The 49,050-nt window shown below is 43.4% G+C and carries 52 protein-coding genes, 5 tRNA genes and 5 pseudogenes; 48 read left to right on the top strand and 14 right to left on the bottom strand.

The window, feature by feature from the left end:
* The 9 genes from CI597_RS14745 to CI597_RS14710 form a co-directional block, all read left to right on the top strand.
* The coding region (locus tag CI597_RS14745; RefSeq protein WP_235824652.1) for an RHS repeat-associated core domain-containing protein at window positions 1-1,279 on the top strand (1,279 nt) is incomplete at its 5' end.
* Between the two features lie 125 nt (window positions 1,280-1,404).
* Window positions 1,405-2,436 (top strand): hypothetical protein, encoded by a 1,032-nt coding sequence (locus tag CI597_RS14740; protein WP_024728688.1) that lies wholly within the window; start codon window positions 1,405-1,407, stop codon window positions 2,434-2,436.
* Window position 2,437: 1 nt separating this feature from the next.
* On the top strand, window positions 2,438-3,136 hold the full coding sequence (locus CI597_RS14735) for an ankyrin repeat domain-containing protein (protein ID WP_034550217.1): 699 nt from the start codon (window positions 2,438-2,440) through the stop codon (window positions 3,134-3,136).
* Between the two features lie 189 nt (window positions 3,137-3,325).
* The gene (locus CI597_RS18020; protein ID WP_155854037.1) at window positions 3,326-3,499 is read left to right on the top strand and encodes a hypothetical protein; all 174 of its coding nucleotides are present in this window, start codon (window positions 3,326-3,328) and stop codon (window positions 3,497-3,499) included.
* Between the two features lie 95 nt (window positions 3,500-3,594).
* On the top strand, window positions 3,595-3,822 hold the full coding sequence (locus CI597_RS14730; RefSeq protein WP_024728686.1) for a hypothetical protein: 228 nt from the start codon (window positions 3,595-3,597) through the stop codon (window positions 3,820-3,822).
* Window positions 3,823-3,885: 63 nt separating this feature from the next.
* Entirely contained in the window at window positions 3,886-4,389 is a 504-nt protein-coding gene (locus CI597_RS14725) for a hypothetical protein (protein WP_024728685.1), read from the top strand.
* A 94-nt stretch (window positions 4,390-4,483) separates the two neighbouring features.
* On the top strand, window positions 4,484-4,834 hold the full coding sequence (locus CI597_RS14720) for a DUF5412 family protein (RefSeq protein WP_024728684.1): 351 nt from the start codon (window positions 4,484-4,486) through the stop codon (window positions 4,832-4,834).
* Between the two features lie 763 nt (window positions 4,835-5,597).
* Window positions 5,598-6,125 carry a hypothetical protein gene (locus CI597_RS14715; RefSeq protein WP_143266092.1) on the top strand — a complete coding sequence of 176 codons (528 nt, stop codon included), beginning with the start codon at window positions 5,598-5,600 and terminating at the stop codon, window positions 6,123-6,125.
* Between the two features lie 145 nt (window positions 6,126-6,270).
* Window positions 6,271-8,745 (top strand): DsrE/DsrF/DrsH-like family protein, encoded by a 2,475-nt coding sequence (locus CI597_RS14710; protein WP_024728682.1) that lies wholly within the window; start codon window positions 6,271-6,273, stop codon window positions 8,743-8,745.
* Between the two features lie 48 nt (window positions 8,746-8,793).
* Here the strand turns inward: CI597_RS14710 and CI597_RS14705 are convergent, their stop codons facing one another.
* Window positions 8,794-9,474, bottom strand: coding sequence for a Crp/Fnr family transcriptional regulator (locus tag CI597_RS14705; RefSeq protein ID WP_024728681.1), 681 nt, complete (start codon window positions 9,472-9,474; stop codon window positions 8,794-8,796).
* Between the two features lie 151 nt (window positions 9,475-9,625).
* On the opposite strand from CI597_RS14705, the gene CI597_RS14700 reads away from it, so the two are divergent.
* Genes CI597_RS14700 through ftsH form a run of 4 tightly spaced genes read left to right on the top strand, consistent with a single transcriptional unit; the run spans window position 9,626 to window position 14,757 of the window.
* Window positions 9,626-11,023: a SpoIIE family protein phosphatase gene (locus CI597_RS14700; protein ID WP_024728680.1), complete on the top strand. Its 1,398-nt coding sequence runs from the start codon at window positions 9,626-9,628 to the stop codon at window positions 11,021-11,023.
* A gap of 31 nt (window positions 11,024-11,054) precedes the next feature.
* On the top strand, window positions 11,055-12,368 hold the full coding sequence (tilS, locus tag CI597_RS14695) for a tRNA lysidine(34) synthetase TilS (protein WP_034550212.1): 1,314 nt from the start codon (window positions 11,055-11,057) through the stop codon (window positions 12,366-12,368).
* 16 nt (window positions 12,369-12,384) lie between these two features.
* The gene (gene hpt, locus CI597_RS14690; protein ID WP_024728679.1) at window positions 12,385-12,909 is read left to right on the top strand and encodes a hypoxanthine phosphoribosyltransferase; all 525 of its coding nucleotides are present in this window, start codon (window positions 12,385-12,387) and stop codon (window positions 12,907-12,909) included.
* A gap of 18 nt (window positions 12,910-12,927) precedes the next feature.
* Window positions 12,928-14,757 (top strand): ATP-dependent zinc metalloprotease FtsH, encoded by a 1,830-nt coding sequence (ftsH, locus tag CI597_RS14685; RefSeq protein WP_024728678.1) that lies wholly within the window; start codon window positions 12,928-12,930, stop codon window positions 14,755-14,757.
* Window positions 14,758-14,828: 71 nt separating this feature from the next.
* Here the strand turns inward: ftsH and CI597_RS14680 are convergent, their stop codons facing one another.
* Window positions 14,829-16,088: a dicarboxylate/amino acid:cation symporter gene (locus tag CI597_RS14680; RefSeq protein ID WP_024728677.1), complete on the bottom strand. Its 1,260-nt coding sequence runs from the start codon at window positions 16,086-16,088 to the stop codon at window positions 14,829-14,831.
* Window positions 16,089-16,233: 145 nt separating this feature from the next.
* Here CI597_RS14680 and CI597_RS14675 point away from each other — a divergent pair.
* The 4 genes from CI597_RS14675 to CI597_RS14660 all read left to right on the top strand — a co-directional run bounded on the left by CI597_RS14675 (window position 16,234) and on the right by CI597_RS14660 (window position 17,895).
* Window positions 16,234-16,315: transfer RNA gene (locus tag CI597_RS14675), tRNA-Tyr, on the top strand.
* Between the two features lie 3 nt (window positions 16,316-16,318).
* Window positions 16,319-16,405 (top strand) — tRNA-Leu (locus CI597_RS14670).
* 279 nt (window positions 16,406-16,684) lie between these two features.
* The gene (locus CI597_RS14665; RefSeq protein ID WP_034550208.1) at window positions 16,685-17,116 is read left to right on the top strand and encodes a hypothetical protein; all 432 of its coding nucleotides are present in this window, start codon (window positions 16,685-16,687) and stop codon (window positions 17,114-17,116) included.
* A 134-nt stretch (window positions 17,117-17,250) separates the two neighbouring features.
* The gene (locus tag CI597_RS14660) at window positions 17,251-17,895 is read left to right on the top strand and encodes a helix-turn-helix domain-containing protein (protein ID WP_024728676.1); all 645 of its coding nucleotides are present in this window, start codon (window positions 17,251-17,253) and stop codon (window positions 17,893-17,895) included.
* A 33-nt stretch (window positions 17,896-17,928) separates the two neighbouring features.
* Here the strand turns inward: CI597_RS14660 and CI597_RS14655 are convergent.
* The 9 genes and pseudogenes from CI597_RS14655 to CI597_RS14615 all read right to left on the bottom strand — a co-directional run.
* A pseudogene (locus CI597_RS14655) lies at window positions 17,929-18,183 on the bottom strand (MATE family efflux transporter); the annotation flags it as partial.
* Window positions 18,167-19,131, bottom strand: a pseudogene (locus CI597_RS18970) (VapE domain-containing protein); the annotation flags it as partial. The pseudogenes CI597_RS18970 and CI597_RS14655, both read right to left, overlap by 17 nt.
* A gap of 10 nt (window positions 19,132-19,141) precedes the next feature.
* Window positions 19,142-19,538: pseudogene (locus CI597_RS19555) on the bottom strand (DNA primase); the annotation flags it as partial.
* A gap of 61 nt (window positions 19,539-19,599) precedes the next feature.
* Window positions 19,600-19,803: pseudogene (locus CI597_RS18755) on the bottom strand (sigma-70 family RNA polymerase sigma factor); the annotation flags it as partial.
* A gap of 124 nt (window positions 19,804-19,927) precedes the next feature.
* Window positions 19,928-20,560, bottom strand: a complete 633-nt coding sequence (locus tag CI597_RS14635) for an ABC-2 transporter permease (protein ID WP_024728672.1) — start codon at window positions 20,558-20,560, stop codon at window positions 19,928-19,930.
* The gene (locus tag CI597_RS14630; RefSeq protein ID WP_024728671.1) at window positions 20,557-21,417 is read right to left on the bottom strand and encodes an ABC transporter ATP-binding protein; all 861 of its coding nucleotides are present in this window, start codon (window positions 21,415-21,417) and stop codon (window positions 20,557-20,559) included. The genes CI597_RS14635 and CI597_RS14630 overlap by 4 nt, the downstream gene beginning before the upstream one ends.
* Window positions 21,418-21,431: 14 nt before the next feature.
* Window positions 21,432-21,803, bottom strand: coding sequence for a GntR family transcriptional regulator (locus CI597_RS14625; RefSeq protein WP_024728670.1), 372 nt, complete (start codon window positions 21,801-21,803; stop codon window positions 21,432-21,434).
* A gap of 134 nt (window positions 21,804-21,937) precedes the next feature.
* Window positions 21,938-22,150, bottom strand: a complete 213-nt coding sequence (locus tag CI597_RS14620) for a helix-turn-helix domain-containing protein (protein WP_024728669.1) — start codon at window positions 22,148-22,150, stop codon at window positions 21,938-21,940.
* A gap of 133 nt (window positions 22,151-22,283) precedes the next feature.
* Window positions 22,284-22,475, bottom strand: coding sequence for a hypothetical protein (locus CI597_RS14615; RefSeq protein WP_235824650.1), 192 nt, complete (start codon window positions 22,473-22,475; stop codon window positions 22,284-22,286).
* A gap of 354 nt (window positions 22,476-22,829) precedes the next feature.
* On the opposite strand from CI597_RS14615, the gene CI597_RS18200 reads away from it, so the two are divergent.
* From CI597_RS18200 to CI597_RS14555, 12 genes and pseudogenes are all read left to right on the top strand, one after another.
* On the top strand, window positions 22,830-23,006 hold the full coding sequence (locus CI597_RS18200) for a hypothetical protein (protein ID WP_186992514.1): 177 nt from the start codon (window positions 22,830-22,832) through the stop codon (window positions 23,004-23,006).
* A gap of 102 nt (window positions 23,007-23,108) precedes the next feature.
* On the top strand, window positions 23,109-23,357 hold the full coding sequence (locus tag CI597_RS14605) for a hypothetical protein (RefSeq protein ID WP_024728667.1): 249 nt from the start codon (window positions 23,109-23,111) through the stop codon (window positions 23,355-23,357).
* A gap of 26 nt (window positions 23,358-23,383) precedes the next feature.
* On the top strand, window positions 23,384-23,602 hold the full coding sequence (locus CI597_RS14600; RefSeq protein WP_024728666.1) for a MerR family transcriptional regulator: 219 nt from the start codon (window positions 23,384-23,386) through the stop codon (window positions 23,600-23,602).
* 154 nt (window positions 23,603-23,756) lie between these two features.
* Window positions 23,757-24,185: pseudogene (locus tag CI597_RS14595) on the top strand (transposase); the annotation flags it as partial.
* Between the two features lie 326 nt (window positions 24,186-24,511).
* Window positions 24,512-25,429: a GntR family transcriptional regulator YhfZ gene (gene yhfZ, locus CI597_RS14590; protein ID WP_024728664.1), complete on the top strand. Its 918-nt coding sequence runs from the start codon at window positions 24,512-24,514 to the stop codon at window positions 25,427-25,429.
* Between the two features lie 150 nt (window positions 25,430-25,579).
* Window positions 25,580-25,942 carry a PRD domain-containing protein gene (locus CI597_RS14585; protein ID WP_024728663.1) on the top strand — a complete coding sequence of 121 codons (363 nt, stop codon included), beginning with the start codon at window positions 25,580-25,582 and terminating at the stop codon, window positions 25,940-25,942.
* Between the two features lie 32 nt (window positions 25,943-25,974).
* Entirely contained in the window at window positions 25,975-26,340 is a 366-nt protein-coding gene (locus CI597_RS14580; RefSeq protein WP_024728662.1) for a DUF2620 family protein, read from the top strand.
* A gap of 25 nt (window positions 26,341-26,365) precedes the next feature.
* Complete coding sequence (locus tag CI597_RS14575) at window positions 26,366-27,682, top strand: YhfT family protein (protein ID WP_024728661.1); 1,317 nt, start codon at window positions 26,366-26,368, stop codon at window positions 27,680-27,682.
* Between the two features lie 23 nt (window positions 27,683-27,705).
* The gene (locus tag CI597_RS14570; RefSeq protein WP_024728660.1) at window positions 27,706-28,614 is read left to right on the top strand and encodes a phosphotriesterase family protein; all 909 of its coding nucleotides are present in this window, start codon (window positions 27,706-27,708) and stop codon (window positions 28,612-28,614) included.
* Window positions 28,615-28,634: 20 nt separating this feature from the next.
* Entirely contained in the window at window positions 28,635-29,738 is a 1,104-nt protein-coding gene (locus CI597_RS14565) for an aminotransferase class V-fold PLP-dependent enzyme (RefSeq protein WP_024728659.1), read from the top strand.
* Entirely contained in the window at window positions 29,729-30,901 is a 1,173-nt protein-coding gene (locus CI597_RS14560; RefSeq protein ID WP_024728658.1) for an alanine racemase, read from the top strand. Before CI597_RS14565 ends, CI597_RS14560 begins: the two co-directional genes overlap by 10 nt.
* A complete protein-coding gene (locus tag CI597_RS14555; protein WP_024728657.1) occupies window positions 30,883-32,094 on the top strand; it encodes a phosphopentomutase in 1,212 nt (403 codons plus the stop codon). Before CI597_RS14560 ends, CI597_RS14555 begins: the two co-directional genes overlap by 19 nt.
* 362 nt (window positions 32,095-32,456) lie before the next feature.
* Here CI597_RS14555 and CI597_RS14550 read toward each other — a convergent pair whose 3' ends face one another.
* The gene (locus CI597_RS14550; RefSeq protein ID WP_143266091.1) at window positions 32,457-32,912 is read right to left on the bottom strand and encodes a hypothetical protein; all 456 of its coding nucleotides are present in this window, start codon (window positions 32,910-32,912) and stop codon (window positions 32,457-32,459) included.
* A gap of 159 nt (window positions 32,913-33,071) precedes the next feature.
* Here CI597_RS14550 and CI597_RS14545 point away from each other — a divergent pair, with 159 nt between their 5' ends.
* Entirely contained in the window at window positions 33,072-33,485 is a 414-nt protein-coding gene (locus tag CI597_RS14545; protein ID WP_081723894.1) for a site-specific integrase, read from the top strand.
* Window positions 33,486-33,617: 132 nt separating this feature from the next.
* Here CI597_RS14545 and CI597_RS14540 read toward each other — a convergent pair.
* Window positions 33,618-33,690 (bottom strand) — tRNA-Gly (locus CI597_RS14540).
* 232 nt (window positions 33,691-33,922) lie between these two features.
* On the opposite strand from CI597_RS14540, the gene CI597_RS14535 reads away from it, so the two are divergent.
* The 11 genes from CI597_RS14535 to CI597_RS14490 all read left to right on the top strand — a co-directional run bounded on the left by CI597_RS14535 (window position 33,923) and on the right by CI597_RS14490 (window position 44,481).
* Window positions 33,923-34,969 carry an ATPase, T2SS/T4P/T4SS family gene (locus CI597_RS14535; RefSeq protein ID WP_024728654.1) on the top strand — a complete coding sequence of 349 codons (1,047 nt, stop codon included), beginning with the start codon at window positions 33,923-33,925 and terminating at the stop codon, window positions 34,967-34,969.
* Entirely contained in the window at window positions 34,956-36,461 is a 1,506-nt protein-coding gene (locus CI597_RS14530; RefSeq protein ID WP_024728653.1) for a hypothetical protein, read from the top strand. Before CI597_RS14535 ends, CI597_RS14530 begins: the two co-directional genes overlap by 14 nt.
* A 129-nt stretch (window positions 36,462-36,590) precedes the next feature.
* Entirely contained in the window at window positions 36,591-36,737 is a 147-nt protein-coding gene (locus CI597_RS18015; RefSeq protein ID WP_155854036.1) for a hypothetical protein, read from the top strand.
* A gap of 9 nt (window positions 36,738-36,746) precedes the next feature.
* Window positions 36,747-37,232: a hypothetical protein gene (locus CI597_RS14525; protein ID WP_095142997.1), complete on the top strand. Its 486-nt coding sequence runs from the start codon at window positions 36,747-36,749 to the stop codon at window positions 37,230-37,232.
* Window positions 37,233-37,494: 262 nt separating this feature from the next.
* Entirely contained in the window at window positions 37,495-37,899 is a 405-nt protein-coding gene (locus CI597_RS18750) for a CPBP family intramembrane glutamic endopeptidase (RefSeq protein WP_235824649.1), read from the top strand.
* A complete protein-coding gene (locus tag CI597_RS14515; protein WP_235824648.1) occupies window positions 37,896-38,225 on the top strand; it encodes a hypothetical protein in 330 nt (109 codons plus the stop codon). Before CI597_RS18750 ends, CI597_RS14515 begins: the two co-directional genes overlap by 4 nt.
* 12 nt (window positions 38,226-38,237) lie before the next feature.
* The gene (locus tag CI597_RS14510) at window positions 38,238-38,591 is read left to right on the top strand and encodes a hypothetical protein (RefSeq protein WP_024728649.1); all 354 of its coding nucleotides are present in this window, start codon (window positions 38,238-38,240) and stop codon (window positions 38,589-38,591) included.
* Between the two features lie 16 nt (window positions 38,592-38,607).
* A complete protein-coding gene (locus tag CI597_RS18195) occupies window positions 38,608-38,784 on the top strand; it encodes a hypothetical protein (RefSeq protein ID WP_186992513.1) in 177 nt (58 codons plus the stop codon).
* A 32-nt stretch (window positions 38,785-38,816) separates the two neighbouring features.
* Window positions 38,817-39,194: a hypothetical protein gene (locus tag CI597_RS14505; RefSeq protein ID WP_024728648.1), complete on the top strand. Its 378-nt coding sequence runs from the start codon at window positions 38,817-38,819 to the stop codon at window positions 39,192-39,194.
* 14 nt (window positions 39,195-39,208) lie between these two features.
* Complete coding sequence (locus CI597_RS14500) at window positions 39,209-43,345, top strand: InlB B-repeat-containing protein (protein WP_024728647.1); 4,137 nt, start codon at window positions 39,209-39,211, stop codon at window positions 43,343-43,345.
* Between the two features lie 605 nt (window positions 43,346-43,950).
* Window positions 43,951-44,481: an HAD domain-containing protein gene (locus CI597_RS14490; RefSeq protein WP_024728645.1), complete on the top strand. Its 531-nt coding sequence runs from the start codon at window positions 43,951-43,953 to the stop codon at window positions 44,479-44,481.
* On the opposite strand, the gene CI597_RS14485 is transcribed toward CI597_RS14490, so the two are convergent.
* On the bottom strand, window positions 44,478-45,086 hold the full coding sequence (locus CI597_RS14485) for an ATP-binding protein (protein ID WP_024728644.1): 609 nt from the start codon (window positions 45,084-45,086) through the stop codon (window positions 44,478-44,480). The two genes, CI597_RS14490 and CI597_RS14485, sit on opposite strands and share 4 nt — an antisense overlap.
* A gap of 94 nt (window positions 45,087-45,180) precedes the next feature.
* Here CI597_RS14485 and CI597_RS14480 point away from each other — a divergent pair, with 94 nt between their 5' ends.
* The 7 genes from CI597_RS14480 (at window position 45,181) to CI597_RS14450 (ending at window position 48,877) form a co-directional block, all read left to right on the top strand.
* Window positions 45,181-45,852 (top strand): Crp/Fnr family transcriptional regulator, encoded by a 672-nt coding sequence (locus CI597_RS14480; protein WP_024728643.1) that lies wholly within the window; start codon window positions 45,181-45,183, stop codon window positions 45,850-45,852.
* Window positions 45,839-46,330 carry an HD domain-containing protein gene (locus tag CI597_RS14475; RefSeq protein ID WP_024728642.1) on the top strand — a complete coding sequence of 164 codons (492 nt, stop codon included), beginning with the start codon at window positions 45,839-45,841 and terminating at the stop codon, window positions 46,328-46,330. The genes CI597_RS14480 and CI597_RS14475 overlap by 14 nt, the downstream gene beginning before the upstream one ends.
* Before the next feature lie 73 nt (window positions 46,331-46,403).
* Window positions 46,404-46,476 (top strand) — tRNA-Phe (locus tag CI597_RS14470).
* Window positions 46,477-46,508: 32 nt separating this feature from the next.
* Window positions 46,509-46,579, top strand: a tRNA-Gly gene (locus CI597_RS14465).
* A gap of 117 nt (window positions 46,580-46,696) precedes the next feature.
* Window positions 46,697-47,182: a GNAT family N-acetyltransferase gene (locus CI597_RS14460; RefSeq protein ID WP_024728641.1), complete on the top strand. Its 486-nt coding sequence runs from the start codon at window positions 46,697-46,699 to the stop codon at window positions 47,180-47,182.
* A gap of 48 nt (window positions 47,183-47,230) precedes the next feature.
* The gene (locus CI597_RS14455) at window positions 47,231-48,385 is read left to right on the top strand and encodes an NAD(P)-dependent malic enzyme (RefSeq protein WP_024728640.1); all 1,155 of its coding nucleotides are present in this window, start codon (window positions 47,231-47,233) and stop codon (window positions 48,383-48,385) included.
* A gap of 66 nt (window positions 48,386-48,451) precedes the next feature.
* Window positions 48,452-48,877, top strand: coding sequence for a MarR family winged helix-turn-helix transcriptional regulator (locus tag CI597_RS14450; protein ID WP_024728639.1), 426 nt, complete (start codon window positions 48,452-48,454; stop codon window positions 48,875-48,877).
* The last annotated feature ends 173 nt before the right edge of the window (window positions 48,878-49,050 follow it).

Below are 49,050 nucleotides of genomic sequence, written 5' to 3'. Positions count from 1 at the left end.
TCAGGTGAAAACTTCGACCACATGGAAAGATGGTACCGTACAAGAGAATAAGCAGTATGTCTATGACAAGAACGGAAATGAGATCGGACAGACCAATGGAACAACAGGGGAGATCCTTTACCGTACCTATGATGCGGAGAACCGCCTGACAGAAGTCTCTGTGAACAAAGATGGAAAGAATGCGGTTGTTCAGCAGAACCGTTACAATGGAGACGGGCAGAGAATCCAGAGAGTGGAAGGAGATCAGACGACCAACTACTATTATCAGGATAGTGTCGTCTCTTATACGACCGATGGAAAAGGAGAGCAGACGTCTCAGGATCTTTTGGGAACTGACGGGAATGTGATAGGAACCCAGAGATACACAGGAAATGATACTGCGTATTATGTGTATAACAAAGATGTACAGGGAAGTACTACAAATCTTCTGAAAGACGATGGAAAAGCAGATGTGTCTTACCGCTATGAAGACTTTGGAGAGACGCAGAGCATTGGAGAGAATACGGCTAAGAATGAAACCTGTTATACAGGGGGACGATATGATGAGACAACGGGGCTTTATTATCTGAATGCAAGGTATTATAATCCGGAGGATGGAAGATTTTTGTCTGAGGATACTTATCGTGGGGAGACAAACGAGCCGGATACACAGCATTTGTATGGTTATTGTGCAGATAACCCAATCAACTATGTGGATCCAAGCGGGCATGCAAAAGAAGTATCTTGGGGAAGAAACACAGATGAATTACGGATATGTACGGATGGCGTAATAAAAAATAAATATGAGAGAAAGAAATGTCATCATAAAAAAGGCCCATATGGAGATTTAGATCATCAATGTGGGACTAGATGTTTTAATGGTACAATTGCATCCGACGATATTCCATATATTGTAGTCCCTAAAAATATGAAAGCTTATATTTACTCGGTTGGTGTTATCGTGAATATGAAAAATGGTAATTATTTGTTTGGAGTAGTTGCAGAATTAGGGCCAAATAGTAAAGGATTAGGAGAAGTTTCTATTTATGCAGGATGGAGAATGAAACAAAAGGGTATGCCTTCAAAAAATAAAAGAGTTCCTGGCCGATATCAAATTGGAAATAGTAGTGTAGGTGGTAGATGGCTTGTGAATGTATATAGAAAATCTGCACCAAATTCATCAAAATCAGGCTATGGATGGAAATATAAAAATGCCAGTAAATTTAGGAAACAAATAAAACAAGTTGGTAAGAAGTATTATAAGCCACCACGGGGAAGAGGAGGGAGATGTTTGAATTGAGAAGAGTACAAAAAGGTATTGTTATTTAAAAAAATTTGAGAATATTTGAAAAATGAATAGGATGGAATGGTTTGATTCCATCCTAAATTTTTGTTTTATTAAAGACAGGAAGAAGTGGTGTAGTTATGAAAATAATTAGATATAAAAACAATTTCGTATTTTTTATAATGATCAGTTTGTTTCTTGTGGGGTGTCAGAGGGAAAAAGAACATTTATCAGATATGTTCGATTTAAAAAATGACAAACTAGCATTGGCTTATTATTCAGCATATTCATCTACAATCGTTCAAAATGATCAGTTTGTTTTCTATGAAACGGAAAACCAGGAAATCATTCGAATTAACAAGAAGGATTATAAAAGAACTACAATTATTAGACCGGAGAAAAAGTCGAAAGTACAAAGTGAAGGTGGATTGGAATTATCAAAAGACAGTTTATATTACGTTCATAATAATTGTGTTTTTAAAAGTGATTTAAATGGAAAAAACATTCAACGACTTCTTTCCGCAAAGGAGAAGAAAGAAACAGAATGGATTAATGGAATTAAAATATATAACAATGAAATATACTTGTTGGCCGATGGTGAATGGGATAACAGTATTTTTCGATTCTATCCCAAAAGCAAAAAACTTGAAAAAGTCGCAGAAGATATAAGGAATCCATGTTTTTCTGGAAACAATCTGTATTATATAGAACATGGGGAAGTGGGAATAAATAAGGTTGATTTAAAGACTCTAAAGGGTAAGATTGTACGAGGACAAGCATGGAAAAATAAATTGCAATATGAGGATGATTTAGTCCGATATAAGGGGATCGTGGAGAATGAAGGGAGAGTATATTATATTTGTTGGGGGAAAGATGACAAAGTGAGACTATACCAATATAGAGATCATAAGAAAGACACAATACAACATGGCTTTTCTGATAATTCTGATGATTTTGTTTATAATTCATCCATTATTGTTGGATTTAACACCCATTGGGATACCTCAGAGGAAAGGTATATCCAAATCTATAACTTGGATTCTAAACAAGAAAAGAAGATTAAAATGCCGAATGATACTTGGTCTGCTGAGTTTGTGATAGATGATATGGTTGTTTGTACTTATCTCTATGATAATGGGGAGTTTGGTCATATACTAAAATTAGATATATAATTTGTTACAGCAAAATTTAGAGGGAAATAATCAAACGGATTTTTATAAGGCAGATTCTGTTTCATTTGCAATTCTTGGTGGATCATATAGTAATGCTGAAATTTTGATAAGAGATGGTAAGGTGGACTATACACAGAACCCGGAGGACGGAGAATGTGTTACATGGAGTTTTATTTGTGCGTTAGGTAATAAAAAGTCTTTTAGAGCAATTCAAAAGCTTGGATACAAACCTACGGATTTGGAAGTATTTCATGCTTATGAAAACTCTGATATGGAGACATTTCAATATTTACTTCATAAGGATTATTCAATTTATGTACAGGAAGATGGCGATAATATCTTGGATAGTGTCTGTCTGGATTCACCAGATAAAGCCTGGACTTTTTGTAAACGAGGTTTATATGCTTCGGAGTCTAATCTTAAATCTCTAATATGGATTGGAAAAGGCGATGTAGTTAAGAAGATAATAGAAAGCAAAAAAACAAAAGGGGTAGTCAGAAAAGAGGAGCTTCTCCAGGAATCAATAAATATTGGAGATTTATCAATGGTAAAGTACTTTGTAGAAAACGGTGCTAATGTAAATCGATATTTATACGATAAAACAAAAGATTATTCCTATACATCAATGCATATGGCATCCGGAAGAGAAAGTTCAAAAATTGTTTCTTATTTAAAAAGACATGGAGGAGATATTCATTAAAAAGATTCTAAAGGAAGAGAATGCAAAGAAATAGCGAAAAAAGCGGGATGTATTTGGAATTTAGAATTCTTATAAACATGATTTTAGAGGGTTTTATGATGAATTGAAGATTATTTTACTATACAGATAAAGGCAACTTTCAGTTTTTTTAGTGAGAATGAAATTATTAATAAGGAGGAGTTCATAATCTTGTATCAAGAAATTTGTAATACTCAAATAGTAAAGTTTGATAAAGAGCTTATAGTTGATGTATTTATTCAAGCCATGTCATTAATTATTTGCCTAATTTTTATTAGTGCAATTTTATTTGTTATATACTGTATATTTAAAAAAATGAAGAAGGCTGGTAAAAAAGAAAAATGAAGTCATATTGAGTTTATCACTATCAGAAGAACAAAAACATTTCAGGCGAGGAGCAAACTGTATTTAGGTTAGTAAATACAAAAAGGTATAGGGATATGAATGTTTATGAACTAAGTTTTTGGTATCAGGAAGAAGAAAATGATGAGGAGGATGAAGTAACAATTGCAGTGTATTCTTCATTGGAACTGGCTGAAGAGGCGAGAGAAAAGTTTAAAAAGCATCCCAGATTTATTACACATGAACATGAGTTTTATATTGATGAGTACAAATTAAATGAACCGGAATGGAAAGAAGGTTTTATCACTGATGAGGATTTATATTAAAGGAGATGAAAAGAGAGGAAAACAAGGGGGAGAATAGAGTCAAATGAAGGTGGGGTGATAGGAATGACAATTTATGAATTGACATTTTACTATTGGGATGAAAATCCTGAAAATGATGACGAGACTTTTATTGCAGTATATTCTTCATATGAACTTGCTCAGAAAGGATTAGAGAAATTTGCAGAACAGCCTAGATTTAAAGGTAAGAGAGAAGCATTGTTTATAAGTGAACATGAGTTAAATGTTGAAAATAGTTTCTGGGCAGAGGGATTTTTTATAGATGATGTTTCAAATTATTATATAGATTTAGGAGATGGGTTTACATTAGAAAAATTTGAAGATCATGTTATAAAAATTATTTTGAACGATAAAACAGGAAATCAACAAGAGCTATTTACAGGAACTATTCATTTTTATCAACTGATGGAACAATGTATACTTCTGAAAAATAAGATAACAGGATGGATGTATTGTATCAATAAAGAGCATAAAAGGGTAGAACAGAAGACAAAAAGTATCGGTCATCAGTCGAAGGGTTTAAAGATTATCCAAGAAGCTTTAAAATAAGAAAAATTAAAGTTAATGAGGATAATTATTATTTTTATAGATGACAAATTATTTAAAGTTTGCTTTTAAGCTAGTTTATGTAGGAGTGTAATAAATGAAAAAGAAAAAGGTATTTATATTTATTATTGTGTTAGCCAGTATCGGGTGGGGTATATATCATTTTACTTTTGATACTCAGGCCGTTCCAAAGGGAAAGTTGTTTAAAAGTGTAAAATCTCCGAATGGACAATATATTGCTAATGCGTTTCATGGGCAGGATAATGCTACAGTAGATTTTTCTGTTATTGTAGAAATTGAAGATACAATAAAAAATAAAAAGAAAAATATATACTTTGAATATCACTGTGAAGAGGCAGATATAAAATGGCTGTCAGATAATAAAATCAGAATAAATGGAAAGAAATTAAATATTCACAAAGATGTATACGACTTTAGACATGAGTAAAGACAAAATATTTGATAAAAGGATCTACAACATAAGATTATCCATAGCATGGTATTAAACACCGTGCTATGGGTTTTTAAATGGAATTATATATTTTATATTTAAACTACGGATAAATTTATCTGCATTAAAAATGTATCGGCATATGAGGGTTGAAAGTTTTAGGTGGACAGCATAATCCAAAGCTAGGAGATAGATATATCCCTCAGCTCTGGATTATATTACTGCTGTTGTTGTTAATATTACTATTATTGTGAGTGCTGATCTCTGGCTTGATATAGGAAATATCTTTAGTTTTCTGATGTGTTGCAGCACAAAGACAATATAAAAGCAGTCACGTTCACCTTCTGATTCTTGAGGATAGTTCTGGATGCTGCGTATTACGTATATAACAAGGATGTCCACAGCAGTACGACCAATCTTCTGAAAGACGATGGAAAAGCGGATGTGTCTTATCGTTATGAGGACTTTGGGGAGACATAGACAACCGCCTCCAAAAGGAGGTCGATTGTATACAGTCTGAGGGTGGAATGTTAGTGAAGGTGGATTGGAATTATCAAAAGACAGTTTATATTACGTTCATAATAATTGTGTTTTTAAAAGTGATCTGAATGGAAAAAACATTTGAAAACTTCTTTCTGCAAAAGATAAAAAAGAGATAGAGTGGATCCATGGAATTAAATTATATAACAATGAAATATACTTGTTAGCCGAAGGTGATGAAGGTAATACTATTTTTCGATTCTTTCCTAAGAACAAGAAAATGGAAAAGATTGCAGAAGATATAAGAAAGCCATGTTTTTCTGGGGACAATTTATATTATATAGAACATGGGGAGGTAGGAATAAATAAGGTTGATTTAAAGACTCGAAAGGGTAAGATTGTACGAGGACAAGCATGGAAAAATAAACTGCAGTATGAGGATAATATAGTTCTATATAAGGGAATTGGAGAGAATCAAGGGAAAGTATATTATATTTGCTGGGGTGAGGATGGTAAGGTGAGATTATACCAATATAGAGATCATAAGAAAGACAAAATACAACATGGTTTTTCCGACAATTCTTATGAGTTTGTTTATAACTCCTCTATGATTGTTGGATATAATACTCATTGGGATAGCTCAGAGGAAAGGCATATACAAATCTATCACTTGGATTCTGAGCAGGAACAAAAGATTAAAATGCCAAATAATGATTGGTATGCTTTGCTTGTAGTAGATGACTTGTTATTTTGTGGTTATCCAGATGATAAAGATGATTTCTATCATATGTTAAAAATAGATAATTAACGGAAAAACACTGGACATCCATAAAGATGTCTATGATTTCAGACATAAATAATATTTTCCTGTGTGACATGGTCACAGAATGATCACTTCATTTCAGATATGATAACACCAGATATGATATTTTAAAAAATGTGAGGTGGAAAATATGAGGAAAAAAACAGTGATCATCGGCGGTGTGGCAGGCGGGGCAACGACAGCGGCCCGACTTCGGAGAAAAGATGAGAACATGGAAATTGTTCTTCTGGAACGGGGTGAATATATTTCCTATGCCAACTGCGGGCTTCCGTATCATGTAGGGGATGTGATCAAAAACAGGGAGTCTCTGCTTCTTCAGACTCCGGAGGCCATGAAAAAGAAATTTAACGTAGATGTCAGAGTGCGGAATGAAGCTGTGAAAATTAACCCGGAAGATCAGACAGTGACCATAAAAGATTTAAAGGAGGGCAGAGCGTATGAGGAGAGCTACGATTATCTGGTGATCGCCACAGGCTCCTCTCCGGTCGTGCCTCCGATTCCTGGCATTGACGGACCGGATATTTATACTCTTTGGACGGTTCCGGACACAGACAGAATAAAGAAAGTCATAGAGACAAAAAAGCCGAAGACAGCAGCGGTAATCGGCGGCGGATTCATCGGCCTTGAGATGGCGGAGAATCTTAACAGGGCTGGACTTGAGGTGAGCATTGTGGAGATGCAGGACCAGGTCATGGCCCCTCTGGATTTCGAGATGGCCCAGCTTCTTCATGAAAACATAGAAATGAACGGTGTCAGCCTGATACTGGGAGATGGCGTGGCATCTTTTGAATATAAAGACGGGAAAACGTTTATTGCGCTGAACAGCGGGAAGGAATTACAGACAGATATGGTCCTGCTGTCCATAGGAGTGCGTCCAAACAGTGAGCTTGCGAGGAAAGCGGGTTTGAAACTTAACGCCAGGGGCGGTATTTTAACGGATGAGATGCTCCGGACTTCCGAAGAGAATATATATGCGGTAGGCGATGTCATAGAGGTTGAAAACTATGTACTGAAAGAACCTGCAATGATCCCTTTAGCCGGACCGGCCAACAAACAGGGAAGGATCTGTGCGGATAATATTGCAGGAGAACAGAAGAAATATAAGGGAACTCTTGGGACTTCAGTTGTCCAGGTATTTGACCTGACAGCCGCGGCAGCAGGGGTCAATGAAAAAACGCTGATCCGTAAGGGGAAGGTCCGGGGGAAGGACTATGAAACTGTACTGATCAATCAAAAATCCCATGCGGGATATTACCCTGGTGCTGTTCCGGTTACATTAAAGCTGTTGTTTGACCTTGATGGAAACATTCTTGGCGCACAGGCAGTGGGGCAGGAAGGTGTGGATAAACGGATCGACGTGCTCGCAGGCGCCATACGCTCCGGAAATACAATCTATGATCTGGAAGAACTGGAACTCGCCTATGCTCCTCCTTATTCTTCAGCGAAAGATCCGGTAAATATGCTCGGCTTTACGGCAGAGAATGTTTTGGAGAAGATGGTCTCCTTTATGAGCTGCCGGGAACTGGATGACAGGATCGAAACAGAAGGCTGGGAGAAGGACTTAACCATTTTGGATGTAACCGAAGAGATGGAGCGGATGGTATTCCATATTCCGGGCTCTGTTCACATTCCGCTGGGGCAGCTGAGGCAGAGAATGGCTGAACTGCCGAAGGACCGGCTTATCGTAACTTACTGTGCAGTTGGAGTCCGTTCCTACAACGCAGCCAGAATCCTTAAGCAGAATGGTTTTTCAGATGTAAAGGTGCTGGAAGGAGGAACGAGTTTTTATCAGTCTATGCACTACAAAGACGGAGAGCCATCTGCCTGCCGGGAAGAAAAACAGCTGAAAGCAGCAGAGGCAGAGCCAAAAGAAGTAAGGCTTGTTGACTGCTGCGGTCTGCAGTGTCCGGGGCCGATCATGAAGGTTCACGAGACTTTAGAATCCATGGAGGATGGAGAGACGGTCAAAGTGGTGGCCACAGACATGGGATTCCCAAGGGATATTGAATCCTGGTGCCAGAGAACAGGAAATACGTTAGTAAAGAAGGAGCGGGACGGAAAACAAAATGTAGTCTTTATAAAAAAAGGAAAAGAAGGGCAGGAACTGTGTGCGGCAGCCGCTGACACAAACGGCGGGCAGGGCAAAACGATGGTCGTGTTCAGCGGAGATATGGATAAGGCCCTCGCTTCCTTTATTATCGCCAACGGTGCCGCAGCCATGGGCAGGCCGGTCACAATGTTTTTTACCTTCTGGGGGCTGAACATTGTGAGGAAATCAGAAAAACAGCGGGTAAAAAAATCAGTTGTGGAAAAGATGTTCGGAGTCATGATGCCGAGAGGAAGCAGGAAGCTCAAACTATCAAAAATGAACATGGGCGGTATGGGAACAAAGATGATGAAGAGGGTCATGAGAGAGAAAAATGTGGAAACTCTTGAAAATCTCATGAAACAGGCCATTGAAAACGGTGTGAAGCTGGTGGCCTGTACCATGTCCATGGATGTGATGGGTATCAGGAAAGAAGAGATCATCGACGGTGTGGAATTCGCAGGTGTAGCCTCCTATTTGGGAGATGCGGAGAATTCTGATGTAAACCTTTTTATCTAAGCAGCAAAATGCAGCAAAACGGTATCTGTCCGTTTGCTGCATTTTATTTCAGCTGATCAGCTGTTTTATGCCCTTTTTATCAAGGATTGTGACTCCGCCTCTGGACAGTTTTACCAAACCTTCCGATGAAAAGTATTTCAGCATACGGCTTACAACCTCCCTGGCGCTTCCGGTGTATTTGGCAATCTGTTCGTGAGTCATATGGATGTCGTCAGAACCCGTTTTTCCGCTCTCATCCAGGAGAAAGATCGCAAGCCTCTGATCGAAACTCATGAACAAAATCTGCTGCATGGTCCACATCACATCGGAAAAACGCTCGGTGGCCTGCTTATAGGTAAATGCTTCCGCATAGATATTCCGGTCAACGATTTCCGAATATGCTCCTGCGCTGATCTGTATGATTTCACTTTCTGTTACCGCCTCCATTTGTACTTCAAAAGTGATGGCAGACAGTACGCAGGAAGCAGAAAGGACACAGACATCTCCCTGTTCCAGACGGTACAGAGTGATCTCTTTTCCTTCTTCTGAGAGCATGAAAGTCCGCACACTTCCGCTTTTGATGATCAGCACGCCGGTACACTCACAGTTCTGGCACCGGATGATCCCTCCTTTTTCGTAGCGGACAAGCTGAGACCACTGGGAGAGAGTCTTCTTTTCTGTTTCTTTCAGGTGCTCCCAAAAAGGAAGGGACGACTTTAAGATAGGGATGATTTCATCTGCATGCTCCATTCTATACCTCCAATTAATACTTTTCATATATTTTAGCTGTCCCAAAGAGAAATAACAAGAGCTGTTTGCATGGAAATCGGTCCCTTAGATTCGTTTCAGCAAATTATGACACAAGATCCTTGTATAATTAGAAGCTGAAGGAGGGTCCAGGATGCCGATTATAAAGAAAAAAGAACCAGTAGAAGAGATATTTTTCAATGAGCTGGAAGATATCATATCATATAATATGAAACAGATGGAGCACTGCCTCACTACGATCGGAAAGCGGATGTGTGCAGAGCAGGATGAAGACTTGGAAAAAAAGACCGGAAGAACAATCATAGAGAGTACGATTTTAAAAGAATGTATGCTGTGCCGGGAAAAAGATAAGTGCCGGCTGACGCTGGATGACAGGGACAAGCTGGGGGAACTTCTGGAGAAGCAGGGAGGCCTCAGTGTGCAGAATATCCGCTCTGTCTGCAAATGCCAGCGAGAGAAGGAGTGGGTGGAAGAGATCAATACGATCTATGAAAGGGAGCTTTTTTTGTATGCCTGTGAACAGCGGTTTATCGAAATGCGCAGGATGATCGGGGAACAGTACATAGAGGCCGGAAGGATGTTCAGAAGCTTCTCGGCCCAGAAATATCAGCTGTTCGGAGTCCGCCCGATGCAGGAAGTTATTGAGAAAGGGCTGAAAGCCCATCATCTGAGAGTAAAAAAGGTTTATATATATGAAGATGACATGAGGGGAAAGCAGATTTACCTGTTTTTAAAAGCCCAGAAGGGCAGGGAGGTAACGACCAAAGAAGTAGCCCGGTGGCTGTCGGTCATTCTCCAGGAAAAACTTCAGCCGCTGCCCAACGGTAAGCAGGCCATCGGGGAGAACTATGAAATGATGGGGGTGCAGGCGGCTACAAAATTTCATGTGCTGACAGGGGTGATTTCCAGGGCAGAGAAAGAAGATATGAAAAATGGGGATAATTTTTCTATGGGGACTGTGGGAAATCACAGGTTTGTCTCTATGATCTCCGACGGCATGGGCACAGGAACCGCTGCAAACAGGGACAGTAAAGCGGTTATCGAGACACTGGAGGAACTTCTGGAGGTAGGCTTGGATGAGAAAAGAGCCGTCCAGCTTCTGCAGTCTATTTTTGTATTCTGGCCGGAGAAGGAGCGCTATTCGACCCTTGATTATCTGCAGATTGACCTGCACGCGGGGATCGGAAGCTTTCTGAAGCTGGGTGCCTGCCCATGTTTCCTGAAGCGGAAGGGACAGGTGGAAATGGTGCAGCTTCCCAGTCTGCCGGTAGGTGTTTTAAAGGAAAAGTCACTGCCTATACACCGGAAGAAGCTGGAGGCGGAAGATTTCATTTTACAGGTCAGCGACGGCATCATCGACTCCATGGGCGAAAAAGGAGTGGAACTGCTGATGGAGTATATGAAGCAGATCCACACGACACGTCCGCAGGGATTTGTGGATGAACTGATGGAGAAGATCGAAAAGACCGAGGGATACGAAAAAAAGGATGACATGACGATGATTGGTCTCGGGATTTGGGATAAGTATTGAATCCTTGGATTGGGAATGATAAAGTATTGATATGGATAAAGTACTCAGGTTTATAAAAAAACATCATATGATCAGCCAGGGAGATTTCATCGCTGTGGGAGTCTCCGGAGGAGCAGACTCTGTGTGCCTGCTCCTGCTTTTATGTGAGCTTAAGCAGGAGTATGGACTTGAATTGCACGCTGTCCACATCAATCATGGTATCCGCAGGGAAGCTTTCAAAGACCAGGAATTTGTGGAAAACTTATGCCGGAGACTGAAGGTACCGTGGATAACTTTTTCGGAAGATGTGCAAGGCATGGCTGAAAAAGAATCCATGTCTCTGGAAGAGGCAGGACGGATAATCCGCTACCGATGCTTTCAAAAAGTTCTGGATATGCACGGAGGCGGAAAAATTGCAGTGGCTCATCACCAGAATGACCAGGCGGAGACAATTCTTTACCGGATGTCCAGGGGGACCGGAATACAGGGTCTGAAAGGAATGGAAGCCGTCCGGGGAGATGTGATCCGGCCGCTTTTGTGCCTTAAGAAAACGGAAATCCTTAAGTATTTAAAAGAAAAGGGCCAAAGCTGGATGGAGGACGCCAGTAATGAAGATAATACGTTTGCCAGGAATAAGATCCGCAATCAGGTCATTCCGGTGCTCACAGAAGTCAATTCAAGGGCTGTGGAACATATATTTTCACTGTCCGAAGAAATAGAAGAGTGGAGCCGTTATTTGGAACAGCAGTTGTCTGAGGCGTGGAAAGCCTGTGTAAAGCAGGATGAAAAGGGATGTCTCATCGATACAGGCCGGTTTCTGAAGGAATCGGAGCCGATCAGGAGACTTTTGGCAAAACAGGCCATAGAACAGACCGCAGGCAGAAAAAAGGATATTGAGAAGATCCATATCCAGAGTTTCTGTGATCTGGCTTTCAGGGAAACCGGGAAATCCATTGATCTTCCATATGGACTTACTGGAAAGAAAACATACGGAGGACTCTTGGTGGAGGCTAAGCAGACAACAGCAGAAAAAGCGGCTGTGGGACAGCTGGTCCTGACGGAGACAAACCGGTTTGAAAAAATGGATGAAAAAGATTTTACCAAAATCATTGATTATGATAAAATAGACAAAGACATCCAACTGAGGTACAGAAAGCCGGGAGACTTTTTTGTATTTTCAAAAGATGGAAAGAGCAAGTCTTTGAGCCGGTATTTTATTGACCAGAAAATTCCGAGAGAAGAGCGGGACCGGATACCGCTTGCGGCAGACGGAAGCCGGATCATATGGATCATCGGTCGCCGCCTGAGCGAGTTTTATAAGGTTTCTGAAAAAACGAAAAGATATTTAAGATTGGAATACAATTAGGAGGAAAACATTAAATATGGAACAAGCAGAGATTAGAGAGTTGATCTCAGAAGAAGCTGTGGATAAGAGAATCAAGGAGATGGGGGACCAGATCAGCAAAGATTATGCGGGAAAGGAAGTACATTTGATCGCGATCTTAAAAGGCGGCGTCTTTTTTGCGTGTGAGCTGGCCAAGAGGATCACAGTCCCGGTAACGATTGATTTTATGTCCGTGTCCAGCTACGGGGATTCCAGAGAGTCTTCCGGTATCGTAAAGATTGCCAAGGATCTGGATGAACCGATCGAGGATAAAGAAGTTCTGATCGTGGAAGATATTATTGATTCCGGGAAAACACTGAACCACTTAAAGCCAATGCTTTTGAGCAGGAAGCCCAGGAGCCTCCGTATCTGTACGCTTTTGAATAAACCGGAGCGCCGGGAGGTGGATGTGGAAGTGGCATACACAGGTTTTGACGTGCCGGATGAGTTTGTCGTGGGCTACGGCCTGGATTTTGCACAAAATTACAGGAATCTTCCATATATCGGAGTCGCAGAAGAATAGCAGAGAGGAGACAGTAAGTTGAACCCAAGAAGAGGAAACAGCAATTTTTTGTTCCTTGCAGTCATTTTATGTCTGGGGATTATTTATTTTTCCAGAATGATGAACAGCACCGAGGACAATTATAATTACGCACAATTCCGTCAGGACGCAAAAGCGGGGCAGGTTGTGGGGATCACCATGAAGCAGAATAAAGAGGTCCCAACCGGCACTATGACGGTAGAATTAAAGAATGAAGTGTATAAAAACTGTAATATCACCGACGTTGACGCGGCGGTAAAAGAGATCGAGGATAAATACCCGAATCTCTATAAAAAAATGGTAGTGAAGCCGATCGACCGGAGCGGAGACTGGATCACGACCCTGCTTCCGAACCTTTTGATGGTGGGAATTCTTGTATTTTTCCTGATCATGATGATGAAGCAGAATGGCGGCGGCGGAAAAATGATGGATTTCGGAAAGAGCCGTGCCAAGATGGCAAATCCGGACGGCCCGAAAGTTACATTTGACGATGTGGCGGGTCTTACCGAGGAAAAAGAGGAACTGGAAGAAGTGGTGGATTTCTTAAAAGATCCGAAGAAGTTTATCGGTATCGGGGCAAGAATCCCAAAGGGAGTCCTCTTAGTAGGACCTCCGGGAACAGGTAAGACACTGATAGCAAAAGCCGTGGCCGGAGAGGCAAATGTCCCGTTTTTCAGCATTTCAGGTTCTGATTTCGTTGAGATGTTTGTCGGCGTCGGGGCTGCCAGGGTCAGAGACCTGTTTGCAGAGGCTAAGAAGAACGCACCTTGTATCATTTTTATCGACGAGATCGATGCGGTGGCCAGACGGAGAGGTTCCGGCCTGGGCGGCGGACATGACGAGAGAGAACAGACCTTGAACCAGATGCTTGTGGAGATGGACGGTTTCGGCGTCAATGAAGGCATTATTGTCATCGCAGCTACGAACCGTGTGGATATCCTCGACCCGGCGATTCTCCGTCCGGGCAGGTTTGACCGGAAGGTCGGCGTGGGAAGGCCGGATGTCAAGGGAAGAGAGGACATTTTAAAGATCCATGCCAAGAAGAAACCTCTGGGCGATGATGTGGATCTCCACGAGATCGCCAGGACGACGGCGGGATTCGTGGGCGCAGATCTGGAAAACCTGATGAACGAAGCGGCCATTCAGGCGGCTAAAAATAACCGCGGATACATTGTAAAAGAAGATATCGACAAATCCTTTATCAAAGTGGGAATCGGCACAGAGAAAAAGAGCCGTGTTGTCCCTGAGAGCGAGCGGAGGATTACGGCTTACCACGAGGCAGGCCATGCGATCCTGTTTCACGTGCTCCCGGATATGGGACCGGTCTATACGGTTTCCATCATACCGACCGGCGTTGGGGCGGCGGGATATACGATGCCGCTCCCTGAAAACGACAATATCTTTAATACAAAAAATAAAATGCTGCATAATATCATGGTAAGTCTCGGAGGAAGGATCGCAGAAGAGCTGATCTTTGAAGATATCACGACCGGTGCCTCCCAGGATATCAAGCAGGTTACCCAGCTTGCCAGATCTATGGTCACTGAGTACGGCATGTCAGACCGGCTCGGTCTGATCAATTACGACAGCGGTGAAGGGGATGAAGTCTTCCTCGGAAAAGAAATCGGCCAGCCCCGTCCGTACGGAGAGCGGGTGGCAACCATTATCGATGAGGAAGTGAAAGACATCGTGGATGACTGTTATAAGAAAGCCAGGGCGATCATTGAAGAGCATATGGAAGTACTCCACAGCTGTGCAAAACTGTTATTGGAAAAAGAACGAATCAATCAGAGTGAATTTGAAACCTTGTTCGAGGGGACAGAAGCGTAAAAAAACTGCCGCACTAAAAAGGTGTGGCAGTTTTTTTGCACGAATATGGATAAATTCTGCTGGATAGGAATTTAAAGATTGTTGGAGATGTCTACTTTTCTCCGTGCTTCTTTCCGTTTTTCCATGGCATCCACACAGATAGTGCAGGCTGCATCCCCGGTGATATTGACTGTGGTTCTTGCCATATCAAGGATACGGTCGACTCCTGCTACGAGGGCGATTCCCTCTAAAGGAAGCCCGACACTCTGGAGCACCATGGCAAGCATGATAACGCCGGACCCCGGAACTCCTGCGGTGCCTATGGAAGCCAGGGTCGTAGTCAGAATGACCATCAGCTGCTGGGTTAAAGTCAGATGCACTCCAAAAATCTGAGCGATGAAAATAGCGCTGACCCCCTGGTAAATAGCGGTTCCGTCCATGTTGATCGTAGCACCCAGAGGCAGGACGAAGCTTGCGATCTCTTTTCTGGCACCAAGCTTTTCTGTACATTCATAGTTAAACGGCAGAGTTCCCACACTGCTGGCACTGGAAAATGCAAAGAGCATGGCCGGGCTTTGTTCCTTGAAGAATCTGAGTGGGCTGATGCCGCTGAATCCTTTGACCGCGCTTGAATAAACTACAACCATATGCACGATGCTGGCAAGATAGGCTACCCCGATCAATTTCAGAAGAGGAAGCAGTACGGACGGACCATTTGTGGCCACGACCGGAGTGATCAGTGCGAACACGCCAATCGGCGAAAGATTGATGATGAGGCCCATGATGTTGATGCAGACTTCTGAGAGACTCTCCACAAGGTCTGCCGCAGGTTTTCCTTTGTCACCGGCAATGATGATGCCGAATCCGAAAAACAGTGCGATGACAATAACCTGGAGCATTGTGGCACTGACTAAAGGCTCGACTGCATTTGACGGAAAGATATTTACAAGTGTTTCTATAAGGGAAGGGGCCTTGGTGGCACCTTCATATGCCTCCAGAGAAGAACTGTTCATCACGTAGCCGCCTCCCACGTTAAGTACATTTGCGAACAGCAGACCGAATGTAACCGCAAACGCCGTGGTAACGATGTAAAAGCAGATGGTCTTTCCTCCGATGGAACCTACCTTTTTAATGTCCTGGAGAGAGACGACTCCCTGAATGATGGAGAACAGGACTACAGGGACGACGATCATTTTGATCAGGTTCAGGAAAATAGTTCCGAAAGGCTGAATGTAATTCTCAGCGATCTTCGGATGACTCTGAAGCAGAAGACCGGACAGGATACCTAAGAATAGAGCCGTCAGGATCATCACGGTCAAGGATAATTTCTTTTTTTGTTTTTTTGTATTCATACTTTCTTTTCTCCTAAATTTGTAGTATAGCCACGAAATATTTTAAAGGAAAAAGGCGGAAAAAACAATGGGATTCATCGGAATTCTCAAAAAGTACTTGCATTTTCATATTTCATACAGTATAATTCTAAATTGTCAGGAACGCGGTGGGATTCCCGAGTGGCCAAAGGGGGCAGACTGTAAATCTGTTGGCAACGCCTTCGAAGGTTCGAATCCTTCTCCCACCATCAGCCGTTGTGGCGGAACTGGCAGACGCACAGGACTTAAAATCCTGCGGGACTTATACTCCCGTACCGGTTCGATTCCGGTCAACGGCATTAAGTAAAAGTAGGAGAAAGGTTGAATTTACAGCACCTCACTATATAACATAAAGAATTATTAATTATACTTTGTGCACGGGGGATATGCATGAAGTATGGACATTTGGAATTAAGGACAGAAGAACTGTTGCAAGAAAAGGGTATGCAGAGATATGGAAGTCTCTCATGCCTTTTTTCTTGTGCATTTTTAAAAATAGAGTTATATTGTGAATAATGAAAGTTAAATAAATTTGAAGTCTGATAAGACACAAATATGAATTTACGGAGGTGATGTAATTGGATATTATAGCGAAGCTGACATCGAAAGACGATAAGTACGCTTGTGCGATTGCAGATAAAATCATATCAGAAAGTAAGGAGACAGACGAGTGGTATGAATATTTTGATGATTTTGCCTCCCTGCTCAATCATCCGAAATCGTTGGTAAGAAATAGAGTGCTGTATATTCTTGCGGCAAATGTCCAATGGGATGATGAAAAGCGCTTTGATTTGATTATTTCTGACTTCCTATCTCATATTACAGACGAAAAGCCAATTACAGCAAGACAATGTATCAAGGCACTTAGGCAAATAGGGCAGACAGAACGCCAATATATCCCGATGATACTATCAGCTTTACGCAGTGCTGATTTATCCAAGTATAAAGACAGTATGCGTCCGCTAATTGAAAGGGATATTGCGGAAACAGAGAAGATACTTGCAGATTAGAATTTGACGGTGGGAATGATGAATAGATAACGATGTAAAAGCATTTTGACAAAGCAAATTATAAATGAAAAAGTGATTTGATAGACGAAATATATATTTCTGTTTATGATATAGGTAGAAAAAGGAGGGTGGTTATGGATATAGGGACAAAAATAAAAAATGCGCGAATAAGTGCAAATCTTACACAAGAACAAGTTGCGGAAGCACTCGATGTAAGTAGACAAACAATTTCTAACTGGGAAAATGAAAAAACATACCCTGATATTGTGAGTGTCGTTAAAATGAGCAATTTATATAACATTAGTCTTGACCATCTATTAAAGGAGGAAAAGCCTATGTCAAATTATTTGAATTATCTTGACGAAAGCACCAATACAGTAAAAAGCAAAAATAAACTGTCTATGCTTATTTTATTTGTAACCTACCTCGGAATTTGGGCTGTTTCGCTTATAGTGTTCTGGTTTTTTATCAACAGTTCGGATGCAATGGGATATAGTATTATGTATCTATGGGTACTTCTTCCGGTAACAACATTTGTGATTTCTTTACTAATCGGAAAAAATAATTATATGGGAAAGTGGAAGTGGGGTTCCTCGATTGCATTTGGTATTATGTATATGCTAGCAGAGTATGCAACTTTTAGTGCTGCGAATATGATTACTTTTGATAAAATCAATGTACCGCAATTTGCAATGATATTGATAGGAGCAATTATTTCTCAAGTTGGATTAGTAGTAGGCGCTCTTATGAGATATACAGAGTTCAAGAATACAAAATAATACAAAAATGCCACTTTGTTCAGGAAGACCTTGTCACGCAGGACTGGTTTCCATTTCTTCGGTTTCCTCGTCTTTTTCTTTTATATGACGGTTCAGTTTTTTCATCTCCGGAACGACAAAGAGGGCCACGATTACGGCAGATGACATATCTGCGATGGGTCCCGCAAAGAGGATTCCGTTGAGCCCCAAAAAGAGCGGAAGAATCAGGATCAGGGGAACCAGGAGCAGGAGCTGGCGAAGCATTGAGAGGACAGACGCCTTTAGAGGCTGCCCCGTACCCTTCAAATATCCGGGGATTGGGAAAATACTTCCATCCAGTGACGCACTGGTTCATAATCTCGTTGATTTCCCGAATTTACCATTGTTTCGGCTCGTCAAAGTCCTGGTTTAATGCTTCCCGGAAAAGCTGCTTGGACATACGGCGCTGCCAGTGTAGCGGTCAAGATATGCCTGTATCATCCCGGCCTTAGTGTCCTCCGGCATAAAATTCCGCTGGTGTTCTTTCAGATAGCGTACCATTTCGGGGCTGAAAGACAGCTTAAAATCGCCGCTTTTGTATATTGTCATGGCTTCCGTCCATACCTGTTCGATGTAGGCTCTGGAAACGCCGGTTGCCGGTACGGTCAAGGGGAAGGAGGTCCAGGGCGTTGGAAGTCCCTCCAAACACGCATTGCCGCAGCCTGTCCTCCGGGTGGGTTTCGTATGGTATTTTATAGACCTCCTTCTGGCGGCTTAAAAATGACTTGATTTCCTCAATGCTCTTGGCGTTGGCAGTGGCAATCATCTCCGACATTTCAATAATCCAGTGGCCTTGTAGCTTGCGGTATACGTTTTCATCGACCAGCTTCCGCAAATCATCGGAAAACCACTCGTCCTTTACCGCCGGCAGACGGAAAAAAGGCAGACTTCCCAGCTCCCTGACCGCCTACCAGACAAAGCATGACCTCAAATTTACAGCCGGGGCAGAACGCCCGCCGGATGGCTCCCAGAAGGAACAGTCGCAGGGCCTGGTAGGTGTACTTGTCTGTGTCGGCTCCCAGAAAGTGCCGCAAGGTCGGTGTGGGTCATGGCCTTTCCGCCGGTTCTGCGTTTCCTGCCGACAGGCTTTAGAAGGTCAATGCGCTCGGTCAACAGGTTCTTTGCAACCGCCCCGGAAAGGACGGGGTCATACTGGAACACGGTCAAACAATTCTGAATACTGTTCCTTACGCCGCCCTTCTCGGTGCCCTCCAGCATGGCTCTGACTTCAGGGGCGCTCCGGGGCAGCGGGGCGGCTTCGATAGCGTCCATCACGGTCTGCCGCATTTCTGACGGCAAGGTCTGCCATTCTTCGCTAAAGGCTTCTCACTTCCTTTCCATAGCTGGCAATCAGGGCGGCTCGTTCCCCTATATCAGAGAACAGCAGCACATCCAGCAGATATTCCACATGGCTCATGCGCTGCAAGGCTGCCACAAGAAGCGGGTGGAAGTCCTCGTCCGGCGTTTTGGGGGCATAGTCCTGTTTCCAGCGGCGCAAAAGATTGTGGTAGCCGGACAGTACCCGGAAGCAGTAACGCTCCATGCGCTTAAATTGCTGCTCCGGGCTTTCCTGCCGGGGTTCCCGCCTGGGGCGGCTCCCTGTCCGCATAGGAGATAGAGAAGTCTATCCATCTCCTTGTTTTCAGCTGGCTTCATTATACAATGTCCGTTCATAAAACGGCGGCACTCCGGCTCTGGCGCTTGGAAATATTTATCTGCTGTGCCTAACGGGTAGTGCTTTTCATCTGTGAGGTATTCAAGGGATATTTCTCTTTTGTATTTCCTGTTCCTTGTCCTTGCCGCATTGATTGTTGCGTTGCGTATGACAACTTTACAAAAGGCATGGAATGTGTATTCGATATGCTCTTTATATTCTTCTGTACAGGTCATAGAAATTCCCCCTTTCCTCCATAAAGGGTGCTACATAGTTGATGAGTTATTTAATGCAAAGTACAATAAATCTTTGTCATTTGCCTTCTTGGTATTCTCTCCAAATAAAGCAACGTTCCTCATACTATTTCTTTCTTGAATATCCCAATACACTTACAGCGTAAGAGAAGATGAACAGAACAGCAGAGATAAGGAAGCCCGCTAAAATGTATGCTGATATTGTATCAGTTAAAGAAACAAGACCTGGCCCATCTTCAAAGTATTTAATAAGATAGAAAATAGGCACGGTTACAAGAAGCCCCATTGTTTGTGCGGAACGAAAACCAAACCAATAAGTGAGGGGCAAGCAAATTGCTGTACATATTAGTGGAATAATGGTGGCTACTGATACAGAAACAAATAGCAATGCTCCATCAAAACTTTGATATATAACACTTGATACAAAGTAGAGAAGAATACTGGCCGCAATGCTTATTCCTATTGTTAGCAGAACAGAAATATATTTGCTCCCTACCGCAAAGAATGAATTTACCGGCATAGTAAGCTGATATTTTTTCCATCGTACTTGTTCATCGCTGGCAAAACTCATTACATTTTGCATACCGACAGTCATTGCAAACATAATTGTTGCTAAAAGTCCGGAAAAATCCCCGGCGTTTACTAAAAGTAAAATAATCGCTGCGGCTGCTATGATAATCAGCTTTTTGTCGATACTTTTGTAAAATAAAGAAAAGTCCTTATAAATCAGTCCTCTCATTTTGTCGAACCTCCTTTGATATAGAACAGCATAATTTCCTCTAGCGAAGCACTATCAACAACCACATTTTTGTATTTTCTCCGGGCGGCTTCCTTATCCCGCACAAGACATTCCATACTTACATTTGTTTTCCTTGAAATGATATAATCCTCTGGCTGTATATCTGCAAACTGTTTTTTCTCACATCGGATAATTCCATACTGATAAATCAGAGTATCCTTTTCTTCCTCAAATACAATCTTTCCCTGATGAATTAAAATGACATAATCCGCTATCTTTTCTATATCAGATATAATATGAGATGAAAAGAAAATGGAGTGTTCTTCGTCCTGTATGAAGTCTAAAAACATTTCCAGAATTTCATCCCGTACTACCGGGTCAAGACCTGTTGTGGCCTCGTCTAAAATCAGCAGCTTTGGTCTGTGAGCCATTGCACATATGATGGATAGTTTCATTTTCATACCTTTTGAAAAAGAGCTAATTGGTTTGGAAAAGGGAATATTTAATTTTTTCATGTATAAGGTAAACAATGAATTATCCCATGTAGGATAAACGCCGGAAAAAATTTTTGCTACGTTCTGCGCTGTGAAAAAATCATGGAAATTACATTCGTCAAATACAACGCCAATTTCCTTTTTAACAGAACTATTCAGCGTATCTGTCCCCAATATTTCAATCGTTCCACTATCTCTTTTCAACTCATTTAGAAGAAGATTGATTGTGGTACTTTTTCCAGCCCCATTTTCTCCGATAAATCCAACAATCCTTCCTTTAGGTACTTGCAACGATATATTATTCAGCGTAAAGCCATCGAAAGATTTACACAAATTTTTTACAGAGATATTGTTTTCACTCATTTTATGACCTCCTGTTATTCCTCATACAACACTTTTAGAATATTTGCCATCTGCTCATAAGAAATGCCATGTGAGCGTCCAATATCCACAACCTGCTGTAATAATTCTTCTGCCTTTCGTAACTGTTCTTCTTGAATAAACTCTTTATTTTGGGAAGCAACAAAACTACCTTTCCCTGATACAGTTTCAATAAATCCATCACGGGTTAAATCCTCATAAGCCCGTTGGACAGTTATCACGCTGATATGTAAATCTTTCGCTAATGCCCGCATAGAAGGAAGCATTTCTCCAGCTTCCAATGTTCCATTCATAATCTTATTTTTTATCTGTGAACTGATCTGTTCATAAATCGGCTTATCGCTACTATTACTTATGACAATCTCCATAATTTCCCTCTCGTGCGTACTGTCTGTATTTTGCGTACTTGTTCGATAAGTACAGTATATATGATTGTGTGGAACCTGTCAACAAAAAAATAGCAAAAGCGGTAAATACGCCTTTGCTACCTGGTAGCTCACTGTTATTCCATTTTATCATCTTCCAACTCAATCACATCTAAAATGTCACAATTCAGGGTTTTGCAGATACGAACCAGCGTTTCCATGCTGATGTTCTTTCCCTTTCCCATGTTGGCAATCATATTTGTGGTAAGACCGGCGGCAAGCCGCAAGTCCTCTTTCCTCATATTGCGCTCAACCAGTGTGTGCCAGAGGGGTTTATAGCTTATGTGCATTTATCCTCCTGCCTTTCTCCAGGCTCCGGGGTTTCTGCTCCCATTATATCAAAATTCTTGCTAACTCACAAACATTTCTTGACAGAACTGCCGGTTCCGTCTGGATTGTGCTTTTCCTTTCTCTTGATTACATCTACTTAGCCATAAACTGGGTGATGCCTGAGGAAGTGCCCAGCGCGATCACATTTTTGCAGACAGAGCCATCCAGCTTTAATTCTTTTAGATGCAGCCTCATCTGGCTCCGTTTGCAGAAGTAGAGAAACAGGATCAGTGCGGAGATGATCTGTGATGTAATCGTCGCCACGGCAGCGCCCCGGATTTTCATAAATGCACACAAGAAAAAACTGTTGTCCCCGACCAATCTCAGTGTCAGCCAGGCAACAATTAAAAAATCTCATTCCGTGGCGATGGATAACAGAGATTAATCTGCTGATTTTTTTCATAGAATCCTCCTTTTTAGAATAAAGTTGAATACACAACTGTTTTGGGCCAAAAAAAATAGTACTTTGAATACGAATCAATCAAAATACTAATCTGAATAATTAAAGTATAACATAAATTAATTGCATGTTTAACTATATTCCGAATGCAAGCTTATATCGCATATAATTACCATAAACTACCATGAACGATTCGGGATTCCCGGTGATAAAATGAAGACATAAAAAGGAGGGAGAACATGGGATATGGGCAGACAGATGGGAGGAACAAGAAAGAATATGATCACCGGAAGGTGCCGGACCCTTCATTGATACCGGAAGATAAGCCTTCTGACAGACTGAACAGGCGGATGAAAAAAATTTTTGATGAAGCGAGAAAGAAAGAAGCGGCAGAGGAGGATGGCAAAGAATTATGAATACCGGATATTCTATATTTTACGCTCCTTGGACTTGGCGCGTCCGGCGCGGTAAGGTATAATACTTACTGATATAATAAATTTTTATGGAGGAATGTTTTTATGGAAATTACAAGTCTGTTGCCGGGCGTAAAAATTGTAAAAGAGGATGGAGAAGTAAAAGAAGACGTTTTTATCTCCCAGGGGGACAAGGTTAAAGTGACAACTGTGGATGAAACGGTGACAGGTACATTCATGCTTGTAGAGTTTGCACGTTACAGTGAAGAAGATGATATTCTCCATATGGTGAGAGATGATGAAGGATTTGCTGTTCCCTTCGACCAGATCATTGATATCGTAAGAGCAGATTAATCCTCTGCCGGGAAAGTGTTTTTGATATGGACTATGCGAGGCTGACCATTGGACAGATGGCGAAACTAAATAATATTTCAACACAGGCTTTGCGGTACTATGACCAGATAGGTCTTTTAAAACCCCGGTTTTATGACGAAGACAATAAGTACCGGTATTACAGTATTGAACAGTGTGCTGTGCTGGACGCCATTATCCATATGCAGTCTTTGAAATTCTCCTTATCACAGATTAAATATTTTTAAAGCCCGGAAAGCATCAGGAGCTGTATGACGCAATAGTTCCCGAACGCAATGTCATACCCTTCGGGTGGACGTGCTTCACACGATAAGGTATAACAAAAGAAATAACACAGCTGGAAAATGTGCAAAGGGTTATGGACAGAAAGTTTCATGATTATCAAAATTCGTTTCTTACAAGGATATCAAAAAACTAATGGCTGACCTGAAACTTGTATATGCGGCGCCAACGGGGGAAACTGCCCTGAATGAGCTGGAACTGTTTCGGGATAAATGGGACACCCAATATCCTAAAATCTATAAATCATGGCATGATAACTGGGCGACCCTTTCCACCTATTTCAAATATCCTGAAGTGGTCAGACGGCTTATTTATACGACGAATGCCATTGAGGGCTTTAACCGGCAGCTGCGGAAAGTGACCAAATCCAGGAGTGTGTTCCCAACAGATGACAGCCTCCTGAAAATGCTGTATCTGGTAACGATGGAGATCACAAAAAAATGGACAGGCCACCGGCAGGACTGGGGAAATCCCTGTATAATGCAGGTATGGGCAGAACCAAAAACAATCGGCTCTGCCCAATCGTAACTATCAACGTATCTTACATTAGATTTTTGAGTATACACAAAACTTGAAACTCTCTCAGAGATGTTGAAACCCGGTCAAAGAGTATACCTAAGAGGAATAAGCCGTACAATGCTCACTATAAATCGGGATTGCTTGTTATACCTAAAAATAGCATAGTTAAACCACAAGTCCTTATCTGATACTTTATCAGAGCATCGTGGGTGAACTCTACACCATTATTTCCGAAGGTAAATTTACGCTATCACTGATGCTGTTTTTTCTTGACAAGACCGGCCGAAAGTATTATATTAACAATATACAATATTTTGTACAAAGGCGTTGAGGGTATGGATCAGAATTTATATCAGAAGATCGGTGTTACGATAGGACAGTTGGCTCAGGATTTCCTCACCAGAAATGTAGGAGACCGTATCCCTTCGGTTTCAGAATATCAGGAGAAGTTTCATGTATCACGGGGGACGATACAAAATGCGCTGGCTTATATCAAGGAGAGCCAGGGTATATCTCTGAAAGCGCACGGGCATATGGGGACATATATCGAGGGGATCGACTATGCCAGACTCCAGAATTGTTGTATCAGGGAGGAGATACTGGGGATCATGCCCCTGCCTTATTCAGTGACATATGAAGGGTTTGCCACAGCGGTCTATGAGACGATGAAAGGACTGAATTTTAATATGGCGTACTCCAGAGGAGCCGTCGGCAGGATCCGGCTCGTGGAATCGGGGACCTATCAGTTCGCGGTATGTTCGCAGTACGCAGCGGAGCAGGCTATGCGGGAGGGCAGCAAGGTTGAGATCGTCATGAACTTTGGGGCAGGCAGTTTCCTTTCCAGGCATGTCCTCATGTTGCGGGATACAGATGGCACGGGGATCGTGGATGGGATGCGTGTCGGTTATGACAGTACATCTTTGGATCAGAGCAAGATCACGGAAAGGATCATCAGAGATAAGAAAGTAGAACTTGTAGAGATAAAGACACAGAATATCATTTCCGGATTAAAGGCAGGGACGATCGACGCCGGTGTCTGGAACTATGATGATATCATAGCCCATGGGCAGGTTGGCCTAAAAGTTGTCTTTCTCAGCGAAGAAGAGTATGACGTGCGGTTTTCGGCGGCTGTCATCATCGTAAAAAAGGGAGCTGAATATATCAAAGCGCTTTTGGAAAAACATATAAGTAAAGAGCGTGTGCTGAAAGTCCTGGAAGAAGTAAGGACAGGGGAGCGCGTTGCAGATTACTAGATGATGCTGCAAAGCAGAAGCAAGAGCATTGCTTTGGACTGTCTGTATTGGGAAATGTCTGCTGGAGCAAAGACAGTGCCATTGTCCCATTGCAGACAAAATATATCATACCAATATACAAAATATTGTATATTGAGAAAGGAGGATGGTTTGGAAGTAAAAGAGAACCTGTATGAGAGGATAGATATTTTATGTTCTGCTGACATCATAACGAAAGATGATGCCGCTGTATGCGGACAGATAGTTGATATCCTCGCACAGGAGAGGGAGGATGTGGATGAAGAAAAAGCAGGGATCTTTATCACCCATTTGGCGATGGCCCTGAAAAGGACAAAAGAAGGAGAGAAGGAGGAGCCCATCGACGCGGAAATCCTGGAAGCGCTTAAAGAGGAACCTGTTTATGAGAAAGCATCCGCATTTTTCGGAAAAGTGATGGGCAGACTTCCAGTAGAACTTTCAGATGCGGAAAAAGGGTTCATATTCGTCCATGTCTGTAATGTATTGGGTGGCTGAAATGCACAGAAAGGGAAAAGGAGGAAGGAACATTGAAGATCGCAATCGGCGGGATGCAGAAAAATGAGATGAAGGACGCTATCTTAAAAGCGTGCCCGGAGGCGGAAACGATCGTCACTACGGATATGGGGGCGGTCCCGATGCTCAAGGACGGAAGGGCAGATTATTATTTTGGAGCATGTGAGAGTGGCGGGGGATCGGCGATCTCGATCCTGATCGGGCTCATCGGTTATGGAAAATGCTGTACTGTCTGTAAAAACGGTGGAAAGCCGGACAGATCTGAGATTGAGAGCTTTGTCGAGGCGGGAAAGATATGTTTTGGGATGACAGTATCCAATATTGAAGGGACAGTTTCGGTACTGATGGACGTACTTATGAAGAAAGAGACAGAAAAGTGATTTAGGAGAAAGAGAGGAAACAGGGATGGAGCTTAGCGTTATAAACATTATTTTAGTGATGGTCACTTGTGCTATGACAGCGTTTATCTCACATATGGGCATGGCAGTATTTCATGATGGGATAAGACCTGTCATACCGGAATATATTGAAGGGCGCATGCACAGAACGGAGATGGCGACGATCGCTTTTGGGCTGAGTGTGGGGTTCATCGCATCTGTAGGGATCGGAAATGCACTTGCCACAAATCTTCTTAATCCATGGCTTTTATTCCTTGCCACGGATATCATCGGGATCGCCTCGCCGAAGAAGTGGCTGGCCCCGATCCTGGGGGCGGCATATGGGGTTCTCTGTATCACGGCGATAGGGGGCGTGAACACCGTGCTGACAGGCATGCCGGTAGACCTGATAGGAGCGTTGGGCAATGTCGGTACATATGTGGTCACAGGTTTTGCGATCTTCCCGATCATCACCATCATCATGCAGTTTGGGATGAGGACAGGGATAATCTCCGCAGTCGTCGTAGTGGTATTCCGTTTCGGGGGGCCGAAATTTTCTACGATCAGCGCGGATGCATGGACGATGATGGTTGGTGTCGTCCTTCTTGTCGCACTGTGCATTTACAGGGATGCAAAGGATAAACAAGACAATAAAGAAGGAGAGACATTAAATGTATTTTCGGAAAGGACTGCAAGGATCAAGAAAAACCTTCCGTTCCTGATGATCGCGGGAGCACTTATCGCTGTCATATGTAATATCCACGTCTTTGCCGGGAGCGACGTTTCCATGTTCGATCTTTCCAAGGCGTATGTGATGACAGATGCGGCGGAGGCAGATGCTCTTATCAAGACAGTCGCCACAAATGAATTTATGAGAGGCCTGAGTTTTATCCCTCTGATAGCTACGACAGCAGTTACGACAGGTGTATATGGCGTTGCGGGCTTTACATTTATCTATGTTGCAGGATATCTCTCGCCGAATCCGATCATTGCCGCAGTATCAGGTGCTGTCATCATTTTTGTGGAAGTCATGCTTTTAGGCCTGATCGGGAAATTCCTTGGCAGATTTCCGTCTATGCGTGATGCTTCTGACAATATCAGGAGCGCGATGAACACCTGTGTCGAGTTCGCCCTGCTGATCGGCTCTATCTCAGCATGCGGTGCGATGGGGGCGGGCACTTCCGCAGGTGCAGAAGGCGGGTTTTTGATCGGTGGCGTGATCTATCTGATCAATGAGGCGACGGGGCGGAAGATCATGCGCATGGCTATCGGCCCGATCGCGGCCATCGCGACAGGGCTCCTGCTCAACCTTACCTACCTGATCGGGCTTACGCCGCTGGTATAAGACAGAAAAGACGGTGAAAAGTTATGATAAATACAGTTAAAGGACGTATTGATGCCGGAGCTGTCGGCGTCACCATGTGCCACGAACATCTTGCCCTGGACTTGTCCCCGGTACGAAAGGATACAGACTCCGTATTTGACGATTCGGTGCTCATCGAAAGTGAAGTGGATCTTATGAAAGCCCTGGGGGTCAAAAGTGTGATCGAAGTGACCTGCAATGACATGGGGAGAAATGTGCGCATGCTCAGGCAGATAAGCAGAGAATGTGGCATACAGATCATCGCGTCGACCGGATTTTATCTGGAAGCGTATCACCCTGAAAGTGTCCGGTCGGGGACAATAGGAGAAATCTGTGATATTTTTTGCCGGGATATCCTGGAAGGGATAGACGGGACTGACATAAGAGCAGGTATCATAGGAGAAGTGGCAGGCGGGGAGAAAGAACTGGCTCCCAGTGAAGAAAAAGTACTGAAAGCGGCTGCGGCAGCAGGGGTAAAGACAGGATGTGCCGTGACGACACATTGCCAGCTGGGGCAGCTGGGGCTGGAACAATCTGCCTTGCTGCAAGGACAGGGGATAGATCCGGATAAGGTCATTTTAGGCCATATCGACCTGTCGGACGACAGAGCCTATCAGAAAGCGATCCTGGATACGGGAGTGAATATAGCATACGATACAGTGGGAAAGACAGCATATCTGTCGGACGAAAAGCGGGCGGACAATCTGATGTGGCTGCTTGAAAAGGGATATGAGGACCACATCCTCTTATCCCAGGATATCTCGAGGAGATCCTATATGGTGAGATATGGGAAGTACGACGGCTATACCACTGTCATGAAAAGATTTGTGCCACTTCTCAGGGAAAGAGGCGTGTCACAGGAAACGCTTGACAAGATGCTGATCCATAATCCAGCCAGGATCCTTGATATGTAGAAGTAAAGGAGGGAAATATATTGCTGACTTATCCGTTGGAAGGGATGGATGTAAAAGAAGCTGTCGCGGCCCAGTTTAAGATGATCGATTGTATCACGAAAGTATTTCGGGGGCATGAGATGCTGAGCAGAGGAGATCTGGGTGTCGTGCCTGGTTTCAATAAGCCTGTGACGACATATAAGGCAGAACAGGTCATCGCGGACTTTTTTGATGCGGAATCCTGCGTCCTTGTACGGGGCGCAGGAAGCGGCGCCATTCGTCTGGGCCTGTCTGCCATGATGCCACCGGGCAGCAAGATATTGATTCATGATGCCCCGGTCTACAGTACGACTTCCATTTCCATGGAAATGATGGGACTAGATCTTAAAAAAGCGGATTTTAACAACCTGGCAGACATAGAACGGGCATTGGGGCAGGATCCGGATATCCGGGGGGCCCTAATACAATATACGAGACAGAAGCCAGAAGACAGCTATGATATGGAGACTGTGATCGGGACCATCAGAAAATGTGCGGATATCCTCATCTTAACTGATGACAATTATGCCGTGATGAAGATGAGCAGGACCGGAGTGCAGTGTGGCGCGGATCTTTCGTGTTTTTCCTCTTTTAAGCTCCTTGGGCCGGAAGGAGTGGGGATCGTTATCGGGAAGAAAAGATATACAGACAAGATCATAGGATGGAATTATTCCGGGGGGATGCAGGTACAGGGCCACGAGGCCATGGATGTCCTGCGCGGGCTGACATATGCCCCGGTGTCTCTGGCCATTGAAGCAGAGGTGGGGAAGGAGTGTGTCAGAAGACTGAAAGCCGGCGAGATAGACGGGATAAAAGACGCCTTTCTGGCAAATGCGCAATCTAAGATCGTACTTGTAGAATTTGAAGAAGATATTGCCGCTCAGGTGTTAGAAGAGGCAGAAAGATCCGGCGCGGCCCCAAATCCGGTGGGGGCAGAATCGAAATATGAGATAGTGCCTATGTTTTACAGACTCTCCGGCACATTCCGAAAAGCAGATCCCGCTCTCGAGAAGAGGATGATCCGTATCAATCCTATGCGGGGAGGCGCTGATACGGTGCTGCGTATCCTTAAAAGGGCGGTAGAAAGTGTGAAGATATGTTTGTGAACCAGTTGAGAAAGAAGAATCCGGCACTGTTAAACACGGCGTTTGAACTGCACCAGACGGGCCGGGTCAGCCCGGATTCTTACATAATAGATGTAGATACATTCCTTGAAAATGCGCGGAATATCGCGAAGACGGGCAAAGCATACGGCATAAGGCTCTTCTTTATGCTCAAACAAGTCGGGAGAAATCCATATCTGGCAAAGAGACTTGTCGAGATGGGATATGAAGGGGCAGTGACCGTTGACTATAAAGAAGCTGAAGTCATGATGCGCCATGGCATCCCCATCAAAAATGCGGGCCATCTGGTGCAGATACCTGGCCATAAAGTAAAATGTTTTGTGGCTTATGGGGTGGAATATATGACCGTCTATACCCGCGAAAAAATCGAAGAGATACAAAAAGCCGCCGCGGAACTTGGAAAGATACAGAAAATATTACTCCGTGTCGCTGCAGGCGGTGACATGATGTATTCCGGACAGACCGCCGGATTTTCGCTGGAAGAGATGAAAGAGACCGCGCTTTGGGTGGAGAAAGACTGTAAAAATGTAAAAGTGGCAGGGGTCACGTCGTTCCCGTGCTATCTGTATGACTCAGAAGAGAAGAAGATTCGGCCGATCCATAATCTGAAGACCGTGTTAGAGGCGGCATCAATCATGGAGAAGGCAGGGATGCCGTGTGAACTTGTAAACACGCCTTCCGCAAGCTGCTGTTCGACCCTGAAAAAAATGGCGGTCTATGGGGGCAACAGCGCGGAACCCGGCCATGGGCTGACGGGGACTACACCACTTCACGCGGAATGTGATGAGCCGGAGATCCCATGTTGTGTATATGTAACGGAAGTATCCCACAATTTTGAGAACAGAGGTTACTGTTACGGGGGCGGATATTACAGGCGCTCCCATGTGGAAAACGCTCTTGTGGGGACGGGGATGGAGAAGATGGAACAGGTTTCTGTCATCCCACCGGACAGTGACAGTATCGACTATCACTTTGGGCTTTCGCAGATGTGCCAGGTGGGAGATACCGTGCTTATGGCGTTCCGGTTTCAGATATTTGTGACGCGAAGTGATGTCGTGCTCGTGGAAGGGCTTCACAGAGGAGAGAAAAAGATCATAGGAGTCTATGACAGTCAGGGGAGGCAGAAATGGACAAAAGATTCGTAGTGATCGTGTTAGACGGCTTCGGCATCGGTGCTATGAAAGATACGGCAATGGTCAGGCCAGCTGACCAGAAGGCGGATACATTGGGGTCTTTGCTGCGGAGGTTTCCCGAACTGAGATTAAGGAATCTGGAGAGGCTGGGACTGATGAACGCCTATGGAAAGGAGAGCTCATGCATGAAGTTTGCACCTTGCGCAAACTTCGGGAAATGTGAGCTGATGCATTTTGGGGCAGATACGTTTATAGGACATCAGGAGATCATGGGGACCCTCCCCAAAAAGCCGGATCAGCATCCATTTCAGGAGAAAGCCGAGGAGATACGGGACTGTCTGGAAAAAGCAGGATATATTGTCGAAGTGATCGAGAGGAAAGGGCTCAGATATCTTCTTGTCGACGAATATGCCACTGTGGCGGACAACCTGGAGGCAGATCTGGGAATGTGCTATAATGTGACGGCTCCGCTGGATTATATGCCCTTTGAAAAAGAACTTGAGATCGGCCGGCTAGTGAGGAAGGTTGCCACAGTTGGTCGGGTCATCGTATTTGGAGGGACAGGCAATACGATGCAGGATCTGTGGGATGCCGAAGAGATCAGACAGGGGAGGTTCATCGGGATAGCGTCTTCAAAGTCAAGATCTTATGAGCATGGGTATCAGTGCAGGCATTTAGGATATGGCGTGGATCCGCAGGTACAGGCTCCGTCCATTCTTGGCAGGGCGGGATATGAGGTCTCGCTGTTTGGAAAAGTCGCAGATATCGTGAATAATGAGTATGGGAAGAGCGTTTCCTGCGTGGATACGGAAGAAGTCATGGAACTTACGATCAGGGAGATGGGGCGGATGAAAAAGGGATTTATCTGTACAAATGTACAGGAAACAGACCTGGCCGGACATTCCCAGTCAGCACCGGCTTACAAAAAGATCCTGGAGATCGCGGACCGCAAGATCGGAGAACTTATGGAGTGCCTCAAAAAGCAGGATATCCTGGTCGTGATGGCGGATCATGGAAATGATCCCGAGATCGGACACAGCAAACATACAAGAGAATGTGTCCCTTTGCTCGTATATAAAAAGGGGATGGAAGGGACAGATCTTGGGATAAGAAAAACATTGTCAGATGTGGGGGCGACAGCATGTGCCTGTTTTGGCACACAACTCCCTCAGAATGGGATGTCGTTTATGTCCCCTGAAGGTTAAAAAACGGGGCAGACTGTTTTTAAAGAATACCTGAATGAAAAGTTAAAATCCGCTTGTAAACTTAAATTCCGTATTGACAACTAAATTCCATTTTTAAGGCTTTGACAGATGTCAGGAATGGGTATAAAGTGGAATTTAGTTACCCTTGACCATTGGCTGCTAAAAAAAGGGTATGCGGTTGCAAGCAACTGGGATTGTGTACTGTAAGACTGAATTCCACCTGCCTAATAGGTTATTATGGTGGCTCGTATCCGCAGATTTATTTTATTGTTAGGCATTCGTCACAGGGTAATTAAAGTGTTGGCACGTTGTGCCAGCCGAGCATGGATGCCCCTACTGTAAACACATGAAATACCAGCGTCTTATGCCTGCGTGTTACGCATTGGTTTCTGCTTGCCGTTTACCAGTGCCGGCGTAAGGATGACTTCATCCGCCGGAATTTCAGACAGATGGAGGAAGTCCATGAGTTCATCGGGCAATATCATTTTTGCAAGTGTGAACGGTGTCAGACCGCCGAGACTTTCCCGGCAGGAACTGTTAATGTGGCTCATCATCAGGTTCACGTCATCCTGTGTCATGTTATCGAAAGAGCTCTTGCCCTGCGGGCAGATTTTCCGGATGTATTCGTGGTTCCGCTCACAGTGCGGTTTCTGCCATGAAGCCATCGGATCACAATAATAGATCCTTGTGCGGATGATATTGTCAATGCCGCATTCAAGCTTGTCCGGATGTCTGAACTCGCCTCCCCTGCCGGTAAGTATCAGGGGGATTGCGGTGCTGAAAAGCCATGTACCGATAAGCTTTATTGATAGAGTCAAACACTTTTTCAACTCCTGTGGTTTCCTTGGAGTCCAGGAGGAACGCTGCCATAATGTCACAGGAACAAAAGTGCATGGTCAGGAGAACCTTGCGGCTGCCCTCGCATCCAATCACCGTGTCCATTTCGGTAATGCGGGTGTCAACTTTTTTTATACCATATCATTAAACAGGTTTATGACATTGGTGAAACAAAGACTGCACATTCCAAACGTGAAGTGCCACTGACCGGGAGAGCTATGTTAGTATTAAGGCTTTTAAAGGAATTGCATCAGCAAAATGGATGGTATAAACCAAATCAACTGCTTTGCTATGATGGGCATCAATATATAGAAAAAACAGCAAAGCTTTCTAAAGATTTAAAGAATTTATGTGAAAGAGCCGGGGTTGAACCTGACAGAGTACATCCTCATCTGCTACGCAAAACCGTTGCAACTGTATTACATGAAGCTGGAATGAGTACCAGAGATATTGCAGATATACTTGGTCATTCGGATATCGCAACCACGGAACAATGCTACATCATTTCAACAGAAGCGGAAAAGAAACGAAAAAAAATGGCGGCAGTTTTATAAAAACTATCGTCATTTTTTCTTTAAAAAGTGTCCAAACTTTTTGACATCAATAATTTAATTTTGACAGCAGTCAGATTTACTATTTAAACCGATGAAACCATGAGAAATACTAGATTTTCCAGCATTAAAAAGAGCGATAGACGGGACTCGAACCCGCGACCTCAACCTTGGCAAGGTTGCGTACTACCAACTGTACTACTATCGCATATTATTCTGAAGTTCTTTGCTGAGAACAAAATATATTTTACAATATTAGAGCAAGGATGTCAACCATCTTTTTTACTATTTTTTTGCTGTATGAAAAAATCAATTATCGGATTGACAAAAAAATAAATATAAGTTAAAATATGGAAATAAGATATCTTATATCAAAAATACAGCTAATCATTTCTACATCTATTTCAAGATAAACCGATTCCCATTGATCAGGAGGAACTATGCAGAAATTTGCAATCGAAGACAAGTATTTTGGACCGCTGCTGCCTTTTATCCAGGACTATATGGTTACCGACATCAACTGGAATGGAAAAGAGCTGATCATTGACGACCTGGACCGGGGCAGGCATACCGTTGTTGGAACAGAGATTTCGGAAAGCTTTATCAGCCAGTTCAGTGCAAGGATAGCCAATGCGGTCTCTGCTCCGTTTAATAAATATGATCCCTTGGTGGAGGCAGAAGTAGATGGACTGAGGATTTCCATTATACATGAAGATGTATGTGCCACCGGGCGGAGCATTTCTATAAGAAAGTCACCGGCACTTGTAAGGCTCAGCGAAGATAAGATTTTTAAAGAGGATTACTGCGGCAGAGAAATCCTGAATTTCCTGAAAAACAGCGTTCTCGGACATATGAATATTGTGATCGCAGGTCAGGTAGGCAGCGGCAAGACAGAACTTTTGAAATATCTGACCAGGTTTATTCCGGACATGGAGCGAGTTATTACGATTGAAGATAGTCTGGAGATACATTACAGGGAGATTAATCCGGGAAAAGACTGTGTGGCCATTGAGGTCAATGAAGATACTTTTGGCTACGTAGAAGCCATTAAAGCGTCTTTAAGGCAGCTGCCTACGTGGATTCTTCTGTCGGAAGCCAGGGGTGAGGAAGTACAGCATTTAATCCAGTCCCTCACAACGGGACACTATTCGCTGACAACCGTTCACACGGATGATGTGCGGAGGATTCCGGAGAGGATGAAAAATATGGTGGACGATCCCATCGCATCGGAACGTATAGAGAGGGACGTCTATGGATTTGTGGACTTGGGAATTCTGATACGGAAGGAACAGAGCCTGGATGGCAGAATCCTCCGCTATATTGATCAGATTGCCTGTTTCTATCTGGATCAGAATGGACAGAAAAAGATACAGATGATCTTGAAGGACCGGAGGATTATAAATAAAGAGCTTCCGCAGAAGCTGAAGAAAAAATTTCTGGTCAAAGATCCGTTCCGATGGGAGGGGATGAACAATGGAACAACGTAATAAAAGAGCAATCCTGAAAACATTCTGGTACATCAAATATACAAATCTAAAAAAAGAGATCCGGGGCTATGGATACTTTTATTCATTCAAAAAATATCTGGCATCTTTATTTTTATCTTTTCTTGGAATTCTTTTGGCAGGAAGATTTTTTCATCTGCAAATACCTTATATCATGGGTCTGGGCCTGGCATATCTGTGCTTTTTTCCGATCATTATCATCCGGCAGTTTAAATATATGTATGAAGAGCAAAGATTCAGGGATGTGGTGAATTATTTGGAGCAGATGATATATTCTTTCAAAAAGCAGCCAAAGATTATCGTGGCATTGGAGGAGACAAAACAGCTCTGTGAAGGCCGTATTCTGAAACTTATCGATGAAGCGGAGAAAGCCATCAGCAGTCCGGTCGCAGCAGACGACTTGTATCGGCACGCACTTTCCTGTATTGAGCAGGAGTACCGCTGTGACCGGATGAAGATGCTGCATGATTATCTGGTCAAAGTGGAAAATCTGGGTGGCCAGTATCAAAGTACGTTAAATATCATATTAGACGATGTTAAAGAATGGACAGAGCGGACGTATCTCTTTCAGAAAGAGAGAAAAAGTATGAAATTTAAGATCGTGCTTTCTCTGACCGCGTCGCTGGCAGTTGCGGGGACCACAGTCATGATGCTGGCCAGCGATGAGATGCTTGGAAAGGTACTTAGGGGACCACTTTACCAGAGAACGACATTTTTTCTTTTGTTTTTGTTTCTCATGTTATATCTGGGAGCACAAAAACTGCTCACCGGCTCCTGGCTAAAAGATACGATGGAAGAAAATCCGGAACAGATTCAAAAAGATTTTAAGATAATGCGGGAGGAAAAGGACGGAAAACAGCCGTGGATCATTACTGCACTGAGTTTTCCTGTTTTACTCCTGGGGTTTGACTGGCAGAATCTCTATATTATAGGGGCTGTAACAGCCCTGATAGCCGCGGCGTGGTTCACTCCGTCGTTAAAGAGAAAGAATGCCGGGAGGAGAATTCTAAAAGAGATCAATCAGAAGTTTCCTTATTGGCTCAGGGGGATCGCGCTGAGTCTTCAGACAGAAAACGTCTATGTTGCAATAAGGGATTCTCTTGATAAAGCACCTTATGTATTAAAGGAGCAGATTGAGATGCTTCTCCATAACATTGATGAAGATCCGGAATCCATACTGCCGTATCAGAACTTTCTGTCGGAGTTTGATCTGCCGGAAATACAGTCTGCCTCCAAGATGTTATATTCGCTTACCAACTGTGGGAAAGACGATTCCGAGGCACAGATCAATACCCTGATCCATCGGAATAATGTATTAATGGACAAGGCAGAATGGATTCAAAATGAGAACGATGTAGCGGGGATAGGGGCATTGACGTTTGTGCCCATGGTGCTGGCAACTTTAAAGATGATCATGGATTTGGGATTGATTTTCGGGAGTTTCTTTACGCTTTGGACGAAACTTCCGGGATAGACAGGAGGACATATGCAGGATTTTTTTGAGGAACTGGGAGCGGTTTTATTTTTGCTGCTTACAGGCATCGGTATCTGTGCAGTTTACATTCGTTTTGTTCAGCTGATAAGCTGAAAGGAGGTGACACCTATGAAGACAATCATTGACGAATATGGCAGCATAATTGTGTGTGTGATCGCAGGAACCGCTGTTCTTGCATTTCTGGGGGTATTATTATCTGCTGCCGCCCGGTTTGGAACAGCCTTTTTTGACTCTATCAGCTGTGTATTGTGTTAGGAGGATGAGGTGAAGCAGATCATTGAAAATTACGGAAGGATCATTGTATTGATAGCAGCAGCTTTTGGAGCAGTTTTCCTTATACGAAATACAGTCTATTCACAGCTGAAAGCAAACGGCGTTATACAAGATACCAATCATATCTCATCCAATGAATTTTTTCAAAAGCAGGGCAGACCGGAGTTATCGGGTGTTCGTGGGGAAGACGGTACGGCAAGAAGACTCATTATTAGAAAAGAAGAGCAGTTGAATCCGAGAAAGCTTGTAAAGGCAGAGGATAAAAAAGACGGTGACCTGACGGAAAAGATCAAGATTTTTGTTGTCACGAATGAGGGAGGAAAAGAGGTGAGGTCTTTGTTTGAGTCAGAATATTTAGATACGAGCCATGATAAGGAATTTATTCTTTTATATACGGTTAAAAACTCCATCGGGCTGGTTTCGGAAGGAAGAATTAAGATACTGGTAAAGAATTATGGAGAAAATCACAGTGAATGAGGATGTAAAACGATTCCTTATTTATTTCACGCTTTATAGGATCTGCGGACAGCTGTGCAGTTTGATCGGAATTCCTGGCCTGTATCCAAATCTGATTAGCGGCCTGTGTCTGATCCTTCTTTGCAGACCCTTTTTGACAAGTAATCAAGGGAAAAGGTTCAGAATCCGCAGCGGACTGATTCTATTTACGATTTCTTTCTTTTTTCTCACACAATACATTTCTATTTATCTTACTGAAAATTTCCATAACAGCAAATTTATAATGGATCAGAGGGCCGAGATAAGCCCGCTCTTAGTAAACGCAGCTGCGGCAGGAATCATTGGACCGGCAGCCGAGGAACTTTTATTCCGCAGATTTCTGTTCGAAGGATTAAAACCGATGGGGAAAGTAAAGTCGTCTCTGATTTCCAGTGTCATTTTCGGGCTGTGCCACAGACATGTGATCCAGGGTATCTACGCAGCATTGTGGGGGAACGTCTTTTGTTTCGTATATGAGAAGCATCACAGCTTAAAAGCACCTTTTTCAGTTCATATGATCAGCAATCTGCTGTCCTTTTCACCGATCCTTTGGATCAGTCTGAATCATTTTTGTCTTACCGTCTGTATTACTTTTATTTCCGCATGGACCGTCTGCCTGACGATAAAGAAGAAAGGGGAATGTTTATGAAGATGCCTGTCGAATTAGTCATCAGTGTGATTCTGCTCTGCCTGGGTGCCTTTATTATGGCTTCATATAATGGAGCGGCTTTGGAAGAGGCCGGAGCGAGAGCCGTTCATGAGGAAATGATAGGCAGAATTGAGGCCAGCGGCTTTGATTCTTTGATCATTAAAGAGTGTGAAAAAGAGGCGTCTGAAAAGGGATACAGTCTTTCTGTAAAAAATGACGGCTTTTATGATGAAAAGCCAAAGTATAAAGTAGTGCTGGCTTATCATCTGAGGATAAAACTGCTGGGAATTGCCAGCTGGCAGGAGATTGAAGGGTATGCATTATGAGGAGGATAGAAAATGAGGCTGGCCGTAGAGACATTTGTATGCTGCTTTATTATAGCCGCAGGAATGTTTTTAAATGTCGTTTATTGTGTCAATACGAAGGTGGTCTCCAACGCAAAGCAATACCAGTCGGCCGCAGTCCATAAGATGGATGCGGCGGGTTTTTCAAAAGCAGTGGTTGAGCAATGCCGGAAGGAGGCAAAGGAGGACGGGTATGTTTCTTTGGATGTATCCAGGGAACAGGCCGACGAGAACAGGGCACGCTCTTTTGTAACATTGAAGTATAAATTATATGTACCTCTGCTGCGGATAGAAAAGGTTTGTCAGATCAGAAGCTATGCAAACAGTGTAACAGAGGATGAAGAATGACTGAAAGGAGTTACTTATGAAAAGTTTTTTAGAAGATTACGGATTAATTATTGTAGCAGTGATTGTAGTGCTGGCCTTATGTGTTTTTGCCAAAGGTACTTTTGTGACCCAGTTTCAAAAAGCGCTGACGGATACCATTTCAACATTTTTTGAAAAGTCAGGTGCGAACAGCTCATTTATATTTCTGGGATGACGCAGTGAGGGATAAAGCAGAGGAGGAATTTTATGAAAGGGGCAGTCACAGGAATTATTTTACTTGTCATCTTAATCTACTCTGTGTTTATAACACAAAATATTTCAGGACTCGCATCCAGAAAAACAGAACTTACGATGGATGTCTCCAATGCGGTTGAACAGACTTTGGACAATATGAAGGAGGAACAGTACGAATCCAGAGAGCAGATGGCAGAGGCATTTGTCCGGGATTTAAAGACACAGATTACGTCAGATGCCGATATAGAAGTGGAAATTATCGGAGCCGACCATATCCACGGACTGCTGGATGTCAGTGTCCGTGAGACTTTCCTTACTTCAGACGGAAAGAAAAAAACAATAGAGGTCAGAAAAACAGCAGTGCTGGAACAGTTTCAGGAAGAAGCATAAGGAGGCATGTCAGAATGAAAAAATGGGGGAAAAGAATTATTTCCGGTGTGATCGTAGCAAGTCTGCTGACGGCGGCTGCGATATCGGGATCAGAACAGGGCACAGCCACAGTGTCTTCAGTTGTTCAGGCCGGCACAGAGATGAGTTTTATGGGGAAACTGCTTGAAGGTGGATACATCGATGTATTCACCTCCTGGTCTCAAGAAGAACAGAATAAATTTTATGACAGGTTAAGTCCTAAGGAAAAGTCTGTGTTTTTGGAAGTGACAAACTGTCAGATCATCAGAGAACTTATAAAAAGTGAACGGACAAAAGAGGAGTTAGAAAGATTATTTGACCGGCTGGAGCCTTATTTTCTGATGCTGAAAAAGGGGAGTCAGGAGAAACCGGATGAAGAGATTGTTATTGAGTGTATAAATCAGATTGAGGGAAAAGATTATGAATCTTTAGAACAATATTTAAAGCAGCTGGTATCGGAGAAACATGGTTATTATCTGGATTTTTACACTGCTCTGAAACGGGTGAAGGACGGGAAATCAGAAATACAGAGTGCAGTGAATGATTTATATAAAAACCTTGGCTTTCTCAAGGAAGACAAAGTTCCTGCTAAACCAGACAAAGTATCTCCGCTGCCTGTTCAGGTACAGAAAAAAGCAGCGAAAGCTGTTTCAGATGGATATTCTAACTTTAAAGCCGTGAGTTCTCTCAAAGCTTTAAAGGACGCAGTGGCTTCCGTAGAGAAAGGCGAGAAAATAGCAGTCCGTGTGGATAAGGGCTTTAATGTGACATCAGCGATCAGGACGAACGGTCGGCATGTGAAGATTTATGCAGATGGTGAGAGCGCACGTAATCTCAACAGGGCTGTGGGATATAAAGATGCCATGTTAGAAGTAAACGGAGGGTCACTCACATTAGGAGCCTATGACGGAGATGGAAGAGCAAAAAATAATCTGTACATTAACGGGAAAAACGTTGCTGCGTCAGCTCCCATGATAGAAGTTATATCAGGACAGCTGTATCTAAATAAATACAGCCGTATCATAGACGGATATTTTTTGGCAGACTTTGCAGGAGGGGCAGGAATTGCCATGAATTCCGGTACATCCTGTTATATGTTCGGAGGGAAGATTGACAGCTGCCGGGCAAAGAGCAGCAAAGACGTGTCTTCCAGTTCGCCGAAATCTTCCCATGGAGGCGGTGTCTTGGTCGGCAATGGTGCTTCTTTTTACATGTTTGCAGGGTCGATAGAACACTGCCAGGCGATTCATGGCGGAGGCATTATGAATTATGGAACCCTGAGGCTGTATGGAGGTACAGTTTCAGACTGTGCGGCGTCCAACAAAAAGAAGGATGCTCTCGGAGGGGCAGTTAAAGTGCAGGGAGCGATCGAAACAGATGGAAAAGTAAACTCTACGAAAGGTGATCTCGGCGTCTGGAAATATACGAGATCCGGTACATGGGCTGTGAATGGAAAGGATGGATATCAGCAGAAATCCACCACAGGCGTGGTATTAAAAAATAATCAGGCGGATGCAGGCGGAGCCGTATGTTTAAACAACGGTTCAAACGGAGCCATACAGGACTGCAATATTTATGGAAATCACAGCAACGGAAACGGGGCAGGCATCTGTCTGTCAAACGGCAGTTACAAAAAGGGGGCGGCTCTGGAAATAAAGGCAGGAGCAGTAATCCATGGAAATGAAAGCAAAGGCTATGGAGGCGGGATTTACTGTGCAGATTCTGTGAAGGGCTCCCTGAGAGGTGGAAGCATGTATGATAACTCGGCAGTATATGGCGCGGGTGTCTACCATGAGGCAGAATTCCGCATGACCGGAGGAACTGTAAGAAATAATCATTCTGGCAATTCTGGGGGCGGGATCTATGCAAAGGGAAAACTTTCTATGACAGGCGGAGAGATTTCTTCCAATACTGCCGCCACATATGGGGGAGGAGCCATCTTGAAAAATGCAGGAGGCTCTTTGAGCGGAGGAAGTATAAAAAACAATACTGCATCTGTAAACGGTGGAGGACTTCAGATAGACGGAGCAGTCTCATTTTCAAATGTATCGGTTAGTTCCAACAGCGCTTCCGGGAAGGGCGGCGGTATCTCGGTAAGTTCTGCCGGCACGTGCAGTTTTAGCAGCGGCAATGTCAGCGGAAACACCTCAAAGGCAGGCGGAGGGGGTATTTACATTGACGGCACCTGCAAGGCAAACGGAAGCAATTTTACAGGAAATCAATCTTATGGAGACGGGGGAGCTGTTTATATAGCCAGCGGTACTTTTACAACGTTTCAGGCTAATCAGGCAGTGAACATCCAGGGAAACAGTGCATCGGGAAATGGATCAGGCATTTATAACAGGAATACTGCGATCCTGAACAACAACGCCCATATCTTAAACAATCAGTGCAAAAATGGTACACAACGGAGTATCTTTCATGAAGGAAGCCTGTTTTCAATAGAGGGACATACGGAGATACAACAGGAAATTTATCTCGCAAAGGATCGGTTTATTACGGTCTCCAATCGATACTTTTCCAACAGCAATTCACTGACTGCCAGAATTTCTCTTGATGCTGCCAATATACGAAATGGCTATGCGGCAGTAAAAGGAAACATATCTAATTCTGCGGACAGTAATTATAAAACAGGAGATGCATTGCTGAACAATCAGTCTGTGAATGGAAGATTTATGTATGCAGGCAGTGGATATGTCATGAGACCGGGAAATTTAAAAAAATCATCTTCCGGCTGTGTTCCATACAGCATTGTTCTGAGTCAGGCATATCAGATTCGCTATGATAAAAATTCAAAAGAGGAGGTCATGAACATGCCCACGGCAGCAGTTAAGTATTGGGAGGAGGACATAAGGCTGTCGGCTTTGACACCTTCCGGTGGATCGGGCGTGTTTGTTGCATGGAATACGAATGCAGATGGAACAGGAGACGGGTATCAGCCGGGGAATGTTTATACAGCAAATGCGGATGCGACGCTTTTTGCACTGTGGCCCCATTACAGGGTGGAGTATCTGCCGGGGATTCAGGGTGCCGCTGGTACGACGGACAGCCAGGAACAAAACAAATCTGAAAATATACTGTTGAGGAAAAACGGTTTCCGGTCATCAGAAGGGAAGTTTATAGGATGGAAACAAGATATCAGCAGTGCCCGTAAGAGAAGAGAATTGGAACCTGTTGGATATAAAGAATTAAAAGAAGAGCGGGAAAGGGGGAAATCAGATCATATCTTGGCATTTGCAAAAAGCTATAAGAAAGTAAATGCATCTGTGAATTTAGATAATAAAAATAGCTTATTGAATGCTGAGGATATATTTTTTATGGAAGGCCAGTGGGACAGTAAGCCAGACATTATTTTGCATGATAAAAAGACTTTTTTAGAGAATGAAAAAATAAGAAAGAATGATTTATTAAAAGCTGTAAAGGGTTGTTATGATGATGAAGACGGAGATTTGACGGAAAAAGTACAGATTATAAAATTAGATTATGGAACAAGTATGGAAGGATACCGGCCGGAACCCCAAAACTTTTCTGGAGGAATGAATGATACAGATGTAATGGACACTTATTTTATGAAGCTTGAAAAAGATGAGACCGTAGAAGTCAAAGTTATTTTTCAAGTTGAGGACAGTGTTGGAAATGTGGCAGAAAAAGAAGGTACGGTATATGTAACTTATAACAATCCTCCCAAATTACATTCACAGAATCTTGCATTTTATCAGAAAGATTTGGATAACAATCCACAAACTGTTCTTAAAGAAATACTTGAAAACTATCAGGTAGAAGACTTAGAGGATGACAAAAGCGGCCTGAAAGTACCTGTATCTGTTGTCGATCCGATACCGATGCAAATTGAAAAGTTAAATTCCGTAGGTGAGCATAAAATTGTTTATCAGGCAATAGATTCTTTGGGGAAGAAAACAAAACTTGATTCGACAGTATACATCGCCGAGAACAATCCTTTTAAAGACTCATATAAATATAATGTAAGATTTATAAATAAGAAATATTTGTATACGTTGAAAGAGTCGAGTAAATGGAAGAAAGACGGGAAATTAAACGCTCAGCTCACAAGCCAGCTGGAAAAAACAAGGGAAGATGCTGTGTTAAAATATGAATTTAAAATCAAGAAATAAATAGACAGGGGATAGCGAAAGTTATTCCCTGCAATTCTCAAATTAGTACATAGAATTTTTTTACTTATTTTGCCATGATATATTTATGAGAGAGAAGATACTAAAAACTATATCATATTAACCAGGTGGAGATGTTATGATAAAATTATATTAGTATCTTGTTTATTTGTAATAGTGATTTTTAGTAATTAGAAGCGGAATGACAATTCATGGGGAAACTAGTTACGCCGAAACCATCGGTGAGCCAGAAAGGAAGTCATTGGAAAAGGGAGTTATACAGGAAAGATTAAGCGGTATTTTGTGATAGTTCCAAAGAAAGCACAAATCAGGAAGATAAAAGCCGGGAAAAAGCAGGCAAAAGTCTATGTCAGAAAAAGTCCCGGGAAGCCAAGCGGTTATCAGATCTGCTGGTCAGCGGGCAAAAAGTTCTCTAAGTCGAAGTCGGTATCTGCTGCCAGAACAGCCATTTTGGAAGTTACAGCCCGAGAAAAAGGGTGAGAGCAAAATAAAACGGGTGTTATCCCAGAATTGCCAGGGAAAACGGATGAAAGTACTGCCCTGTCTTGGTATAATGGAATATATATCAGTTATATAAAGAGAAAGGGATGGAGCATATGAGAGCCTTTGATAAATGGCGGTTTAGGATAAAACCCCAAAAAATCATTTTTTTAGATATCGACGGTGTGCTGAATTCTATGGAACTGTTTGATAAATTGGAAGAAAGTAACATCGAGCCGTTCATGGGCATTGATGTGGATGAAGATAATTTAGAACAACTAAGATATATAGTGGAGAAGACGGGGGCGCAGATTGTACTGTCGTCAAGCTGGCGCCATGCGTGGCATGAGAAAGGGCCGTTGATCAGGGTGGGGAGAGCATTAGATCAGGCCATGGCTTCCTATGGCATGAAGATTATATCAAAAACAAAACATCTCCATAAGGGAAACCGCTCACTGGAAGTAAAAGACTGGATGCGTGGGAAACGCATCCGGTCTTTCGTGATCCTTGATGATACGGATTATGATTGGGAAGAGAACAGCCTGGGAGAGCACTGGGTCCGCACAAGCTTTATGGAAGGCGGGCTTACAAGAGAACTGGCCCAAAAGGCAGTGTATATTTTAAATCAGAGTTCCTAATCCAGGATAATCCCTTCTGTAGAAATGGTAATGACATTGAGCGGAATGGATTTTTTACTCTGTTCCAGGGCAGTGCGCACGGCATATTCCAGCCCTCCGCAGCAGGGGACTTCCATCCGGGTTACGGTGACGCTCTTTAAATTGTTTTGACGAATGATTTCTGTCAGCTTTTCCGAGTAGTTCACAGGGTCCAGTTTTGGACATCCAACTAAGGTGACTTTCTCTTTCATAAACTGTTCGTGGAAGTTTCCGTGTGCGAATGCCGTACAGTCGGCGGCAACCAAAAGGTGGGCGTTGTCAAAGTACGGGGCGTTCACAGGCACCAGTTGGATCTGAACCGGCCATTGGCGCAACGCACTCTTGTTATTTTTTCTTTGGTTTTTAAGGACTGCTTCTTTGTCATAGTCCGGCGCTTCCCTGTCTTCAAAGGAGATCGCACCGGTCGGACACATTGGAAGGCAGTTGCCGAGGCCGTCGCAGTAATCATCCCGAATCAGTTTTGCTTTTCCGTCGATCATCTGAATGGCTCCTTCATGACAGGCAGAAGCGCAGAGACCGCATCCATTGCACTTTTCCTCATCTATTTTTATTATTTGTCGTATCATTCTTATTTCCTCCTTGAGTTTGTAATCCCATCATACTATAATGAGCACAAGTTGTCTGTTGATAAATCAACACATTTATAGGAGATGTGAAAAAATGGAGCAAATTTTATACCGCAGTCCCCTGTTCCGCGGAATTAAAAAGAAGGATTTAGAAGGGATGCTGGGCTGCCTGTCGGCCAGAAAAGAAACGTATGCTTCCAGGGATGCCATCTGTCTGAATGGAGACAGGATGGAAGAAGTGGGGATCGTAGTGGACGGGGAAGTCCGGATCGTCAGAGATGATTTTGAGGGAAGAAGAGCGATTCTTGCCCATATCGGGCCGGGCGAAGTGTTCGGGGAGACCTATGGCTGTCTTCCGGATGCAGAGCTGCCTGTATCGGTTGAATGTGTCAGAGATTGTACGGTGTTGTTCTTAAACTACCATAAGGTACTGACGACCTGCAATGCCAGCTGTGCATTCCACCAGCGGCTGATTGAAAATATGGTTGTTCTTCTGGCTGAAAAGAATGTCCGTTTGAATCAAAAGCTGGAATGTCTTGAAAAGAGGACTACAAGGGAGAAGATTCTTGCATATATAAATCAGGAACAGGATAAGCAGAAAACGTCCCGGATCAAGCTTCCTTTTTCTAAAAAAGATATGGCCGATTATCTGTGTGTGGACAGGAGCGGAATGATGGTGGAACTGAGGAAACTCCAGACGGAAGGTGTTTTGTCTGTTGAGAAAAATATAATTGCGATTGGAGAGAGACAGAATGAAGATCAGTGACGTAATGACAAAGATGATAGAGTATTATCAGGGAGATTCCAAAAGAGTCCAGCACTTTATGAAAGTGTATGCCTATGCAAAAGCTATCGGGGAGCAGGAGGAACTGGAACCGGAACTGCAGGAGATCTTGGAGATTGCTGCGGTGACTCATGATATTGGAATTAAAAAAAGTGAGGAGAAATACAATAGCAGTTCAGGAAAATACCAGGAGATAGAAGGACCGGACGAAGCCAGAAAGCTTCTGGGTGAGTTCGGTCTGAAAAATGAAACCATGGACAGAATCTGTTATCTGATCGGGCATCATCATACTTACAGCCGGATTGACGGCATAGATTATCAGATCCTTGTGGAAGCCGACTTCCTTGTGAATCTGGAGGAGGATAAGAGCGGAATGAAAGCCGCGCATAATGTGAAGAAAAAAATATTTGTTACCAAAACGGGGATTCATTATCTGGAAAATCTATTTTTTGAAAGATGACAAAAAATCTAAAAAAGTTCTTGATTTGGGCTTTTTGATATGGTAAAGTATAGAAGTCGCAGGAATGAGACATGCCCAGATAGCTCAGTCGGTAGAGCAGAGGACTGAAAATCCTCGTGTCGCTGGTTCGATTCCGGCTCTGGGCATTACAGAGAATTGAAAAGACTCTGTCATATATGCGGGTGTAGTTCAATGGTAGAACTCCAGCCTTCCAAGCTGATCACGTGGGTTCGATTCCCATCACCCGCTTAGCAAGCCGTTTTAGAGATATCTCTAAGATGGCTTTTTTCTTTCTTCCGCGGCAGATTATACCGGGCCTGTAAAAGATGCGGGATCAAAAGAGCGAGGAAAAGGAGAGGATCGTTCATGGAACTTACGGTGAGACAGTTTAAAAAAGAAGATTTAGAAGAGATGACAGCGATATGGAATCAGGTGGTAGAAGAGGCCAATGCGTTTCCACAGGAAGATTTTTTTTCTTTAAAGGAAGCAGAAGATTTTTTTGCAGGGCAGTCTTACACTGGGGTGGCTGAATCAGACGGAAAGATTCTTGGCCTTTATATACTGCATCCAAATAATGTGGGCAGATGCGGACATTTATCCAATGCGTCCTATGCAGTCAGCAAGGATGCAAGAGGCCGGCATATCGGAGAGCAGTTGGTTTTGGACTGTATGGAAAGAGCCAGAGAGCTGGGATACAAAGTCCTGCAGTTTAATGCGGTGGTAGCGTCCAATCAGGGTGCGCTGAGACTTTATGACAGACTTGGATTTCAGCGGCTCGGGACAGTGCCCGGAGGCTACCGTTTGTCAGACGGCAGATACGAAGACATTATTTTATTTTACATCACACTGTAATATAATAAAGAAAACTATAGATGAAAGAGATTCATAAAGGAGAAGGTCATGGATTACAATGAATTGGCGCTGAAGATGCACGAAGAAAACAGAGGAAAAGTGGCAGTAAGGTCAAAAGTGACGGTTGAGACGAGAGAAGATCTGAGTACGGCTTATACCCCCGGAGTGGCAGAACCTTGCCGAAAAATCAGGGACTGCAAAGAGGATGTGTACCGTTACACTGCAAAAGGAAATTTGGTAGCTGTAGTTTCTGATGGAACTGCTGTGCTCGGTCTTGGTGATATCGGACCGGAGGCGGCTATGCCGGTTATGGAAGGAAAGGCTATTTTATTTAAAGAGTTTGCCGATATAGACGCATTTCCGGTCTGTCTGGATACGAAAGATACGGAAGAGATCATAAAGACAGTAAAATATCTGGCGCCTACATTCGGAGGGATCAATCTGGAAGATATCTCTGCGCCGAGATGTTTTGAAATAGAACGCCGGCTGAAAGAGGAACTGGATATACCGGTATTCCATGACGATCAGCACGGAACAGCCATCGTCGTGGCAGCAGGGATGATCAATGCGCTGAAATTTGTGGGAAAGAAGCTGGAAGATGCAAAGGTAGTTATCAACGGAGCAGGGTCTGCCGGGATTTCTATCTGTAAGCTTCTGCTTCAGTTCGGAGTAAAAGACGCGGTGCTTGTAGACCAGAAAGGTGCCCTGTGTCCGGGGGAAGAGTGGATGAACGATGCACAGAAAGAAATGGCGGAAAAAACAAATAAGGACAGGCAGACAGGAGAACTTCGTGAGATCATGAAGGGAAAAGATGTGTTTATCGGCGTTTCTGCACCGAATATTGTCACATCAGAAATGGTCGCTTCCATGGCAAAGGACCCGGTAGTATTTGCTATGGCGAATCCGGTGCCTGAAATCATGCCGGATGAGGCGAAAAAAGGCGGGGCAAAGGTGGTAGCTACCGGCCGTTCCGATTTTCCGAATCAGATCAATAACGTGCTGGTGTTCCCTGGAATCTTCCGCGGGGCTTTGGATGCCAGAGCTTCTCAGATTACAGAAGAAATGAAGATGGCGGCGGCCCGGGCTATCGCGGGAATTATAACAGAAGAGGAGCTCAGCGAGGATTATATTATTCCCGGGGTGTTCGATAAGCGGGTATGCAGTGCGGTTGCGGATGCGGTAAAGGCAGAAAGCAGAAAATAAATTAATGGTTGTAATTTTTGACGAAGTCTTGTAAAATATGTAGTGCACTACATATGGAGGCGGATTATGAACCAGGATAGGGAAATCGGAGCCAGATTTAAGCATATCCACGATAAGTTTACTCAGCATATGAATCAGAAACTGCGCTGTCTGAATGTGACTTATTCCCAGATGGAACTGCTTTTATATCTGGCGGAACATCAGAACCGGAAGATAACCCAGAAAGATATCGGAGAATTCATGAGAGTGAAACATTCCACGGTCATCGGTATTTTAAGGCGTCTGGAGACGAAAGGATTTTTGTACTGTGTTGTGGATGAAGAGAATAAGAGATGCCGCAATGTTATTCTTACACAGAAAGGGCTGGATTTAAAAAGTGAGATGGAAGCCCATTTAAGAGAAGAAGAAATGCGCATCAGAAAAGCATTGTCTGATGAAGAGTCACAAAGACTCTGTGAATTGCTCGGCAAAGTACTCGAAAGCCTGGAATGAAGATATAAAACAGCAGATGAAAGTGCCCTGCGGCGCTTTCATTTTTATTATGGGTCGTGACCCTGTTGAGCACGCAAAGCGTGCGAAATAGAAACCACCCGCTATGCGGGTGCGCGGTGATAGTTATACAAAAAAATCACCTTTCCGTTATAATGAGGTTGTTCAAGCCAATA

The organism is Anaerostipes hominis (ex Lee et al. 2021) (assembly GCF_002270485.1).
Lineage (GTDB): Bacteria > Bacillota > Clostridia > Lachnospirales > Lachnospiraceae > Anaerostipes > Anaerostipes hominis.
This window is presented reverse-complemented; position numbering and strand designations above follow the sequence as displayed.

What these genes read in the sequence shown, in the direction of transcription:
- CI597_RS14485 (WP_024728644.1), bottom strand. Translation starts at nt 45,086, where the DNA reads ATGATACGACAAATAATAAAAATAGATGAGGAAAAGTGCAATGGATGC.
- CI597_RS14480 (WP_024728643.1), top strand. Translation starts at nt 45,181, where the DNA reads ATGGAGCAAATTTTATACCGCAGTCCCCTGTTCCGCGGAATTAAAAAG.
- CI597_RS14560 (WP_024728658.1), top strand. Translation starts at nt 29,729, where the DNA reads ATGTTTGTGAACCAGTTGAGAAAGAAGAATCCGGCACTGTTAAACACG.
- CI597_RS14475 (WP_024728642.1), top strand. Translation starts at nt 45,839, where the DNA reads ATGAAGATCAGTGACGTAATGACAAAGATGATAGAGTATTATCAGGGA.
- CI597_RS14500 (WP_024728647.1), top strand. Translation starts at nt 39,209, where the DNA reads ATGAAAAAATGGGGGAAAAGAATTATTTCCGGTGTGATCGTAGCAAGT.
- CI597_RS14740 (WP_024728688.1), top strand. Translation starts at nt 1,405, where the DNA reads ATGAAAATAATTAGATATAAAAACAATTTCGTATTTTTTATAATGATC.
- CI597_RS14450 (WP_024728639.1), top strand. Translation starts at nt 48,452, where the DNA reads ATGAACCAGGATAGGGAAATCGGAGCCAGATTTAAGCATATCCACGAT.
- CI597_RS14715 (WP_143266092.1), top strand. Translation starts at nt 5,598, where the DNA reads ATGGAAAAGATTGCAGAAGATATAAGAAAGCCATGTTTTTCTGGGGAC.
- yhfZ (WP_024728664.1), top strand. Translation starts at nt 24,512, where the DNA reads ATGGATCAGAATTTATATCAGAAGATCGGTGTTACGATAGGACAGTTG.
- CI597_RS14630 (WP_024728671.1), bottom strand. Translation starts at nt 21,417, where the DNA reads ATGAGTGAAAACAATATCTCTGTAAAAAATTTGTGTAAATCTTTCGAT.
- CI597_RS14620 (WP_024728669.1), bottom strand. Translation starts at nt 22,150, where the DNA reads ATGCACATAAGCTATAAACCCCTCTGGCACACACTGGTTGAGCGCAAT.
- hpt (WP_024728679.1), top strand. Translation starts at nt 12,385, where the DNA reads ATGGAACAAGCAGAGATTAGAGAGTTGATCTCAGAAGAAGCTGTGGAT.
- CI597_RS14615 (WP_235824650.1), bottom strand. Translation starts at nt 22,475, where the DNA reads ATGAAAATCCGGGGCGCTGCCGTGGCGACGATTACATCACAGATCATC.
- CI597_RS14660 (WP_024728676.1), top strand. Translation starts at nt 17,251, where the DNA reads ATGGATATAGGGACAAAAATAAAAAATGCGCGAATAAGTGCAAATCTT.
- CI597_RS14505 (WP_024728648.1), top strand. Translation starts at nt 38,817, where the DNA reads ATGAAAGGGGCAGTCACAGGAATTATTTTACTTGTCATCTTAATCTAC.
- CI597_RS14720 (WP_024728684.1), top strand. Translation starts at nt 4,484, where the DNA reads ATGAAAAAGAAAAAGGTATTTATATTTATTATTGTGTTAGCCAGTATC.
- CI597_RS14710 (WP_024728682.1), top strand. Translation starts at nt 6,271, where the DNA reads ATGAGGAAAAAAACAGTGATCATCGGCGGTGTGGCAGGCGGGGCAACG.
- CI597_RS18750 (WP_235824649.1), top strand. Translation starts at nt 37,495, where the DNA reads ATGGATCAGAGGGCCGAGATAAGCCCGCTCTTAGTAAACGCAGCTGCG.
- CI597_RS14575 (WP_024728661.1), top strand. Translation starts at nt 26,366, where the DNA reads ATGGAGCTTAGCGTTATAAACATTATTTTAGTGATGGTCACTTGTGCT.
- tilS (WP_034550212.1), top strand. Translation starts at nt 11,055, where the DNA reads ATGGATAAAGTACTCAGGTTTATAAAAAAACATCATATGATCAGCCAG.
- CI597_RS14535 (WP_024728654.1), top strand. Translation starts at nt 33,923, where the DNA reads ATGCAGAAATTTGCAATCGAAGACAAGTATTTTGGACCGCTGCTGCCT.
- CI597_RS14625 (WP_024728670.1), bottom strand. Translation starts at nt 21,803, where the DNA reads ATGGAGATTGTCATAAGTAATAGTAGCGATAAGCCGATTTATGAACAG.
- CI597_RS14635 (WP_024728672.1), bottom strand. Translation starts at nt 20,560, where the DNA reads ATGAGAGGACTGATTTATAAGGACTTTTCTTTATTTTACAAAAGTATC.
- CI597_RS14555 (WP_024728657.1), top strand. Translation starts at nt 30,883, where the DNA reads ATGGACAAAAGATTCGTAGTGATCGTGTTAGACGGCTTCGGCATCGGT.
- CI597_RS14725 (WP_024728685.1), top strand. Translation starts at nt 3,886, where the DNA reads ATGACAATTTATGAATTGACATTTTACTATTGGGATGAAAATCCTGAA.
- CI597_RS14510 (WP_024728649.1), top strand. Translation starts at nt 38,238, where the DNA reads ATGAGGCTGGCCGTAGAGACATTTGTATGCTGCTTTATTATAGCCGCA.
- CI597_RS18200 (WP_186992514.1), top strand. Translation starts at nt 22,830, where the DNA reads ATGGGATATGGGCAGACAGATGGGAGGAACAAGAAAGAATATGATCAC.
- CI597_RS14705 (WP_024728681.1), bottom strand. Translation starts at nt 9,474, where the DNA reads ATGGAGCATGCAGATGAAATCATCCCTATCTTAAAGTCGTCCCTTCCT.
- CI597_RS14730 (WP_024728686.1), top strand. Translation starts at nt 3,595, where the DNA reads ATGAATGTTTATGAACTAAGTTTTTGGTATCAGGAAGAAGAAAATGAT.
- CI597_RS18195 (WP_186992513.1), top strand. Translation starts at nt 38,608, where the DNA reads ATGAAAAGTTTTTTAGAAGATTACGGATTAATTATTGTAGCAGTGATT.
- CI597_RS18015 (WP_155854036.1), top strand. Translation starts at nt 36,591, where the DNA reads ATGAAGACAATCATTGACGAATATGGCAGCATAATTGTGTGTGTGATC.
- CI597_RS14680 (WP_024728677.1), bottom strand. Translation starts at nt 16,088, where the DNA reads ATGAATACAAAAAAACAAAAAAAGAAATTATCCTTGACCGTGATGATC.
- CI597_RS14605 (WP_024728667.1), top strand. Translation starts at nt 23,109, where the DNA reads ATGGAAATTACAAGTCTGTTGCCGGGCGTAAAAATTGTAAAAGAGGAT.
- CI597_RS14600 (WP_024728666.1), top strand. Translation starts at nt 23,384, where the DNA reads ATGGACTATGCGAGGCTGACCATTGGACAGATGGCGAAACTAAATAAT.
- CI597_RS14455 (WP_024728640.1), top strand. Translation starts at nt 47,231, where the DNA reads ATGGATTACAATGAATTGGCGCTGAAGATGCACGAAGAAAACAGAGGA.
- CI597_RS14700 (WP_024728680.1), top strand. Translation starts at nt 9,626, where the DNA reads ATGCCGATTATAAAGAAAAAAGAACCAGTAGAAGAGATATTTTTCAAT.
- CI597_RS14530 (WP_024728653.1), top strand. Translation starts at nt 34,956, where the DNA reads ATGGAACAACGTAATAAAAGAGCAATCCTGAAAACATTCTGGTACATC.
- CI597_RS14490 (WP_024728645.1), top strand. Translation starts at nt 43,951, where the DNA reads ATGGAGCATATGAGAGCCTTTGATAAATGGCGGTTTAGGATAAAACCC.
- CI597_RS14460 (WP_024728641.1), top strand. Translation starts at nt 46,697, where the DNA reads ATGGAACTTACGGTGAGACAGTTTAAAAAAGAAGATTTAGAAGAGATG.
- CI597_RS14515 (WP_235824648.1), top strand. Translation starts at nt 37,896, where the DNA reads ATGAAGATGCCTGTCGAATTAGTCATCAGTGTGATTCTGCTCTGCCTG.
- CI597_RS14570 (WP_024728660.1), top strand. Translation starts at nt 27,706, where the DNA reads ATGATAAATACAGTTAAAGGACGTATTGATGCCGGAGCTGTCGGCGTC.